Source organism: Flavobacterium sp. GSP6 (genome assembly GCF_003984855.1).
In the GTDB taxonomy this organism is placed as follows: domain Bacteria; phylum Bacteroidota; class Bacteroidia; order Flavobacteriales; family Flavobacteriaceae; genus Flavobacterium.
Window position 1 is genome coordinate 1 of sequence record NZ_RYDO01000006.1, and the last position, 57671, is coordinate 57671.

A 57671-nucleotide genomic window follows, 5' to 3' on the forward strand; every position below is an offset into this window, starting at 1 on the left:
AATTTTGCGGACTTGTTTCATAGGCTAAAATTAAGATTATTTCTTAACTTAATGTGATGGCTAAGTTAGCATGTCCAGTTACCTTTTTGTCTTTTCCGTATTAATAAGAAAAAACAAATAGTATGGAACTTACAAACAATCAAATGGAACCAGCAGTTGAAACTGCAAACGACAATCTTCAAGCTCAAATAGATGCTGTTGCCACACAAAAAGTAGAACATGTAAAAAGCTTTAGAGAATATGCTTTTGAAAAAGCAGGGTTGAATCGCGGGGATTATCTTTCCTTGAAGACCCATCTGAAATGGATTAAAGATGGTCACCTTGTAGACGAAACCTATAATGAAAACGAACAGCTTCTCTTGAAACAACAGGTTAAAAATAAAATCACTGCTAAAGAAGATGAAAAAGAAAAATTAGCCGGAGAAAAAAGAAAAGCTGTTGAAGTTATTAAGCCTTCTGTGGAGAAAAAAATTAAGGAGTTGAATGAAGAAATTCAACAAACTAGAATTGACTTGGCAGACAATAAAGTCCAAACCGGTTATCAAGCTGAAAGGTATTGTATGTATGCCGGTTTAACGTTTTTATTGTCTTTTTATCTATTATTTTTCTATGCCTCAGCAATATATGCTTCTTTCTTCAGAAATGCAGGAACCATAATCAAAACAGCTGGCGACGACATTGCCTTGTATCTAGATAGTATTTTTGATGTGAACGGCATTTTTACTGCTTCACCAGCATTGATTATCGTTTATTTAGGTGCTTTTCTTTTTTTTGCAATTGGTCTAATTCCCCATCATATTGAAGGTAAAAATAAAAACCTACTTGTGGGACTTACCATTTTTGGTGCTTTCATAGCTGATTCGCTGATGGCTTACAAAATAGATTTAGGGATTCATGAATTGAAGGTGATGGCCGGTGTTGCAGATGGCGATTGGCATTTTTATTCCAGTATCAACTTTTATATGGTGTTGCTTTTTGGATTTTGTGCCTATTTGGTTTGGGGTTATATGTTTGAAATGATGCTCAAAGAAAAGAATAAGAAAACAGGAGATGTAAGAGCTGCTTTAATAATTAAAGGATTGAAAGAAGAAATTGCAGCCTTGCGAGTGGAATTGCAAGTGTTGGAAACCAAAATTATTGAACTGGAAACGCAAATAAAAAACCTCTTTTCGCAATTGGAGCAATTGAAACAAGATTTAGAAAACCGTATGCTTAATCCTGATGCATTGTCCCAAAACCTAACCAGTTTTTATATGGGGTGGCGTCAATTCTTGAATGGAACCAGCGATTTGAGTGTAGAAAAAGTAAGATGTGAGGAGACTTTCAATGACTTTATGCAATCACAATTTAATCCAGAGATCGCTATTCTTAATTAATTATTTCTAACGTTTTAAAAAATACAATCATGAAAAACTTCCTATATACCCTAAGTCTATCACTAATGACTTCATTTTTATTAACATCCTGTAAAGAAGAAAAAACCAAAGAAAAACCAAAACCATCAAACTACACTGTCATTATAGATTTGAGTGATCGCATTCTCTTACCGGAACAACTGGATAAAGACTTTTATCTGATCGATAAATATTTTAAAATTTTCGAAGAAAACTCAAGACGCAATTTAGTTCTCACTTCAAAAAATCGCTTTTCCGTAAAAATCATTCCTCAAAAAAATAGTCCCTTGAATGTAGAGCATTATGAAGATATGCTGCAACTATATCTTGATGAAACCGATGTGAAAAACAAAAATAAATCGTTATTGACTTTGTCACAATCTTTACCTAAAATCCTTAAAGCGCTTAAAAAAGAAGCCTTATTCGGAAAAGTTTCCAATGCTTATTTTGGGGTAGATATTTGGGCTTATTTACACGATAATGGACTTGAATTAAGCAAAAATGGATATGATAATACTGTTTTGGTACTTACGGACGGTTATTTTGATTTTGAGAGTCAAACACATGTTATCCAGAATAAAAAACAATACACCAGCACTCGTTTTCTAAATGAATTGACGGCAACAGATTGGAAACAAATTTCAGAATTAAAAGAATATGGTTTGTTACCGATAAAATTAGAGAAAAATACGAACTGGATTATAGCCGGATTGTCCGGAAAAAAAGCCAGCGATATTTTGCAAACAGAGAAAATTACTTATTTCTGGAAAAAATGGTTGACACAATCTGGAGTTATAACTTCCCAATTTATATTGAATGGTTCAAAAACGGATATGGGTTCTAACTTATTAGAACAATTACGCTAATACGTTTGCCCAAACAATAAATTTCTGAAACTTGTTTTAGATTATTTTGTTTTTTTTTGAAAAGGCCATCAGCAATGATGGTCTTTTTTACTATTACCAAAGAAATTAGAACTACTATTTAATAAAATTAATTCGTTTTAAATGATTGACAATCATTGTTTTAAAATTTATTTTAAAAAATATTAAAAATACGAGGTTACCTTTTTACTGTTTCTGTATTAATAAGTATAAAACAAATAATCATTCACCATTTAAAATTTACTTATTATGACAAATCTACAGAAAGCAGTCAAAAATTACCCAGTTGGCACTCAATTTTATTCAGCAACAGGAAATCTAAGAATTCCATTGCAAGTACCAACCAATCTTAAATACGGCAAAAATAAAAAAGACATCGTTGCCGGATCCTATGGATTAATCTATGATGCAGAACAAAAAAGTTGGGCTAAAAAAGTAATCAACTAATTCAAAACCAATTTTACAAAACCAAATTCTTAACATTTAAAATTTACCCATTATGAAAAATTTCTTATTCCTTATCGCATTTCTATTCTTTTCAGTAGTCTCTTTTGCCCAAGTTTCTGTCAGAGGTTATTACAGAAGTAATGGCACTTATGTTCAGCCTCATCAAAGAACCGCACCGAATTACACCCGTAATGACAATTATAGTACTGTAGGAAATACAAATCCTTATACGGGGAAAGCAGGAACTCAACCCAGAGATGGGTACACCACAACAAGAACCACTTCTAGCAATTACAGTGCGCCAACTTATAGCAACACCAGCACTTATTCAGTACCTGTTTATAGAAGTACTTATACTCCCACATATACAGCTCCTACAACCACCTATTCCACTCCAAGTTATAGTTCAAGCAACACTATTTATACTGGTCCTAGAGGAGGGCAATATTATATCAACAGCAACGGAAACAAAACTTACGTCAGCAATTAATCAATTCGAAAAACACTCCATTTTTGTCAATCTCTTGTAAATGAAGTCAGGAGGTTGATGCTTTACTAAAAAAACTAAAACCAATTATTATGAAAAAAGTATTTATCCTTATCTTGTTTTTATTTACAACAACATTCACTTTTGCTCAAGATATTTATGTCAAAGGGTATTACAAAAGCAATGGGACTTATGTTCAAGGGCATTATCGAACAGCACCACCAGAAAAACACATTTGTACACTTATCAGTAACACTCAAAACACAAATCCCTATTTAAAAAAGGGAGAAACTCAACGTGGTACTGGATATACTCCCTATGGAACAAGTTCTTCTGCATACGTTACAACATCTAGTAATTCAATGCCAATTTATAGTCCAAAAGACACTATTAAATCAAGTTCTTTTTGCGGATAATATTATATCAAAAACTACTCAAGTAAAAATAATATCAATAATTAATTTTCCTTTTATTACTAATCAATATGAAAAAACTACTCTTTTTATTCAGCCTATTCTTGATGTTATCTTGTTCCAATTCAGACGACAATACCACTTCCTCAAACTCCGATTTTCATCCTCCAGTTTGGATCCAAGGAACCTGGAATCAAGAAGGCTCAAATGGCACTTCGGGAGTTTCATTTAAATTCGCTGCAAATGATTTTTGTATGATTGCTCAAAGTTTTAAACAATGTCAACAAGAATTCGTAAATCAATATAGGCAACATGGTAATGCAGTTACGGTTATAGAAACTATCACAGCTACAAATTACACTGCCGAAATAAAATATTTTGCGGGTCAATCTATAATTTATTCTTTTAGGAAATTATCTAATACTAGTATTGAATGGACTTCAGTTCCGGGTTCTGTTATTATTAAGCAGTAAGTTTTTATACAACATCAATCTCTTGAAATAATTGAAGAGATTGATATTTGGTTCTTGCTCTTTTATTGTGGTTATTCTTTCTGTAATTGAGCCCTAATCTAAAATTTAATTCTTATTTTGTAACGTTTTTAACACGACCTACAAAATTTACATAGATGTCAAAGATTACTACAACGAAGTTTGGACATTTGACGGATAAAGAACTCGTAATTCTTATTCAACAAAACCAAGATTATCTGGGAGAAGTTTACAAAAGATGCAAGCAATATAGCATTTCTTTTATGCGAAAAAAGTCCAATAGTTCTATGAATGATTATGAGTTGGATGATGTTTTTCACGATGCTATTTTGGTTTTATATGAAAAAATCATAAAAGGCAATTTTGAATTAACAGCTTCTTTACAAATCTATTTGAATTCTGTTTGTTATTATCAATTATTGAATAAGATAAATGCAAACAAGAAGGATGCTTCCTATGATGATAATTTTAGTAAAGACGATGATAGTCCAATGAGTTATAATACCAGCATTACAGACACTTTGGATGACATAGAAAACCCAAAAGAATCACAGTTTACAGCTATCGAAAAGGCTTTAGAAATAATGAAGTCGGCTGGAGGTCATTGTTATGAACTGCTTACTTTGTTTTGGTATCATAAAAAATCGATGACAGAATTGACAGCTATATTTGGCTATACGAACGATGTAAATACTAGAGTACAAAAATCAAAGTGCCAAAAGCGATTAGAGAAAGTAGCCTTTAACGAAATGAATAATCAACAATGAAAATAGCGATTGACATAGTACAAAATATAGTCCTTCCAAAACTGGAAAAAGATCCTAACTTTTCTGAAGAGAAAGTTGATGCTGCTTTTTGGGAAAAGTTCGCCACTGATTTATTGCATTTCGAGGAAGATGCCAAACCGCTGTATGCCATCATTTATAGTTTAGAATTAGGCAATCCCGAAAAAATAATTGACAAACTACCCAATATATACTCTCAATTCTTAAAAGAACTGGCCGAAAGTTATGTCTTAAACCAAACTTCCGATGCAATCGATTATTTGTTAAAAACGAATAATAAAGCTTTTTTTAAAGATGTTCGTTTTTTGCAAACAATGCAACAAGCCATCAAAAGTGTCGAGCGGAAGCGCATAAAAGCAGATTTATCCAAAAGCTACGAACGTTTGACTTTTGAACTTTCGGATGCCGATCTTGCCAACGCCACCAAAAAAAAAGGTCGTGAAGATTTGAAAGAAAAAATGAAAGTATGGGACAGGGAATTAGAGGAACAAGAATCCGTTCCTGTAATTCCTATGGTAACTTCTGGAGAAGAAACAAAAAGAGCAGTTGCAAGCAAAGCTATTTCATTGTCTTGGATAAAATACGCTGCCGCTGCTTGTATAACTATCACTGCCGGTGCTTTGTTTTTTAAATATTCTCAAACGGATGCCAATAGATTTTCTCAACCTACAGAAAACACTGTGGTTACTACCGATGACAAAAAGGAAACCACAAAACCACAAAATAAAGCAATTGTTCTGGCAGCAATTGAAACCGTTTCGGAAAAAACAACCGTTCTAGAATTGGAATCAATAGGTTTTTCGGGTGCTAAAAAGCAACAAATCACTATTAATTATAAAGACGCCTCCAAACGTATTGCATCATTGGAAAAATTCATTGACACCAGTAAAACTATTGATTCTAAAATTTTAAGTCAATATAAAGCCGAGTTAGCTTCTTTAAAAACACAAAAGGATAAATATGTGTTTGACGGGAAAGAATTGACCCTGTTTATGAAAAATGACAAATCCGGGTATTCCGTGTTGTTAACTGAAGATCAAATCTATTTCCTTAAGAAAGGAAGTGTTTTTTATCATTTAAAAATATCGAAAGTCATCTTGCCTTTGGAAAAGGTATCGGATGCAACGACAATAGAAACCCTAGAAAAAATAAGTTTTGAAAATGAATAACCCATTATATTATCTATCATGGCAAAAGAAAAACTTGGCTTTTCTTTTGGTGTTTATGCTTGTCTGTTCTTTCTCTACACTGGCACAGCATAATGCCGAAGTCCAAATTAAAGCCGTTTTCAATCAATTGGTTACAGCTTATGGCAGTGCAAAATCGGCTCCGGAATTACAATTTATGAAAGCCAATACAAAGCCAGAAACACCGGCTTTTTATACAAACAAAACAATCAAATTGGATTTACAGTTTTATAAACTTTGCCAAACTTTTGGAAAAGACAGCCTCAATGCCTTGTCGATTGTCCTCAGTCACGAGTTGGCTCATTATTATTACGAACACGATTTTTGTTCTGATTTTGCTTATGCCATTCGAAATAAAAGTGTGCCTTTTTCGAGTGGTTTAAAACTGATAAACAAAAATCAAAAAATAATTTATGAAACCCAAGCCGATGACAAAGGTTTATTTTATGCTGCCATTGCTGGTTACCATCCGTTTGAAATACAACCCAAATTACTGGATGCCATTTATCAATTTTATCAACTAAAAGAGATAAATATTGGTTATCCAACAAAAGCAGAGCGAAAAGCAATTGCCCAAAATGCCTTGGCAAAATCCCAAAAATTATATGTCGTTTTCAAAGAAGCCTTGAAAGCTAAAGAAAATAAGGAATATGACAAAGCTTTGAAATTGTTCGAGGAGGTCAATAGAGATTTTCCATCCAGAGAAAACTATAATAATATTGGCATAATAAAAACACTACAAGCATTAAATTTTAAAGTTTTAGCCAAAGAAGAGTTTGACTATCCCAAACGTTTTTTGTATCCGTTGGAAATAGACAATACCAGCCGATTAAACAAGGACGGCACTCGAGGTAGTAATGATGAAGATCAAGAACAAATGATTGCCTTATTAAAAAGTGCTCAAAAAGACTTTGAAAAAGCCATTAGTTTAGACACGAATTATACAGTAGCTTACATTAACTTGGCTTGCGTATTTGATTTGTTAGACAATCCCGAAGCTGCTATTGGGAAGATTAAAGAATTGTCTTTTGACAAACAAAAAAGTATTGATGCACAACGGATTTTGGCTATTGGGTATCATCATGCTGACAATGAAAAGAAAGCGGAAACCATTTGGAATGAATTGAAAATGTAAAATTATGAACGATTTAGAAAACCCACTTTACAGTAAAGTTGCAGCACTTTTAGAACAAGCCCGAAAGCAAGTGGCAAGTATCGTAAATCTTACAATGGTTCACACCTATTTTGAAATAGGCAAGATGATTGTAGAAGAAGAACAGCAAGGCGAACTTCGAGCAGCATATGGCAAAAAAGTTTTGAAAGAATTGTCATTTCGATTAAAAGAACGTTTTGGAAAAGGATTTTCAGAGCAAAATTTAAGAAATATGCGACAGTTCTTTTTAGTCTATCAAGATCGGGCAGATTCAATTCGCCAGAAGCCTTCTAGCGAATTACAAAGTTTTAATCCACAATTAGTTAAAAAACAACAGAAGCCTTCTGGCAAATCCTCCGCTTTTCAATTAGGCTGGTCGCATTATTTGGTATTGATGCGTATAGAAAACCCACAAGAACGTCATTTTTATGAAATAGAATCAGCACAAACCAATTGGTCAGAACCACAATTAAAAAGACAATACCACTCCAGTCTATACGAGCGATTGGCTTTGAGCCGAGACAAAGATGCTGTTTTGAAACTGGCACAGCAAGGACACACGGTCGAAAAACCGCAAGACATCCTCAAAAACCCATTGACATTAGATTTCTTGGGTTTAGGCGAAAAAATATCCTATTCAGAAACCGATTTAGAACAAGGAATTATATTCAAACTGCAGGAATTTCTGTTGGAATTGGGTAAAGGATTCCTGTTTGAAGCTCGCCAAAAACGATTTACGTTTGACAATGAACATTTTTTTGTGGACTTAGTTTTCTATAACCGATTATTGCAATGCTATGTTTTGATTGACCTAAAAATCGAGAAATTAACCCACCAAGACCTTGGGCAAATGCAAATGTATGTTAATTATTATGATCGTTATGAGAGACAAGAGTTTGAGAAACCCACCATTGGTATTTTGCTTTGCAAAAAGAAAAACAACAACTTAGTAGAACTAACTTTACCCAAAAACGCCAATATTTACGCCACTGAATACAGTTTATACCTGCCCAAAAAAGAATTGTTGCAACAAAAGTTGAACGAATGGGTAGAGGAATTAGAGGAAGAAAATAATTAAAAAAATCAGCAAAAAATATATGGCAACATTAACCTTTTCAGTTAAAAATGATTTATTTCCTAGTAAGGAAATAAATCATATCATAAGATATTGTAGCGAATTGAACCATATTATTGACAATATTAATTTGGGTGGATATTATCCAGCATATTGTAAAGAAAATTTTGACGATAATGACCTGCTAATACCTATGGTTAGCTTTTGCAATATACCCATAAGAGATGTTGAAAATTATATGTATTATGGAAACTATGGAATAGGGTTTACGATGGAATGGGCACTGAAAAATAAACTATCGCCAGTCATGTATGTTCACGAAAACTCAGATTTTCTTGAGTTATCAAAAAGTATAGATAAAGAAATGTTGGAAGTTTTTATGCAATTGTATTTTAAGGAATTTGCGGATAATATTTTAAATCCAAAAGATGACCAACATGATTTCTCTAAATCCTTTTTTGAGATAAGTGTTGTGAAATTAAATCAATTCAATATTAGAATAAAACAATTTACCAAACCATGGAAAAATGAGGTTGAATTTAAAGTGCAATTTAGTGATATTGAATGCCAAAAGATTATTACCAAAACAACAAATAGTTATAACGAAAGAGAATGGAGATATGTGCCAAATATTGAAAATAATGACTTCGATAAGTTTATTAATTGTGAAGAAGACGGTCAAATAAATCCCAAATATACCGAAGTGTCAAACCTTGAAAAGCCACATATAAAAGATACTAAATACAAACTTGCTTTTGATTTAAATGATGTAAAATATATCATTGTAAATAAAACATTTGAAATTAGTACAGTAATAGAAACATTAAAAAGTAAATATAACGAGGCAGACGTTATTCAAAATTTGACTAATGGAAACCTTAACATAATTTCTCGTGAAACTATTCGCAACGATTTTTAAAATTTTAGGGTAATCCTAATACAATTTAGAGTCATAACTTTTACAATTGATTTTATATCAAAATATTAAATTTCTTTGGGTTTACAAAAAATTATGAATCACATTAAACCAAAATATATCTTTTTATTACTACTCATAATTTTGTGTAATAACTTATTTTCACAAATTCAATCAGATAGCTTAAATATCTATATTAACAATGGTAATATAGAAAAGGCAATCAAATATGGAGAAAAGTTAAAACAGTTTAGTGATAAAAGCGATATCTCATATGCATTTTTATTGAATACTTTAGCACCTATTTACGTTAAGCAAGGAAAATATCAAGAAGCTGAAGGTTTATATTTGCAAATATCAAAAATAGTAAAAACAGTTTTAGGGGAAAGCAACCCTGACTATGCAACATCTCTTAATAATTTGGCTGAGATATTTCGTTTAAAAGTCGAATATAGCAAAGCCGAAACTCTATATTTACAATCTTTAGAAATTTATAAAAAAGTATTAGGAGAAAATCATCCTCAATATGCCTTGTCCCTTTATAATTTAGCTTTATTATATAGAGCTCAGGGAGATTACCAAAAAGCGAAGTCTTTAAATTTAGAATCATTAATTATTAGAAAAAAAGTATTAGGAGAAAACCATCCCGATTATGCAACATCTCTTCATAATTTGGCTTCAATATATGTTGATATAGGTGAATATAAAAAAGCAGAAACTCTGCTTTTGCAAACACTATTCATCACAAAAAAAGTATTAGGAGAAAACCATCCCGACTATGCCACATCTCTTAATAATTTGGCTGAAACATATCGTCTTAATGGACAATACAGCAAAGCAGAAACTTTGTATTTACAGTCATCCAAAATAATAAAAACTGTTTTCGGGGAAAATTACCCTAATTATGGAGCTTCTTTAAATAATTTAGCGCTATTATATATAGAAATGAGAAATTACCAAAAGGCAGAGCCTTTATATTTTGAATCACTAGCTGTTAGGAAAAAGGTTTTGGGAGAAAACCATCCAGACTATGGGGCTTCTTTAAATAACTTAGCTGAATTATATAGAATTAAAGGAGAGTTCAGCAAAGCTAAAACTTTGTATTTACGTTCATTAGAAATTTCAAAAAAAGCATTAGGTGAAAACCATCCTCAATATGCCTCGACCCTTAATAATTTAGCTTTATTATATAGAGCGCAGGAAGATTACCAAAAAGCGGAGTCTTTATATTTAGAATCATTATCCATTAGAAAAAAAGTATTTGGCATCCATCCCGACTACGCTTCCTCTCTTGATAATTTAGCTGTGTTGTATGAAGAACAGGGCGATTTAAAAAAAGCGGAGCCTTTATATTTAGAATCATTTGCCATTAGAAAAAAAATATTAGGAGAAAAACATCCTGATTATGCCTTATCTGTTGAAAATTTAGCGCAATTTTATCAGATGACAACTCCGGAAAACAAAGAAAAAGCAGCCTTTTATTTTAAATATTCTTTTTTACCATTTAAAAATCAAATAATTCAGGCTACCAGTTATAAGACTATAAATGAATTAATGGATTTTAGAATTAAATTTTTTAAAGACAGAATACTTCCGCTTTCTTTCTTACAGCGTAATCCGAGGCAATACGAAAACATCAGCATTGGTTGCTATGAAAACGAATTGTTAGTCAAAAACCTGTCTTTGCGCAATCAGCAGCGTATAAAAACCAGTATTGAAAAAAGTGGTGATGCAACTCTTCAGGAAAAATACCAGCAGTTTATTGAAAATAAAAGATACCTTACCAAGCTTGAAGAATTGACCATTGATAAACGCCCAACCAGTTATGAGCAATTAATTACAACCACTGAAACACTCGAAAAAGAATTAGTGCGTCAATCTACTGTTTTTGCTGATGCCAAAAAATCACTTTCTATCAACTGGAAACAAATGCAAGAAAATTTAAAACCCAATGAAATTGCCATTGATTTAGTGGCTTACAACTATTACAACAAAAAATGGACAGATAGTATTGTTTATGCTGCCTTTGTGGTTAAAAAAGGATTTAAAGCACCGAAATACATTCCGTTATTTGAGCAAAAACAATTGGAGTTCTTGCTGACAAAGAGTAAGAATGAAAAGGATAATTACAGGATAGACAAACAATATTCGGATAAAGCCATTAGTGATTTGTTTTTGAAGCCTATGGCTAAAGAACTGGAAAATGTCACTACCATTTATTTATCGCCATCGGGTTTGGGTAACCAAATTGATTTTTCGGCTTTGCCCGTTTCAGAAACACAAACATTGGGAGAAAAATACAAAGTTCACATTTTGGGTTCAACCGCAGAAATAGTAAATTATAAAGTGGCTCATTTAGACCCGAAAACTAATTTGGAACTCGTTTTGTATGGTAACATCGATTATGATAAAAGCGAGGCTACAAACAAAGTTACATCTGATACTTTAGCAACAAATAATTTGGAATTTACTGCATTAACTACAAGAAGTTCTGCTGTTAAAGAATATGGATATTTAGCTGGAAGCAAGGTAGAAGTCAATAAAATCAATGCTTTAGCCCTAAAAAATAATTTTTCATCTACGATAATCGATGACAAAAAAGCCACCGAAGAAAGCATTAAATTATTAGACGGAAGAATAACGCCTTTTGTTTTGCATCTAGCCACTCACGGTTTTTTCTTTCCTGACCCCAAACAGGAACTCCCGAAAGAGGATTTATTGTCAGACAGTAAGTCTAAAATTTTCAAAACGGCTGACGATCCAATGATGCGCTCTGGATTGCTATTTGCAGGGGCAAATACCTATTGGGGTAAACCCACTGAAAATCTAACTACTGATGATGGTATTTTGACTGCTAGTGAAATATCCAACCTGGATTTAAGTGCCTGTCAATTGGTAGTAATGAGCGCCTGTGAAACGGGTTTGGGAGAAATCAATGGTAGCGAAGGTGTTTTTGGTTTACAGCGTGCTTTTAAAATGGCTGGTGTCAAAAATATCATTATGAGTTTGTGGAAAGTTCCGGATGTACAAACTGCCGAACTATTTGATGTTTTTTACATGGAATGTTTTGCCGGTAAAACGATTCATGAGGCGTTTCAAACAGCACAGGCCAAAATGAAAGCGAAGTATTCTCCTTATTATTGGGCTGGGTTTGTTCTTTTAGAATAATTATGTTTTAAAAAACAGGGTTACTCTATTATTGACTTTGAACAAACAAGTCACTATTGATGCCAAAAAAATTGGACATTGCCTATTATCAAGCTAATATGGAGAGAAAAGCGGGGGATATTTGGAGAGAATTGAAAATGTAAAAGAAAAATTATGAATACTATTTATTTAATATGTGGTGTAATTATATTGACATTATTCTATTGTCACCACAAAAGGCGTAGATTAAATAGGGAGCAAATAAATCCTGAAATAGTTAAAGAAGTGAATCCTGAAAATCAAAACCAAATTATTACTGACACAGCTATAGAAATTAAACCCGAAATGGCTACGAAAAATAAATGGCTGTATCCAGCAGACGAGTTTGGGAAAATGGAAAAAGGTGTGGTGTCTGAATCAATAACCTATGTAAATGAACTAAATGAAAATAATAGGAATGATTTAGTTATTCTTACAGAAAAAAAAACCTGTGAAACGGAAGAAGTATAGACGCTAACAAGTATAAAAGCTGTTTTATGATATTGACAAATTTAAAAATTAATATATTTCGGCTTATGCTTATTCTCACAATAAAACGAAAGTGGATACCATTTGGAATAATTTAAAAATTAACAAAACTATTATGAATGAAATACAAAGTTTAAGCCCAAAACGATATGATAATGCAATTAAAAGAGAATATAAAAGAACCGTAAAAGAACTCAAAAAAGATAAAACGGATATAGAAAATGATGCTTTTGAAACAGCTTTGTTCTCAAAAATGATTTATCTAAATTTTCAGCATATGGCTTTGAAAAACGAAATAATAACATTTGACAAGATCGATTTTGAACTAGATATTGATTTTTATGTACATATTACTTTTGGGCATTATTACCAAATACTAAAAAAATCAAAGCGATATAAAGAGAAAGATCATTTCACCGAAAACGATTATTTGGGATGGTGCGAAATACTAATTGATTTGAATTGTATGTTTAATCAAGCTAATTTGAGTTTAGAAAACACCCATAAAATTGACTTTGTAACAAACAACCAGTATTATCGATTGACTTTAGACAAGAAAAAGAAAAAAGCCACTAGTTTGTTTCCATTAAATGAGGATGAAATTGCTGCTATTGATAGTAGTGAAATCCTTTTATTGGGATAGATTATACAAATTGTTCACAAAATAATGGAGTTTTTTAAGTTTAAAGAAAATTACTTTTAAGAGTTTGAATCCTTAGAATGCAATTGGTGCTGCAAGACAACTATCCGGAATGTCAAATGCTTTTACTAATGAGACAGCATCCGGCCTTATTTCCCAGCAAAGCTGATTGACCATCTTGCGTATGGCTTTTGTTTTTATCCCCTCCATGTAGCCATCTTCAAGATACCAGCCTTTATTTTTCTCCATTTGTGAAAGCGCATACAACCGGCATAATTTTGTCACTATTTCCTTGTTTTTCTGATCTTCAATAGCTTGTACTGCTTTTTGAAACTGCTCCAGAACAATTCGCTCCAGATATGCCTGAGCCACATCAATCATGTGGTGCTGCACCACATTAAAGGCATCATAAGGTTCAAGTCCGCCATCAATCAGTTTTTTTAATCGTTTTGCTGCCGATGCCAATATCGTTTTTTCCCTATATTGAAAGGCATCCAGATGAAAGGCATCCTCTAATAAATGATCCTCATCTGTTTTTCGGGTTATAATAGGATTTTTTTTAGCAATAGCAGTTTTAGCAGTCTCAAAAACGTAATTTATTATACCCATAGCATCCATTTCTCCAAATGTCTTGCGGAATTCCGACAACCTGTTTTTAGCAACTAATTGCATTAATACCGTATTATCCCCTTCAAAGGTTGTGTAGATTTCGGTATCATTTTTCAAGGCATCGATCCTGTTTTCTGATAGGTATCCTTTGCCACCGCAGGCTTCACGGCATTCCTGCAAAACAGCAGTAGTACTCCAGGTTGAATACGCTTTCATTCCGGCAGCCAAGGCTTCAATTTCTGGCATTTCAGTTTCTGTTCGTTCTAGGTATCTATTTGTCACGTATTGCAACGCAAAATGAATGGCATACGTTTTTGCCAGCAAAGGCAGTAGCCTGCGTTGGTGTATTCTGTAATTTAAGATTGGAACTTCTGAACCGCCTTCGGGTCCAAATTGCCTGCGTGAGTCGCTATATTGTATTGCTATTGTTAATCCGGATTTGGCTGCCGCCAAAGCAGATCTCGGAATCCCAATTCGGCCGCCAACTAAAGTGCCTAACATCGTAAAAAAACGGCGATTGTCACTTGGAATTGGACTTTCAAATTTTCCTTCATCATTTACCGAAGCAAATCGATCCAACATGTTTTCTTTTGGAATAACGACATTTTCAAAACGAATGGTACCGTTATCAACGCCATTAAGTCCCATTTTATGTCCGCAATCACTAATAGTAATGCCTTTCAGGATTGTACTATTAGTATCCCGTATTGGAACAATAAAGGCATTTACGCCGTAATCCATTTCATCAATAATCAATTTAGCAAATACCGTAGCCATTTGACCGTGTACTGCCGCATTGCCAATGTATTCTTTCTGCGCCTTTTCATGTGGTGTATGAATGATAAACGTTTGGTTGTCGTGGTTATAAGTAGCAGTTGTTTCTAATCCTTTTACATTTGAACCGTGATTGGTTTCGGTCATGGCAAAACAGCCGGGCAACTTTAGCGAACCAATATCTTTTAAGTATTTGCTGTAATGTTTTTCGGTACCTAGTGATTGTATGCTCATTCCCCAAAGCCCGAATTGCACTCCAAATTTAATAACCAGGCTTAAATCATGGTAGCTTAATGTTTCCATTATAGCAAAATAATCGGCACTATTTTCACCGCCGCCGTATTTTTTAGGATACGCCATATTTCCCAGATTTTCTTTTGCAAGAATTGTGCACCAATCGTACACTTTTTCACGATAAACCGCTATATCAGTCGAAGTTTCATAGGCAAAATCCGGTCGACTGATGACCGTTTTTACTTTTTTAATAATAGCAGCCTGTTTGCCATCCAGAATCTGAGTTAGTTTTTCTATGTCGAATGTGTTGCTCGTATGATAATTTGAAGTAACGGTTTTTGCCGTTTTTTTTAAATTTGAAACGGCTTCTTCACCTAAAATTCCCAAATCGTTTTCCAGTTTCATAAAATCAGTCGCAAGATCTTTGATAACAGAATTTTTTTCTGCAAGTACCATTGAAACATCAAATATAGATTTCAGCAAAGGATTCTGATCAATAGCAGTATCTATTTCAAATTTCCACTCCGCAAGTTCTATTCTTGAAGGAGGTGCTGAAACCGTTACTTTTGAAAGTAGATATTCCTGCTCTTTTCTGGAAATCCATTGTTGTGAGCGTATGAACTCTTGCAAAGTAACAAACTCTTTTTGAGTTAAAAGATCGTCTGACCAAGCAAGGTAAAATAAAGGAATAAAGGCTTTGAGTTTTGAATTTTCCATAGCACACTTTAATTAAAATAATATTTTCAGTTGGGTTAAGATAGAAAAAATTAATGAATAAAATGACGTAACAACGGGATACTTCTGTATTTAGAGCGGAAAATAACTCTCAAAAAGTATCAAAAAAATTAGAAAATACTGCAATTGGTTTTTCTTTAAGATTCAATAACTTTTATCAAATGAGAAGTATTAGTACTAAAAAAAGATTTTAATTAATTCAAGGTCAAAGCTCCTAAAATTTCTTCTGATAAAAAAGGACCTCCGGGATATCTGGCCGTATAATCTAAATTCATCCAGATTTGGCCGCGTTCATCAACATGATAAAAGAGTCTTTTTTCTTTGCTTTCATTTACAAAAAGGATATTTTTAATTAGAAAATTTACTTTTTCTAAATCAGTAACTGTACCAATCAGTATTTCGGGATAAATGTGCCCTTTGGTATGAATCAATCGCGGTGTACCGCCAATAGCTTTGATACTGGCTGCCATTAATATCGAATGGTCATCGCAATCACCCGAAAAATAAAGTAAGGACTCCGTGGCTGTTGCTATATAATCCCCGCCTTTTGGATCGCTGACGTAGTTCCACCGATTGTTAATTTCTTTGAAAACTGCAAAACACTGGATAATAGTCCTGTAATCCGAATACCCTTTTATATCTTTAAAATGTTTTGACGTTGCCATAATTGCAAAATTTCTAATTTTAGGATTTTGATATTCTATCGCATTAATAATCTTAGATTTACTAGGGAAAGGAAGTAGCTTAGCAATGATAATATCTTGCGGATATGGATTGTCTGACATGGTATACATGATAGAATTGTAATCTTCAAAAACGCTGTTAAACCCATAATTTCCTATAGTAGAACCATAAATTAAAATTAAAAAATAAAGGATAATACAAAAAAGAATAATCGTTCTCATGAACCGCAAGAGCACTTGAATAACGACTATCATTACTATAAACAGAACGACTCTATCAATATTAAGAGGCCAATTTGGGTTGATTAAATTCTGATGCAAGATGATAAAAACCGGAATGGCAATCAATATGTTCAGGACAAAAATAATAACGTCGTCCCAAGGTTTTGCAACCTGAAATTTTTGTTTAATTCCTTGAAAATTGATTTTTTTTATTTTTATCATGGTAGCATAAAAACAATAATCTAGACTGCTTTTACAATGTCTTCAAAAGTACCTTTTTTCTCGATAATTTTAAGTTGAAAAAGCTGATTTTGAATTTTGTTTAACATTTCAACAGTTAATGGTTTTTGTGACCACTGTGTTAACGACAGCCATTCTTGAATATCTTCTATTTTTTGATGGTAATTTGAAGCCAACGTTTTGTCAATACTTGGAATATCTTTGAAATCTTCTGTAGTTTGATTAATGATTGCCAGAATTTTTGAAATAAGGACTGGATTATTTTTCAAAAATTCTTCTCGAACCGCAATTACAAAACAAGGCCAAGGTGTTGGACAATCCGCAATTCTACGAAAAACACCTTTGTCAACTAATGGTTTGGTCATGAAACGTTCCCACATAAAATAATCTGCAGTTTCGTTTGTCAAGGCTTCAACGGCTCCATCGATAGTATTTACAATTTCAAACTGAAGAGTATCTGTTTTCCATCCTGAATGCAGTCGGGACTGATTATCGGCATTGACATACGCCATTAATTGGGAACCGGAACCCAACCTGGATATGGCAACTTTGGTGTTTTCTAAGTCTGCTAATGTCTTATAATTGGAGTTTGCAGCTACGTGAATTCCCCAAATTAAGGGACTTTCCACATACAGCTGCACTATTTTACTTGGGTTTCCGGCAAGGATATCTTTTACAATTCCTTCGGTTAGGATTATGGCGATATCCGTTTCGCCGTCACGGAGCATTTGACACATTTTTCCGGTTCCTTCGGGAACATCAGTCCATTGTAAATCGATATTTTCTTTTTCGAAATCTCCGCTTTCTATGGCTAAATGCCAAGGAAGATTAAAATGTTCCGGAACTCCGGCTATTTTTATTGTGTTCATTATAGGTTAGGATTTTTTAATTCGTACCAATTCCAAGAAACGCCATTTTCCAGATATTGTTCCGTCATTTTTAGTCCAATTTTTTTTAATATTCTGTTTGAGGCAATATTATCCGTGTGTGCTGCTGCTTCCATAATTTTTATTTTCATTACATTAAAACCATAATCCAGCCAGGCAAAACTGGCTTCGCTGGCGTATCCTTTGCCCCAGAATTTTTCATTTAACCGATAACCAATATCATAGAAATGAACTTTGTTATTTACCATTTCAGTGTTGTATTTTAATCCGGCCCAACCCATTAATTCATTGGTTTCTTTCAAAAGAACCACAAATCGTCCAATATTATTTCGAAAGTATTGTGCTCTAACAAGTTCTATATAGGAATGTACTTCGCTAATATCCGTCAATGGTTTGTTCCAAAGATATTGATGTACCTTAGGATTGCTGTCCATTTCAAATAATGCGTCGGCATCTGAAAATAGCATTTCTCTTAAAATTAATCGGTCGGTTTCTAAAATAAGATTCATGTTTTATTAGAAATTTCATGGTTAACGATTTAGCCTGATAGCTGTGGTATTATGTTATTGCGAGGAACGAAGCAATCACACATTAATATCTTTAAAATTATTCAATTTTGCATACCGAATCATATTGGTGAAAGCCTCCTGATCCAGTTTGGGTATTTCCAGAATGGAGTTCAACAAAGTGGTATCGTATTCGTTGGCAGCTGTAGTAAAATAAGGGTTTAAATGTTTGCCAATGCTTTCATAATACAGTTTTTCGATGGTGTTTTTATATGCAAAATCCAGTGAATTTTGTATCAAAGTAAAATTAGTGTACCCCACTTCCTTCATGATTAACTGTAATCCATCTGCCATATTGAAACTTTTATGATGTACAATATTAAGCTGTTCAATATCGTCTCTTTGAAACGTATTTACAATCACTTTTGCCACATAATCCACCGGAATAATGTTCAAAACGGTGTCTTCGTTAACGATAAAACGCACATTTTCTTGATCTCCTTTTCGCTGTGAAGTAAAGTGAAAAAATTTTGCCAAAAGATAAAAAACCATATATTTTGAAATAAAATACGGATTTTCAGTTCCTAACATTTTGCCTCCAATCACACTTGGACGCAGAATTTGAAAAGGCAAACCAATTTTTTTACATTCTTGTGCTATAAAATTTTCCGAATGGAATTTAGCATTTTCATAGGCATTGCGATGCTCGGGTTTGAATCCTAAACTATGAAAATCATTGTCAATTAATCCTTTTCGGTTTCCAGATGAAAAAGCAGTTCCGATGTAAATGAACTTTTTTATGAAAGGATGAAATAGATTGAAAAGGGATTTTGTGATTTTAGTATTCTCTTCAAAAATCTTTTCGCGTTGTTCTTCATCGGTAGATAAATTCACGAATCCAGCCGAATGAATGAAATACGCATCTTTTATTTGGTTTGAAAAAGTGTCCTGAATGACAGCCAAATCAGTATCAATGATTTCAATGTATTCGTGCAGTTTTACTATCCCTTTGTCTTTTATGATTTGTGGTGTATAGCTGCTGGATAAAAGTTCGTTTATTCTATCTAAAGCGGAGTTTTTTCCTTTATTTCGGGCAATAATAAATAGTTTTCCATCAATTTTAGTGTTGATGAAAAGCTCCAGAATTTCATACATAATATGAGATCCCAAAACTCCTGTTGCACCTGTAAGTATTATTTTCATTATCGTTTTGTTGTAAAAACAAATGTAGTTTTAAAAAAATTAAACAGCACTTTTTTAAAACTACAATTGGAGAAGATTTTGAAAATTAATTTCTCTATCCTAAAGCAATTTTTTCTAATGTATACGCAATCAATTCATCAACGGCTTTGTATGGATCTTTGCTAAATGTTCCCGAAGCACGATTGGCAATAATGGCGTTTAATGACAATGCATTGTGCCCTAAAAGTGCCGATAGTCCATAAATAGCTGCAGTTTCCATCTCCAAGTTCGTGATTTGGTTGTCACCGAATTTAAAATTATCCATTTTAGAATTTAATGCTTCATCTTGAATATTCAAACGCAACACGCGACCTTGAGGACCATAAAAACCACCTGCAGTTGCGGTAATTCCTTTGTGCATTTTGTTGCTTTCGATTATTTTTTCCAATTTTTCGGAACATGCGATTACGTATGGTTTTCCTTTTCGTAAATCCCAATTGGTGTGTTTTACAAAAGCATCTTCCATTTCAAGATTCGAAACTTCGTCAATCAAATAGGAGCGGAGCATATTGTCCAAACCTAATCCAAATTTTGACATCACAAAACTGTCCACAGGAATATCCGCTTGTAAAGAACCCGAAGTTCCAATTCGGATGATATTCAATGAAGTTAGCTTTTCTTTTGGCTGACGGGTTTCCAGATCAATATTGACTAAAGCGTCCAATTCGTTGATAACGATATCAATATTGTCAGGACCAATTCCTGTGGACATTACAGTAATTCGTTTGCCTTTGAAAATCCCGGTTTGGGTTTTGAATTCTCTTTTTTGTGTCGAAAATTCAATACTGTCAAAAAACTGTGTGATTTTCTCCACGCGATTTTGATCTCCTACAAAGAGGATATCGTGTGCAATGTGTTCTGGTTTTAAATTCAAATGGTATACACTACCGTCTGGATTTAATATTAATTCGGATGATTGTATCATTATTAAAGTATTTTTTCCTCTCCTTAGCCCTCTCCAAAGGAGAGGGAGCCGATTCCTGATTTAGATTGTATTCTTTTATTTCGTTTTGGTTCCTTCCCTTTGGGGAGGTTAGGTGGGGATTACCCTCCCACACGTTTTACTTTAAAGCCTTTTTCTTTTAAAATAATCATTATTTTATCGCGATAATCCCCCTGAATAATAATAGAATCATCTTTAAAAGTACCGCCAACACTCAATTTGGTTTTAATTTCCTTAGCAAGAACTTTAAAATCGGCGTCGGTTCCTTCATAACCCTCAATTATAGTGGTTGCTTTTCCTTTTCGTTTTTCGAATTTGCAAATCATAGGCTCCTTTTGAACGTATAATTCGTGTGTCATTTCTTCAATCGGCTCTTCAGGCGATGGTTCGTGATCCGGAAAAAGGTTTTTTAATTGGTCTTGTAAGTCCATATTATATTTAAATTATTTTTTACCACATAGAATCATAGCCATATTTCATAGAATGATGCGTTTTACTTTTTTACAGTAAAACATTGCTATGTAAATTCAAAAATGGTTTGTATTATTCTGTTCTATCTATGTTTCTATGTGGTTAAAATTATGCTGTTTTCTTTAAGTCTCCACCATTAAAAAAAAACAAAAGACATTAAGCATACACTTAATGTCTTTTGGTATCTGAAGTAAATTTAAGTTTATTTTTTAATAAGTCCCAAATCTACTAAACGTTCGTATAAATAGGCTCCCGAAGTAATGTCTTCGAATTTTTTTGGATGTTCTGCATCAATACAGTTTTCCAAACAATTCAATTTCATATCACTCACCGGATGCATAAAAAACGGAATAGAATACCGTGAAGTTCCCCATAACTCTCTTGGTGGGTTTACCACCTGATGAATGGTCGATTTCAATTTGTTATTCGTATGACGCGATAACATATCACCCACATTGATCACTAATTCATCCGGTTCTGCAATGGCATCAATCCATTCTCCGTTATGATTTTGCACTTGTAACCCTTTCCCTTGCGCACCCATCAACAAAGTAATCAAGTTGATATCACCGTGAGCAGCAGCACGAATAGCATTTTCTGGTTCAGACGTGATTGGTGGGTAGTGAATAGGTCGTAAGATTGAATTTCCATCTTTGGCATATTGGTCAAAATAAAATTCATCCAAACCAAGGTGAATTGCCAAAGCTCTTAAAACATAAACACCGGTTTTCTCCAGCATTTGATAGGCCTCCTTACCGGCTACATTAAAACGAGGCAGTTCTTTTACTTCGACATTTTCAGGATATTCAGAAGCATATTTTGAACCTTCGGATACGTATTGTCCAAAGTGCCAAAACTCCTTCAAATCGCCTTCTTTTCTGCCTTTCGCATGCTCTGTTCCAAAAGAAATATACCCTCTTTGTCCGCCAATACCAGGAATTTCATACCCGTGTTTTGTTTCTAAAGGTAAAGCGAAAAAATTTCTGATTTCACCATACAATTCATCAACCAACTGGTCGTTTAAAAAATGCCCTTTGAGTGCTACGAAGCCAATATCTTCAAATGCACTTCCGATTTCATTTACAAATTTTTGTTTACGTTTCGGGTCGTCCGAAAGGAAATCACGCAAGTCAACACTAGGAATGTTTTGCATACTTTTAAATATTTTTTAATAATCTTGAAGGTTAAAAACCTTGCAGATACAAATGTAAAGAATAATTTTATATCTGAATTTTAAAACGTACAAACAATGTAAAAAAATATAACAAAACAATATCAAACTGTTATATTTTTTTATCTTTGAACCATATAATAAAACGGGAAAAATGACCTTTGACAAAAAAAATCTTACTGACGATCAATTATTAGATTTATATAAAAGAATACTGAAACCAAGACTGATAGAGGAAAAAATGCTGATTCTTATCCGTCAGGGAAAAGTATCAAAATGGTTCTCTGGAATAGGTCAAGAGGCAATTTCTGTTGGTGTTACGGCAGTTTTAGATTCGGATGAATACATTTTGCCAATGCATAGAAACCTAGGAGTTTTTACCGGAAGAAACATTCCGTTGTACCGTCTTTTTTCACAATGGCAGGGCAAAGCCAACGGTTTTACTAAAGGACGTGATCGCAGTTTTCACTTTGGAACCCAACAATATAAAATTATAGGAATGATTTCGCATTTAGGTCCGCAATTAGGTGTGGCTGACGGAATCGCTTTAGCCAATAAACTAAAGAAAAACGGAAAAGTTACTGCCGTTTTTACAGGCGAAGGAGCAACAAGTGAAGGCGATTTTCATGAAGCGTTGAATATTGCTTCGGTTTGGGAATTACCGGTTTTATTTGTGATAGAGAATAACGGGTATGGGCTTTCAACACCTACAAATGAACAATACCGTTGCGAAAACCTGGCCGATAAAGGAAAAGGCTACGGAATGGAAAGCCATATTGTTGATGGAAATAATATTCTGGAAGTTTATAATTTATTATCTGAATTAAAGGCTTCGATGAAAGAAAATCCACGTCCTGTTTTATTGGAATTTAAAACCTTCCGGATGCGTGGACATGAAGAGGCGAGTGGGACTAAATACGTTCCGCAGGAATTAATGGACCTGTGGGCGATTAAAGATCCAGTAGAAAATTATAGAAAATACTTGTCAGAAAATGGGATTCTTACCGCGGATTTTGACGCTGCTTTACATGCTGAAATAAAGAAGGATATTGATGAAAGTTTGGCTATTGCCAATGCCGAACCAGAAATTGAAGCTACTTTAAGTGAAGAACTAAATGATGTTTATAAAACGCATGTATTTGAACAAGTTAACCCTTCAGAAAAAAAAGAAAATATTCGTTTTGTAGATGCCATTTCTGCCAGTTTGAGACAATCGATGGAACGCCATGAGAACTCAGTAATCATGGGCCAAGACATTGCTGACTATGGTGGTGCTTTCAAAATCACAGATGGTTTTGTAGCGCAGTTTGGCAAAGAGCGTGTCATCAATACGCCAATTTGTGAAAGTGCAGTGGTTTCGGCAGGAATGGGATTGTCTATAAATGGATACAAAGCGATTGTGGAAATGCAGTTTGCAGATTTTGTTTCGACAGGATTCAATCCAATTGTGAATTTATTAGCCAAATCACATTACCGATGGTTAGAAAAAGCAGATGTTGTAGTCCGAATGCCTTGCGGTGGCGGAACACAAGCTGGGCCTTTTCATTCGCAGACCAATGAGGCTTGGTTTACTAAAACACCGGGATTAAAAGTGGTTTACCCAGCATTTCCGTATGATGCGAAAGGATTGTTGAATACTTCCATAAACGACCCAAATCCGGTACTGTTTTTTGAACACAAGCAATTGTACAGAAGCGTTTATCAAGAGGTTCCTTCTGATTATTATACGATTCCACTAGGAAAAGCGGCTTTGTTGAAAGAAGGAGATCAGGTTACGATCATCTCGTTTGGTGCCGCAGTGCATTGGGCTTTGGATACTTTAGCAAAAAATCCTGAAATTTCAGCGGATTTATTGGATTTAAGAACTTTACAACCTTTGGATACCGAAGCTATTTTTGCTTCGGTAAAGAAAACGGGAAGAGTAATTATTTATCAGGAAGACAGTATGTTTGGTGGAATTGCCAGTGATCTTTCGGCAATGATAATGGAAAATTGTTTCAAATACTTAGATGCTCCTGTAAAACGAGTGGCAAGTTTAGACACACCAATTCCGTTTACTAAAGCATTGGAAGATCAATATTTGCCGAAAGGCCGATTCGAAAATGACCTAAAAGAACTATTGACGTATTAATTTTTAAATTATAAGTAGGTTGTTTTTAGCGTTTTAATTCTAAAAATAACCTAATATCCAATAGATAATTATGAAAATTAAAATTGTACCAAAACAGCCGCCGCCTAGTTTTTTGGCACCGTAACCTGCGAGAATTGTTTTAAAAAATCCGTTCATCCGTTTAAATTATTAAGGGCATAGTTCCACTTTATTTTATCGATTATTCAATTTTGCTTTTTCCTTAATGATATCGCTTATTTTTCGGTTTTCGATTTTGCTTTCTAGCCAAGAAATAATATCCAAATAAAGGAAAGCTCTTTTTTCATAGGTGTTTTTCTCCAGTTCTATAAATCTTGTTCTCATTTTTACAAATTCTTTTTTGATATCTGTTGGATAAATGGAGTTTAAATTTTTCAAAAACTTAATAATTTCTTTTTGCACTTCATGCAAATCATTCATTTTGATTAGGAATTTATAAGTATTTTTCAATTGATTTTCCAGATAATAATCTTTTCCTAATTCATAATGAGCTATCAAACAGAGTAATCTGGCAAAACACATTAAATCTTCTCGCATGGAAAGATTTTTATTGTTTATGATTTTCTCCAAATAAAAAATACAATCTGTATATTTTTCATTCCCAAAATATATAGAAGCAAATTTATAGTAAAACAGCATTTCGTGGTGTTCATCAAGATGATCCGTATGTATTTTTAACTTACCCAGAACTTCAGGAATTAAGTATTCTCCTTCTGCAAAAGTACCTTCCAGTATATGATAATTCAATTTATTATTATATAAATACAGAAATGATAAAGATGCAATATTATCATTTACAGGAAAATGGGAATCTTTTATGGTATTTTCCAGCAGTAATAAATATTTTTTGAATTTTGATTTGTACTTCAGCATGTATAGAGACTCCAATAAATAATGATTGCCTTTCAGGAAAAACACCGGATTTAAATGAATCATACTTGGGTTGTCATAAAAAAGAGTCACCCACTTTAAAGCATATTTGTAACAGGATAAAAAATCCTGAACTAAAAAGCTTCGCCAAAGATTGGCATTGTAAAACCAATATTTCTCTCTGAAACCGAACTTTTTCTCGTCAAATTTTGAAATATGCTTGTTGAAATAATCATCTATATAGGTGTATTCTTCGTCGCTTTTTACATATCCGGTTTTAAGCATAATACCGTACAATTGCAAGGATAAATTAGATAATTTACTGGAAATGGTATTGCGATAATTCAGTTCTTTAGCCTGAATAACCAATTCATCTGCGCGTCCTTGAATACTTCGGGTTATGTATTGGGATTCAATGAGTTTCTCAAATTCTACAATTTCATAGGCCATGAGTTTTTCGTCATTTTCCAACGCTAAAATCTTTGTTTTATCCAAGATTTTTAAACTTTGTTTGTACAGCCCTTTATTGTACAAAATAGCAGCAAAATCAATTTGTTCTCTAAGCTGATATCGAATATTCTGACTGGGAATATTCAATCGGATGCTTACTAAAATTTGTTTATATAAATACGATTTCAGATTGGATAATTGTACTTTTTTGATAATCCCACTTTTCAAAATAAGCTTCTCCTCATAGACTTCTGATTTGTCTAAAACATTAAATAATTCGATGAATTTTGTATTGGAACTGGTTTCTAATCGGCTGGCAAAAATCTTAAATTGTCTTTTTTCAGATTTTGAAAGCGATTTAATTAATACGAACAAGAAATCTTTTTGATGGTTAGCCATTGTAGAATAGTGTAGCTTAATGTTTTGTAATTCAATTGTTTACTAAGTTTTTTATTGCTTTATAAACAGTATATTTCATTAAATTGAGTTTTATATTAACGTAATGAAAGATATTTTTGTTATCAAGTTGTGAAATTACATTAAATAAATGAAAATGAATAGAGAGAAAGTTCAAATTTTTGATACCACCTTGAGAGACGGCGAACAAGTTCCGGGATGTAAATTAGATACCAATCAAAAACTAGTCATAGCCAATCGACTGGACGAAATGGGTGTTGACATCATCGAAGCGGGTTTTCCGGTATCTAGTCCAGGTGATTTTTTATCTGTTTCAGAAATAAGTAAAATCGTTAAGAATGCAGTTGTTTGTGGATTAACCAGAGCGATAAAAAATGATATAGATGTTGCGGCACAAGCCTTAAAACATGCAAAAAGACCAAGAATACATACCGGAATAGGAACTTCGGAGTCACACATTGTACACAAGCTGAATACTACCAGAGAAGATATTATTGCCCGAGCAAAATTTGCCGTTTCCCATGCTAAATCGTATGTTGAAGATGTGGAGTTTTATGCGGAGGATGCTGGCAGAACGGACAACGAGTTCTTGGCTCGAGTCTGTGAAGCAGTCATTAAATCAGGTGCTACCGTGCTTAATATCCCAGATACAACTGGCTATTGCTTGCCGGAAGAATATGGCGCAAAGATTAAATATCTAAAAGAAAACGTCAAAGGAATTGATAACGTAATCCTGTCATGCCACTGTCATAATGATTTAGGAATGGCTACAGCAAATTCAATTGCAGGAGCGGTAAATGGAGCCAGACAAATTGAATGTACCATAAACGGAATAGGCGAAAGAGCCGGAAATACAGCACTGGAAGAAGTAGTGATGATTTTCAAACAACATCCGTATTTGAATTTAGATACCAATATCAATACCCGTCAGCTGAATGAAATGAGTCGATTAGTATCTGAAAGTATGGGAATGATGGTGCAACCCAATAAAGCAATTGTTGGAGCTAACGCTTTTGCACACAGCTCCGGAATTCATCAGGATGGGGTAATCAAAAACAGAGCGACTTATGAAATCATGGATCCGTTGGAAGTTGGTGTCAATGAATCATCAATTGTTCTTACCGCCAGAAGCGGCAGAGCAGCATTGGCCTACAGAGCCAAAAAAGTGGGGTACGAACTTTCAAAAACACAATTGGATGTTGTGTATATTGAATTTTTGAGGTTTGCCGATATCAAAAAAGAAGTCCTTGATGATGATATTCATCAAATAATTGAAGCTTGTAAAATGAGTAAGGAATTAATCCTCAACTAAAATATTTTGATTTCTATTACAATTTAAATCGCACTATTATGAATTTAAAAATAGCAGTACTTTCAGGAGACGGAATAGGTCCGGAGGTAATCCTACAGGCTAAAAAAGCATTGTATGCAATTGGTGTGGTTTTCGATCATGAGTTTGTATTTGAAGATGCACTAATAGGTGCCGTTGCGATTGAAAAAACAGGAAATCCATTGCCGGAGCAAACATTGAATCTTTGTCTGAATACCGATGCTGTATTGTTTGGCGCTGTTGGCAATACAAAATACGACAACAATCATGATCCAAAATTACGCCCTGTAAACGGCTTATTGAAATTGAGACAAGCATTAGGATTATATGCCAATATAAGACCTGTTAAACCGTATAAGGATTTATTAGATTTATCCCCTTTGAAAAGAAAAATCATTGAGGGTGCTGATTTTGTGATTTTCAGGGAGCTTTCCGGGGGATCTTATTTCAGTGAAAAAAAGACGAATGCACAAGGCACATTAGCTTCTGATTTATGTGAGTATTCCGATGAGGAAATCATTAGAGTTAGTCATTTAGCGTTTAGAACAGCTCAGAAAAGACAAAAAAAAGTGACTCTGGTAGACAAAGCCAGTATTCTTGAAACGTCACGATTATGGCGAAAAGTAGTCCAGGAAATCAGCGAAAATTACCCTGATGTAACTTTAGATTTCCTTTATGTTGATAATGCCGCGATGCAAATCATTATTAATCCAAAACAATTTGATGTCATTTTGACCGAGAATTTATTTGGTGATATTTTATCGGATGAAGCTAGTGTAATCACAGGAGCCATTGGATTATTGCCATCAGCATCTCTGGGGAATTCCAGTGCCCTTTTTAAACCGGTACACGGCACTTTTTCTCAGGCAAAAGGCAAAAATACGGCCAATCCAATTGCCTCAATATTATCTGCTGCTATGCTTTTAGAACATTTTGGACTTCAGTTAGAAGCTAAAAAAGTATATGAAGCGGTAGAAAAAGCAATTGAATTAAATGTCGTCACAGCAGATTTGAATCCCTATTCTAAATTTGGCACCAATGAAGTAGGTGATTTTATATCCAATTATATTTTAAGCAAAGATGAATTATTGTATTTCAATAATGACAATGTTTACATAGGACAATCGACTATTGTTTAGGCAACACTCGTTGACTTTCAATAATTTTAAACAGATAAAAACCGACACAAATAAACCGACAATGGAATTAAATAAATACAGCAAGACCATAACACAAGATGAAACACAACCTGCAGCACAAGCAATGTTGTACGGTATTGGTCTGACTGAAGAAGATTTAAAAAAAGCACAAGTTGGAATTGTTAGTATGGGATATGAGGGAAATCCCTGTAACATGCACCTGAACGGCTTGGCTAAAAAAATAAAAACAGGAGTCTGGAAAGAGGACTTAGTAGGGTTGATTTTTAATACTATTGGTATAAGTGACGGTATTTCAAACGGTACTGATGGAATGCGTTTTTCTTTAGTTTCCAGAGATGTAATTGCAGATTCTATTGAAACCGTAATGGGAGCACAATGGTATGATGCACTAATCGCTATTCCAGGCTGTGATAAAAACATGCCAGGTTCCGTCATGGCCATGGGAAGAGTCAATCGCCCTTCTATCATGGTTTATGGAGGCTCAATTCATTCTGGAAAATGGAAAGGGGAATCGTTAAATATAGTGTCTGCCTTTGAAGCATTGGGAAAAAAATTTAACAATACAATCGCTCCAGAAGATTTCAAAGGAGTGATTCAAAACGCATGTCCCGGCGCAGGAGCCTGCGGAGGTATGTATACGGCCAATACGATGTCTTCGGCTATTGAAGCTTTAGGAATGAGCTTGCCCTACAGTTCTTCTAATCCGGCATTAAGTGACGAAAAACAACAAGAATGCATTGATGCTGGAAAAGCAATCAGAATTTTGTTAGAAAAAGATATAAAACCTCGAGATATCATGACACGTAAAGCATTTGAAAATGCGATTACCATGGTAGCTGTTTTAGGCGGTTCTACGAATGCAGTAATGCACTTAATCGCTATGGCACATGCTGTAGATATTGAAATTACACTTAAAGATTTTCAAGATATAAGTGACAAAACACCATTACTTGCCGATTTGAAACCGAGTGGAAAATACCTGATGGAAGATCTCCATGAAGCTGGAGGAGTTCCCGCAGTAATGAAATATTTATTAAAAGAAGGATTGTTACATGGAGACTGTTTGACAGTAACTGGAAAAACTTTAGCTGAAAATTTAGCTGCTGTTCCGGATTTGAACGACGGTCAGCAAGTAATACACGAAATCCAAAAAGCACTAAAAGCAACAGGAAACATTCAAATTTTGTATGGAAATCTTGCTGAGGAAGGCTGTGTGGCTAAAATTAGCGGAAATGAAGGGGAGTATTTTGAAGGAGATGCCATTGTTTATGAAAATGAACATGATGTAATAACTGGGGTTCGCGGGGGTGAAGTCAAACCAGGGAATGTAGTGGTCATCCGGTACTGTGGTCCAAAAGGTGGCCCCGGAATGCCTGAAATGCTTAAACCTACTTCAGCTATCATGGGTGCTGGTCTTGGAAAAAGCGTAGCCCTGATTACTGATGGCAGGTTTTCTGGTGGTTCACATGGATTTGTTGTGGGACATGTTACACCCGAAGCTTTTGAAGGAGGCGGTATAGCGCTCGTCAAAAATGGAGATATTATCACTATTGATGCAGTCAAAAATACAATCAATTTAAAAATATCGGATGCAGAGTTTGCACATAGGAAAGCAAATTGGATTCAACCTGAATTAAAAGTAAATAAGGGAGTTTTATTAAAATACATCAGAGCGGTCTCGAGCGCTTCAACAGGATGTGTAACTGATAAATAACTTCAAAATCAACGCCAACAGCAATAGCAAAATTGACATAAGCCTAAAAAAATAATAATGAAAAATAATACAATATCCGGCGCCGAAGCCGTTATTAGATGCTTATTAGAAGAAGGAGTAAATTTGGTTTACGGCTACCCAGGTGGTGCGATTATGCCCGTTTACGATGAATTATATAAATTTAAAGATCAATTACACCATGTTTTAGTACGTCATGAACAAGGCGCTACCCATGCAGCACAAGGTTTTGCAAGAGCGACTGGTAAAGTAGGAGTAGCGATAGCCACTTCAGGTCCGGGAGCCACAAATTTAGTTACCGGAATTGCAGATGCACAGATTGATTCGACTCCCATGGTGTGCATCACGGGACAAGTAGGGAAACATTTATTGGGATCTGATGCCTTTCAGGAAACAGATATTATTGGGATATCGACTCCGGTTACCAAGTGGAATTATCAAATTACCGAAGCTTCTGAAATTCCGGAGATCATGGCAAAAGCTTTTTATATTGCTAAATCAGGTCGTCCAGGGCCCGTATTAATTGATATTACAAAAAATGCTCAGTTTGACCAAATGGAATTCAGCTATAAAAAATGTACCAGCATCAGAAGTTACAATCCAAAGCCGACTTTAAATCTGGAAAAAGTTAAGGAAGCAGCTGCAATTATTAATACGTCCAAAAAACCTTTTATCGTATTTGGTCAGGGAATTATCCTTGGTGAAGCCGAAGAACAACTCAAAGCATTTGTTGAAAAATCAGGAATTCCCGCCGCTTGGACTATTTTAGGACTTTCGGCATTGCCTACTGATCATCCGCTGAATGTAGGGATGTTAGGGATGCACGGTAATTATGGTCCTAACGTTTTGACGAATGAATGTGATGTTTTGATTGCCCTTGGAATGCGTTTTGATGATCGTGTCACCGGAAATCTGGAAACCTATGCAAAGCAAGCAAAAGTAATCCACTTTGAAATTGATTCAGCCGAAATCGATAAAAACGTAAAAACAACAGTGGCCGTTTTAGCAGATGTCAAAGAGTCTTTAACCGCTTTACTTCCTTTTATCGAAAATAATACACATGAATCCTGGCACAATAAATTCAAAGAAAAATATGAAATTGAATTAGAAGCTGTAATCAATGATGAGTTAAAGCCTAAGAAAGAAGGAATTTCTATGGGAGAAACGATTGAAATGATTAACAAGCATTCTAAAGGAGATGCCATTATGGTTTCGGATGTAGGACAACACCAAATGTTTGCCTGTCGGTATGCCAAATTCAATTCGACCAAAAGTAATGTCACTTCAGGTGGTTTAGGAACCATGGGATTTGCATTGCCTGCTGCGATTGGTGCCAAAATGGGAATGCCAAATCGAGAAGTAGTAGCCATAATTGGAGATGGAGGGTTTCAAATGACCATTCAGGAATTAGGAACTATTTTCCAGACTAAAGTTCCTGTGAAAATTGTGGTCTTGAACAATGAATTTTTAGGTATGGTTCGTCAATGGCAACAATTGTTCTTTGACAAAAGATACGCTTCGACCGAAATGATCAATCCTAATTTTATAGCCATTGCTGAAGGCTATTACATCAAAGCAAAAAAAGTAACCAAAAGGGAAGATCTTGATGCGGCTGTTGCCGAAATGATGACTTCAAAAGAATCCTATTTCCTGGAAGTTATGGTAGAAAAAGAAAATAACGTATTCCCAATGATTCCAACAGGAGCATCGGTATCTGATATAAGATTGAGTTAATCCCCATCCCAACCCTCCCCGAAGGGGAGGGAGATTGAAAGAGAAATTGTTAATAGATTATATTTTTGAATTAGTAATAAAAATTATAAACACACCCTAAGCTAGTTTCGGCACCCCCTCTTTTGGAGGGGGCTGGGGGAGGATAAAAAACATGGAAAATAAAACATTCACCATTTCTGTTTATTCAGAAAACAACGTTGGCTTATTGAACAGAATATCTGGAATATTCTTGAAACGCCATATCAATATTTTGAGTTTAAATGTATCCGAATCGGAGATAGAAAGTGTTTCCAGATTTATTATCGTGGTGAATACTACCGAAAAATGGGTACATAACATTGTAGGACAAATCGAGAAACAAATTGAAGTCATCAAAGCTTTTTATCATATTGACGAAGAAACTATTTTCTTAGAAAATGCATTATTCAAAATTGAGTCGAGCTTGCTATTTGACGAAAAACAAATTCAGAATATCATCAAAGAAAGCCATTCCGAGATAGTTACAGTAGCCAGAGACTTTTTTGTGATTTCAAAATCAGGACAACGTGCTGAAATTGAATCATTGTACGATAAATTAAAACCTTTTGGAATCATGCAATTTGTTCGTTCCGGGAGAATATCAGTTTCCAAAGCAAAAATGGAGATTTCAACATTATTAGAAAAACTTTCTTAAAAGTGTTCAGTCGCTATGTAGTTTGTCATTCCGACCAAGGAGGAATCTCAATCTTATCAGCATTAATTATTACAATTATTAAATTTTACAATCATTAAACAATAAAAAATGGCAAATTATTTCAATTCATTACCACTCAGATTACAATTAGAACAATTAGGTGTTTGCGAATTCATGGATCAGTCTGAATTTGTAGACGGAATTAAAGCTTTAGCAGGAAAAAAAGTAGTCATTGTAGGGTGTGGAGCACAAGGGTTGAACCAAGGGTTGAACATGAGAGATTCTGGTTTGGATATTTCTTATGCTTTACGCGCCGATGCAATTTCGGAACAAAGAGCTTCGTTTAAAAATGCGTCTGATAATGGATTCAAAGTGGGAACGTATGAAGAATTAATTCCAACAGCTGATTTGGTATGCAACCTTACACCAGACAAGCAACATACAGCTGTAGTTACGGCAATCATGCCTTTGATGAAAAACGGATCAACGCTTGCTTATTCTCATGGTTTCAATATTGTAGAGGAAGGAATGCAAATTCGGAAAGATATCACTGTAATTATGTGTGCGCCAAAATGCCCTGGATCAGAAGTACGTGAAGAATACAAGAGAGGTTTTGGTGTACCCACTTTAATCGCGGTTCACCCCGAAAATGATCCAAACGGAGCTGGTTTTGAACAAGCAAAAGCGTATGCGGTTGCTACCGGAGGCCACAAAGCAGGAGTTTTAAACTCTTCATTTGTAGCCGAGGTAAAATCAGATCTAATGGGAGAACAAACCATTCTTTGTGGAATGTTGCAAACCGGATCTATTTTATGTTTCGATAAAATGGTTGAAAAAGGAATCGAGCCTGCTTATGCTTCAAAATTAATTCAATATGGTTGGGAAACAGTTACAGAAGCTTTAAAGCATGGTGGAATTACAAATATGATGGATCGTTTGTCTAATCCCGCAAAAATTGAAGCGTATGAATTAGCAGATAAATTAAAAGACATCATGCGTCCGTTGTTTCAAAAACACATGGACGATATTATCTCTGGCGAATTTTCCAAAAATATGATGATCGACTGGGCTAATGATGATATCAATTTATTGACTTGGAGAGCTGCAACTGCAGAAACTAACTTCGAAAAAACAGCACCAACAGCTGCACATATTTCAGAACAAGAGTATTTTGACAATGGTGTTTTGATGATTGCCATGGTGAAAGCGGGTGTCGAATTGGCTTTTGAAACCATGACTCAAACAGGAATTATTGAAGAATCAGCGTATTATGAGTCTTTACACGAATTGCCTCTGATTGCCAATACAGTAGCCCGAAAAAAACTGTATGAAATGAACCGAATCATTTCGGATACTGCAGAATATGGTTGTTATTTATTTGATCACGCCTGCAAACCATTGTTGATTAATTTTATGAAAACGGTAGATACTAATGTGATAGGGAAACCTTTTTCAACTTCAAATGGAGTTGACAATGCGGTTCTTATTGCAGTAAACAAAAGCATTCGTCAACATCCAATAGAAGAAGTTGGGGAGTGGTTGAGAGAATCCATGACTGCGATGAAAAAAATTGGATAAAAAAATTAGGAATTACCACACAAGAGGGTGTGTTGGGATTAGCGCTATACCATTGGTTTTATAATATTTTGAATTAGTTAAAATTTATTAAAGAAATAGTATGAATATAGTCGCTTTTACATTCACTTAATGTCGAGCGAGATTGAACATTAAGTGAAGTAATCCCTAATAATTTATAAAAATGGTGCAGTGTAATAATGATTGATCTTAAATAAATCAACGCGAAAATTTTTAGCGATTGGTGTTTTATTACAACTGAATAGGTTGGTTATAGTTCAAATAAAATACTATTTGTCGTTGCTAAATTAATTGTTAGGGATTTTTTGTTGATACAAAAAGCGGAGGTATTTATATATTTCCGCTTTTTGTGTTTTACATATTCCCTCAAAAAAGTAAAAATTAATCATATTGGTAATTAAAAGCTATTTATATTGAATAATCCATTTTTTTTTGTGGGTATTTATAGTCTAAATAGTATTAGGAATAGACTTAGATTTAATACTTTTATAAAAAATTAAAACATGAGCTACTATAAAATTGAAAATTTAGAACAATATTTTAAACATTACAATAAATCAGTTCGTGAACCTCGAAAATTTTGGGGAAAAATAGCAGAGGAAAATTTTACATGGTACCAACAATGGGATAAAGTTGTTGATTTTAATATGGCTGAAGCCGACATAAAATGGTTTACTGAAGCCAAAGTGAATATTGTAAAAAATTGTATCGACAGACATCTTGCAAAAAGAGGCGAAAAAACGGCTATTATTTTTGAACCGAATGATCCTTCAGAAGCAGCATTGCATATTACCTATAATGAATTGCATCAACGGGTCTGCAAAATGGCAAATGTGTTGCGTGAGCAAGGCATAAGTAAAGGAGATCGCGTTTGTATTTATTTGCCTATGATCCCAGAATTAGCCGTTTCAATATTAGCATGTGCCAGAATTGGTGCCATACATTCTGTTGTTTTTGCGGGCTTTTCAGCTTCTGCGGTATCAGCTAGAATTAATGATAGTGAATGTAAAATGGTTATTACTTCTGATGGTGGATTTCGTGGTAACAAAACAATCGACTTAAAAGTAATTGTTGATGAAGCGTTGGAAAAATGTCCTTGTGTTGAAAAAGTTTTAGTAGCCAAAAGAATTCATTCAAAGATCAATATGAAAGCAGGTCGTGACCAATGGTTGGAACCACTTTTGGATCAGGCTTCAGATAATAATGTAGCCGAAATCATGGATGCTGAGGATCCGTTGTTTATTTTGTACACCTCCGGTTCAACAGGAAAACCCAAAGGAATGGTTCACACCACTGCAGGGTATATGGTGTATACTGCCTACACTTTCAAGAATGTATTCAATTATGAAGAAAATGATGTTTTTTGGTGTACCGCTGACATTGGCTGGATTACCGGACATTCCTATATTCTTTACGGCCCGTTATTGAACGGAGCTACGACCGTAATTTTCGAAGGCGTTCCGTCTTATCCTGATTTCAGTCGCTTTTGGCAAACCATCGAAAAACACAAAGTTACCCAGTTTTACACGGCGCCAACTGCTATTCGTGCGCTTGCAAAAGAGAATGTAGAATTTGTATTAAAATACCCATTGAAGTCCTTAAAAGTTATTGGGTCAGTTGGTGAACCTATAAACGAAGAAGCTTGGCATTGGTACAACAATCATGTTGGGGACAGAAGATGTCCTATTGTAGATACTTGGTGGCAAACTGAAACAGGAGGAATTATGATATCGCCTATTGCATTTGTTACCCCAACAAAACCTACTTATGCCACGTTGCCATTACCCGGAATTCAACCCGTACTAATGGATGAAAAACGAAATGAAATAGAAGGGAATCAGGTCGTTGGTAGTTTGTGCATCAAATTTCCATGGCCAGGAATTGCCAGAACAATCTGGGGTGATCATCAGCGCTACAAAGACACGTATTTCTCTGCCTTTCCAGGTAAATTTTTCACAGGAGACGGTGCTTTACGTGATGAGGTTGGGTATTATAGAATCACAGGAAGAGTAGATGATGTGGTAATTGTTTCCGGTCATAATCTGGGAACAGCACCTATTGAAGATGCTATAAATGAACATCCTGCTGTTGCGGAATCAGCCATTGTAGGTTTTCCTCACGACATCAAAGGGAATGCATTATATGGTTTTGTAATCCTTAAAGAAACCGGAGAAACCAGAAATAAAGAAAACTTAGCCAAAGAGATTAATCAGCATATTTCAGATCATATTGGGCCTATTGCCAAGTTAGATAAAATTCAGTTTGTTAACGGTTTACCAAAAACACGCTCCGGAAAAATCATGAGACGAATCCTTAGAAAAATTGCAGAAGGAGATTATTCTAATTTTGGAGATATTTCTACCCTATTAAATCCAGAGATTGTAGAAGAAATAAAAGAAGGAAAGTTGTAATACCATTTATGTCAAAATAACAATTAGAACATCCGATTTATTAAATAGCGTCTTTTAATTCAAAACCCTTTCAAAGTTTAAACTTTGAAAGGGTTTTTTAGTTTAAAATGCAATATGACAAGAGGTTGTATTTCATTCAAAGAAAATAGCTGTAAATACTAGTACAAGATGTTAATGTAAACACAATGCGGAGCTGGTTTTTGACTGCTTAGAATAGGTAGCCTATCTTTACCTTTAAAGCTAAATTTACTATGATTCAAATTGAAAAAAAATACAACATCGCACTCTGGTTAGACAAATGGTTTATTGAAGATTTTGGTTTAGATCCAATAGTGGCTTTGTATTTGAAACTTTTGACGCTTATTTTTGTATTGTTTATAATAAGTTTTTTGTCTTGGTATTTAACGAAAATAATTATAGTTCGTTTTGTGCACAAAATTTTTTTAAAAACAAAAGTAGTTTGGGATGATGTCCTGATAGAAAGAAGAGTTTTTGAAAAAATAGCCTATTTAGTCCCTGCTTTCATCATTATCATGGTTGCTCCATACATCTTTGGAGATTTTCCAAAAGCAATTGAGTATATAATTATTCTATCAAATATCTTCATAATTTTAGTAATAATACATTCTGTTATTACTGTATTATCAGTCTTTGATGAAATAGTGTCCAATACCTTAATTTTAAAAGACAAACCGATTACCAGTTACATTCAGGTACTTAAAATTGTAGTCTATTTTATTGGAGGAATACTGGTTTTATCCATCATGTTAGGCAAAAGTCCTTTCTATTTTCTAGGGGCAATGGGCGCCATGACGGCTATTTTACTTTTAATTTTCAAAGATACCATTCTGGGGTTTGTTGCCAGTATTCAAATGTCCGTGTATGATATGGTTCGGGTAGGAGACTGGATTTCGATGCCAAAATATGATGCGGACGGCGATGTGATGTCAATCAATTTAAATACTGTAAAAGTTCAAAATTGGGATAAAACGATCACTACAATACCCACTTATGCTTTTATCACAGACTCTTTCAAGAACTGGCGAGGTATGAGTGATTCTGGCGGGAGACGAATAAAAAGAGCTATTTATTTAAAAGTCAGTAGTTTTCAGTTTTGTGATGAAAAAATGCTCTCGCAATTCAAAAAATACAAACTAATTCAAAATTACATCACTCAAAAAGAAAATGAGGTACAAAAAACTAATTCGGAAATATTGGACAATGAGATCGTTTCAGTAAATATCAGGAGGCTGACTAATATAGGCGTTTTTAGAATCTATGCTGAAAAATACATTACGGCTCATCCCAGTATTAATAAAGACATGACCATAATGGTGCGTCAGCTAGAATCTACATCGAAAGGATTACCACTAGAAATTTATTGCTTTAGCGCAGAAAAAGAATGGCTAAAATACGAGACTATTATATCTGATATTTTTGATCATCTATTTACCATCACTTCTGAATTTGAACTCGAGGTTTTTGAGGAACCTACAGGAAATGATTTTCGGAATTTCAACCGGTAATTTAAGGGGTATCTTCAAAGACAATTGATGAAGCAATTGCATGTATTAACTAAAATTAAACAATAAGGCCAGTTTTTTTTATCATTTGTTATACCCATACTAGCAAACAAATCCATAAATTTACTTTTGTATGAAAGATAAACAAGTAGTAATTATTGGTGGTGGGTTAGCTGGACTGACTTCGGCTATACATTTATCTAAATTAGGGCTTCAGGTGACGGTTATTGAAAAGAATAGTTATCCAAAACATAAAGTGTGTGGCGAATACATCTCTAATGAAGTGATGCCATATCTCAATTGGTTGGATTTAGATATAGCCCATTTAAAGCCGACACACATTATAAAACTTGAGTTTTCTACTGCAAGAGGAAAAACAATACAAAGTATTTTACCTCTTGGTGGTTTTGGAATCAGCCGTTTTGTTTTAGACGAATATTTGTATAAAAAGGCTATCGATAACGGGTGTACAATACTAAAAGATCAAGTTGAAAATGTTCATTTTGAGCATGATAAATTTATGATAACCACGACAAATTTAATGGTTTTAGAGTCCCAAATGGTGATTGGTGCTTTTGGCAAACGTTCTATTATTGACCAAAAAATGAATCGAGAATTTATTCATAAAAAATCACCTTGGCTGGCCGTAAAAGCACATTATTATGGGAAATTTCCCAATGATGTAGTGGGTTTGCATAATTTTAAAGGAGGCTATTGCGGAGTTTCTAAAGTTGAAAACGAAGTGATTAACATGTGTTATCTAGCCGATTATAAAACGTTTAAGCAGTTTAAAAACATTACTGAATATCAAAATACTATTGTTTCTCAAAACCCACACTTAAAAACCCTTTTTGAAACCAGTACATTATTGTTTGAAAAACCATTGACCATAAGCCAAATCTCTTTCAAAAAGAAACACGCCGTTGAAAACCATGTTTTAATGATTGGCGATACAGCCGGATTAATTCATCCTTTGTGCGGAAACGGAATGGCTATGGCAATTCATAGCGCCAAAATCGCATCAGAATTAGTAGTTCAATTTTATAACACCGAGATTAAATCCAGAGCCGAATTAGAAAAGCGATACCTGCAAGAATGGAATTTAAATTTTAAGGGAAGACTTAAAATGGGACGGTTTTTATCCAATATTTTACAAAAACAAAAACTTTCAGCAGTATTGATGCGCATATTAATTATATTTCCATTTTTATTGCTAAAAATTATAAAGAAAACACACGGAAAACCAATCACTCTTCACTCGTAAATGACACTAAATACCAAATATAGAACTGATAAACCGGAAATCATGGATGATTTTACCATGGAAGGTGAGATTTTACGTGATGCCTTAGATAAAATTGCCCGGATCAATCAGCTTTTAGGAGGAAACCAGTTAACTCTAAGAGGAGTACAAGAACTTGTTCAGGATTCCAAATCTAAAGAAATTGTTATTATAGACGTGGGTTGTGGTAATGGGGATATGTTGCGAACCCTGGCTGATTTTGGTCTTAAAAACAACCTAAATTTCCAGTTAATAGGCATTGATGCTAACAATTTTACAATTTCACATGCACGACAATTATCAGATAAATATGCTAATATCAGTTATCGCTGCGAAGATATTTTTAATGAATCATTTAATGATCTAAAGTATGATATTGTTTTGTGCACTTTGACGTTACATCATTTCAAAGACGATGAGATTATTCGATTATTGAAAGTTCTTTATAACAATACATCCATCGGAATTGTAATCAATGATTTACATCGTAGTGCCATTGCCTATCGATTATTTCAGGCATTATGTGTTGTATTTCAGTTGAATGCTATGTCACGAGAAGATGGATTAATATCAATTTTAAGAGGTTTTAAGAAAGAAGAATTGATAGCGTTCTCGAAAAAATTAAATTTTAAAAACTATAAAATTCATTGGAAATGGGCTTTTAGATACCAATGGATAATTTCAAAAATATGAGTGTAAAAATTAAAACCGTAACCAAACAGCTGCCTAAATATTCCAGAACAACAGCTGAAATAATTCCTTTTTTGGATGCTTGGCTAGTGGGACAAGACGAACGATTCATCAGAAAAGTAAAGAAAATTTTTGAAGGTGCAGCTGTTGACAAACGCTATTCCATAATGGATCCGATAGAGGTGTTTACCAAAACTTCATTTGAAGAAAGAAATGCTATTTATGTTCGTGAAGTCATTGATTTAGGTGAAAAAGTATTAGCAAAAGCTTTAAAAAAAGCAAATTGGAATCCGCAAGATTTAGATTATATCATCACGGTAAGCTGCACCGGAATTATGATTCCGTCTCTCGATGCGTATTTAATCAATACATTGAAGTTGCGTCAGGATATAGTAAGGCTTCCCGTGACCGAAATGGGTTGTGCCGCCGGGATTTCAGGAATTATTTATGCTAAAAATTTCTTGCAGGCCAATCCCGGAAAACGAGCTGCGGTAATTGCCGTAGAAAGTCCCACGGCTACGTTTCAACTCGATGATTTTTCGATGGCAAATATCGTAAGTGCTGCGATTTTTGGTGATGGTGCCGCTTGCGTTTTACTTTCCTCACATGAAGATGACGAAGGTCCTGAGATTGTAGCAGAGGAGATGTATCATTTTTATGATAACATCCACATGATGGGTTTTAAACTCACCAATTCTGGATTGCAGATGGTACTTGATATTGAAGTACCGGAAACGATTGTTTCTCATTTTCCAGATATTATTCATCCTTTTTTAGAAAAAAATAATTTAAAAATGGAGGATATTGACCATCTTATTTTTCATCCCGGTGGAAAGAAAATTGTGCAAACCGTTGAGGCTTTATTTTCTGGTTTGGGAAAAAATATTGATGATACCAAAGAGGTTTTGCGCTCCTATGGAAATATGTCCAGCGCCACAGTTTTGTATGTTTTAGAACAAATCATGGATAAGCAGCCTAAAAAAGGAGAAAAAGGATTAATGCTGAGTTTTGGACCGGGATTTTCGGCACAACGAATTTTATTGGAGTTTTAGCTCCCAAATGGGGAATAGAAAAACTATGAAAAAAGAAGAAATTATAGCAAAATTACCGTATTCCAAATCCTTTTTATTTGTGGATGAAATTCTCCAAATCGATGAAAACGGAGTGGAAGGAACCTTTACTTTTGATGAAAATCTTGATTTTTACAAAGGTCATTTTAAGGAATTTCCAGTTACTCCAGGTGTAATTTTGATAGAAGTCATGGCGCAAATTGGATTGGTTTGTCTTGGCATTTTTTTGTTAGATAATTCATTTAGTTCTAGTACTTCAATTGCCTTAACATCAAGTGAAATAGAATTTTTAAAACCTGTTTTTCCAAATGAAAAAGTGATTGTAATTTCAGAAAAAATATATTTTAGATTTGGAAAATTAAAATGTAAGGTCATCATGAAAAACGAAAAAGGAGAAAATGTTTGCACAGGAACAATAGCGGGAATTATCCTCACCCCAACCCTCTCCAAAGAAGTGGGACTCAAAACCGAATTAAAATAAATTAAGCAACAGTATAATTTGATTCTTTTCAATATTTTGTCACTGTAGTACTCTATTTGGTAGTATTAAAATTATTATTTTTTTGCCATTGTTATTGAAATTGAATATTATTTAACATTAAAAAATGAACAAAAGAGTAGTTATAACGGGTCTTGGTGTAGTTGCTCCAAATGGAGTAGGTCTTGATGCGTTCACTCATGCCATCAAAAACGGAATTTCCGGGATCAGGCACGACGCTGAGTTGGAGCGATTGCAATTTTCTTGTCAAATTGTAGGAAAACCCGAGGTTTCTGCGGAATTAGCAGGGCATTATTTTACGGAATTAGAACTTAGAAACTTCAATTCAACAGGGATTTTATATGGCGTAATTGCCGGAATTGATGCCTGGAAGGATGCCGGATTATCATTGGAAATTAACGAAGAACCGGATTGGGACAGCGGAACTATTTTTGGAACAGGAACTTCCGGAATTGATAAATTTCGCGAAAGCATTTATAAAATAGATAATTTACAAACGAGAAGACTGGGAAGTACAGCCGTAGCGCAAACAATGAATAGTGGTGTGAGTGCGTATCTGGGTGGGAAATTAGGACTTGGAAATCAAGTCTCTACTAATTCTTCGGCCTGCACCACTGGCACCGAAAGTATTTTAATGGCGTATGAACGCATCAAATCAGGGCAGGCAAAACGTATTTTAGCCGGAAGTACCAGTGATTCCGGTCCGTATATTTGGGGCGGATTTGATGCTATGAAGGTATGTACTTTTAAACATAATGAAACACCAAAACAGGGTTCTAGACCAATGAGCACAGCTGCTTCCGGATTTGTTCCCGGAAGCGGAGCAGGTGCTTTGGTCTTAGAAGATTTAGAAAGTGCGATTGCACGTGGCGCACGAATTTATGCGGAAGTTTTAGGTGGAAATATCAATTCAGGAGGGCAGCGCGGTTTAGGAACCATGACTGCACCAAATCCGGTTGCGGTGCAAAGATGCATTCAAAATGCTTTGACAAATGCCGGAATTTCAGCCAGTGAAATTGACGCAATCAACGGTCATCTGACAGCCACTTCCAAAGATAGTCTTGAAATTCAGAATTGGAGTGAGGCTTTAAATCGAAAAGGAATTGATTTTCCATACATCAATTCTTTAAAGTCGATGGTTGGACATTGTTTAAGTGGCGCCGGTAGTATTGAAAGCGTGGCTTCGGTACTGCAATTGCATCACGGATTTATTTTCCCGAATATCAATTGTGCCGATTTGAATCCAGAAATAACAGCACTAATTGATGAATCAAGAGTTCCACGACAACGACTTGATATAGAAATAAATACATTAGCAAAAGCCAGTTTTGGTTTTGGTGATGTGAATGGGTGTGTAATTTTTAAAAAATTTAAAAATTTAAAAAATGAACCGTAAATTCCCCAATTTGTGGTAATTTTTTTGGCGTTAGAAAACGAAATGTACTTAAGTGCTGTAAAATCAATATTAATTATGAACAAACAAGAAACTATTCAGGAGCTAAAAGCCATTGTAAAACCATATATTCTGAATCAAGAAGCTTTTGACTCACTCACTGAAGATACGGATTTCATCAATGATTTAAAGATAAACTCCGCTAATTTAGTAGATGTTATTTTGGATATAGAGGAAAAATATAATATTTTGATTGATAACGAATCAATGGAACGCATGATAAATGTAAAAGCAGCTATGGCCATTATTGAAACCAAATTAGCTGAAAAAAGTAGTGAATCACCAGAAAAATGATAGGAAATGACCTTGTCGATTTGGCTTTAGCCAAAAAAGAAAGCAATTGGAAACGCAACCGCTTTTTAGATAAAATATTTACTAAAAACGAACAGCTGTTAATTTCTAATGCCGTAAATCCAGAAGTAATGGTTTGGAATTTATGGTCCAGAAAAGAGGCGGCTTATAAAATCTACAATAGGGAAACAGGAATTCGAGGTTTTTTTCCTTTGCAACTGGAATGTTTTTACGAAAACACAACATTAGGAACTGTTTCTATCAAAGGAAAAATATATTTTACCCAAACTAAAATAGATCAGGATTGCATTCATACCATTGCTGTTGCCGGGAAAGAGTATTTCAAAAAAATTGAAAACTTGAATTCCGCCGATGCTATCTTTAAAAAAAATGGAATTCCTTACCGTATTGATGCGCATTCAAAAATGGAGAAACCCGTTTCCATCAGCCATCACGGTCGTTTTTGGAAAGGAATAACCCTATAATTTTTTTGCAAAAAGCACTTTTTTTTTCATACAATAGGGCGAGATTTATAAACAATGGTTACATTTGAACCTGTTGCAATTTTAAAAACAACAAAAAGTATCTTTTATAACGTATAGCAATTTATATTTAATGCAAATCATTCATAAAATAGACGATTTTCTATTTACGATTTTCCCGAAATTAGTCGGGGGGGGGGGTAATACCTTATTAATCAGTGAATTAGAATCGTATTATACTTTTGGTCCTTTTAGCCCAAAAGTTTCCATTACTGAGGATTGGGTTACCATAACCATTGACACTTCGGCAATCCTGCTTCAAGAAAATGATTTCCGGAAAACGGTAGCCCTTTGTGAAAAAGGAAACTATCAAGAAGCAAAACCCATTCTACAAAATCTTATCGAGAACAATCCTACCAATTCGGAATTCCATCGAATTATGGGACAAATCCTGTCTGATCAAGGTCATCAGGATGCAGCGATAAATAGTCTGATTGATGCATTGCGCTGGGATTCTAAGAATCATTGGGCGTTGCTGATGATGGGAAATATTTTTGCTAAGTTCAAGAATGATATTCCTACGGCAATGTTGTACTATGATCAGGCTTTGGTGGTGAATCCAAAAGATGCTATTACAATGAATAACATTGGAGCAAACCTTATGCAACAAGGGAAGTTGGATGAATCCAAAAAATATTTTTTGGAAGCTATAAAAATAAATGATCACTATCCAAATACTCATTTTGCTCTTGGAATGTTAGCCGAAATTCAAAATGATTTAGAATCCGCTTTTGACAGTACTTTGAAAGCTATAAAATGCAATTCAAATAAAGATATACTGTACAAGAATTCAGTAAATCAGGCTTTTGATGTTGCCAATAAAATTATTTCTAACACTGATGGGAATTCGCTTTTTGCAGAATACAAGCATCAATTAGAATTTGATTGCGGAAAAGAAATTGATGTTCTAGTAGATTCTGAAATTCCAACGGCAGCCAAGATTGAGTTTGCTGAAAACTACAATCGGATTAAGCACATCGTTCGGTATAAACCCAATTATCCTGCCGTAGCACACTTGGTTCTGCACGAATTAGCGCATCTTGATTTTGTAATTCAAGCGAGAAAACGGGGATTAAATCAGCTTTTTACGGCTACTCCACAAAACAGAGCTGTTTTTTTGAAAACGGTACAACCTACTATTGCCAAGTTGCATGGAATGAATATTCCAGAGCAATCGATTACTCAATTCTGTACTGGTTTATTTGACGGGTTAAATTTGCAAGCCTACAATACTCCAATAGATTTATTCATTGAGGATTTTATATACAACGAATTTCCCCAATTGAGATCGTATCAATTTCTGTCGCTTTACGCTTTGATTCAAGAAGGCTTGAAAGCCGTAACTGATGTGACTGTTATTGAACTTTCGCCTGCAACACTACTTTCTAAATCTAAGATTTACAACTTGGTAAATGCCTTACAGTTTAAAGCATTATTTGGTTTAGATTTTATAAACGATTTTAATACCACTCCAGCCGAATTACGCAAAGCCGAAGATTTTTATGCTGAATTTCTCGAATACAAAGACAATCGTAAACCTGCCGAAGAATATGAATTGGTACAACATTGGGCCGAAGATTTACAGATTGACTCTTATTTTGAATTGGAAAATGAGGACGAATACCGTAAACGATCTGATGTAGATACTTTTATTGAAAAATTAGAAAAAGATCCTTTTGGTCTACACGACGATACTGCTTTCAAAGAGAAGGAAATGGAACAGTTTCTCAAAAACCAAGAACATATTGGGACTAATATGGCAGTCACGATGTTTATGGTTGATGCTTTGCAGTATTTTAAGGATGTACCGCTAGAGGAAGTCAAGAAAATAGCCTTTGAAATCGCAATGCAAGGGACACAAGGTTTTGACCCAAATCAAAAAAACTACATCGTAGGCAGCATTCCAAACAAACGATTTTCGGGTTATCACATTTTAGCATATTATTATGTGAGTTGGATGTTAGCTGTTCCTGAAATGGTTTCTCAGTTGCAATTGCCTTTTGAAGAGGAATATAAAGTAGCATTGACACTTTTTAAATCGAAATAAAATGAATGATATTCCGAGCATTATTCAAGAATTAATAAAATTTAGAAATGAAAGAGATTGGGAACAATTTCATAATTCGAAAGATTTGGCTTTAGCTCTATCTATTGAAGCAGCGGAATTAAATGAATTGTTTCTGTGGAAAAAAGCAGAAGATGTAAATATTGATAAGCTAAAACAAGAATTGGCAGATGTTTTTGCATACGCTTTTTTGTTAGCCGAAAAATACAATTTAGATGTAAAAGAAATTGTACTTCAAAAGATTACGCAAAATGCAGCTAACTATCCAATAGATAAAGCAAAAGGGAACGCAACCAAATATGATGAATTATGATGCAATCATTTGAATTGTCTATTGAGGTTTCTGAACAATATGATTTTAATAAAGATTCATTGCCTAAAATAGCTCAAAATCCTTGGGTAAAAAATCAATGGCCTTTGGTTTACTTTATACAAAATGAAACTAAACGAATTGCCTATGTAGGAGAATCAACAAATGCTTCTAGTAGAATCAAAAATCACCTGGCAAATCCAAAAAAAGCAGATGCATTTACAAAAATTTCAATAATTGGGAGTGATAAATTCAATAAATCAGCAACTCTTGATATTGAATCAAACTTGATTCAATACATCACTTCTGAAGGAACTTACGAACTTCAAAATGGAAATTACGGTTTAGTCAATCATAATTATTACCAACAAGATTTGTACAAAGATCTTTTTAAAGAAATTTGGAAAAAACTAATTGATAAAAAGATAGTTAGCAAGTCACTGGAAGATGTTGAGAATTCAGAACTTTTTAAATATTCCCCTTATAAATCTTTAAATGAAGATCAATATAGTTCTGTTCTTCAAATTCTTGATGGATTGTGTATCAAAAAATCCAATAGAATTTTTATAAAAGGGAGTGCTGGAACTGGAAAAACAATTTTGGCTACTTATTTAATTAAATTACTTAATTCAGATATTTCGGATGCTAATTTTGAAGATTTTAGTGATGAAGAGCTCAAGGAGATCAATTTCATTATTGCTTTTCAAAATAAATATCCAAAAGCAAAAATTGGATTGGTTATCGCCATGACTTCTTTAAGAGAATCATTACAAAATGTTTTCAAAAAAATTCCTGGTTTAAAAGCGTCTATGGTTTTAAATCCATCGGATACCTTTAAACTCAATGACAAATATGATTTATTAATAGTAGACGAAGCGCATCGGTTACGGCAATATAAAAATATAAGTTGGATGGGAGCCTTCCGGAAAAATAATCAAAAATTAGGATTAGATGACACCGGAACAGAGCTAGACTGGATAATTGCGAATAGTAAGAATCAAATTTTCTTTTATGATTCAGCGCAATCAGTAAAACCTTCCGATATAAATGAGGATCAATTTACCAGACTTTTGAATCAAGATGATACTTTGAAAATCGAGTTAACGTCTCAGATGAGAGTTAAAGGCGGAAATGATTATATTCGTTTTGTAGATCAATTACTTCATGTAAATCGCTTGGAGAAAACTATTTATTCACCAAATGAGTATGAGTTAATTGTTTTTGATTCTTTAAAAGATCTTTATAGCGAACTTGCAAAGAAGGAAGAAATAAATGGGTTGTGTCGTTTAGTTGCTGGATATTCTTGGCCTTGGTTATCCGAAAAAGATAAAACTGTAATGGATATTGAAATTGATGGTTTACAATTTCAATGGAATCAAACCCCTAAGGACTGGGTTAATTCACCAAATGCTTTTAAAGAAGTTGGCTGTATTCATACGACACAAGGATATGATTTAAATTATACAGGAGTTATTTTTGGGAAAGAAATAATTTTCAATGAATTCACACAAGAAATTGAAATTAATCCGAAGTTGTATTTTGATAAAAATGGAAAAAAAGGGATCTCAAATAAAGATGATCTTAAGGCTTACGTAATAAATATATACAAAACTATAATGTATCGAGGAATCAGAGGTACTTATGTTTATGCTTGTGATACTTCTTTAAGAAACTATTTAAAAAAGCATATTGATGTTTATAAAAAAGATTTTCCGTTCAGAATCGTACCTTTTGAGGAGGTAAAACCGTTTGTGAATTCAGTTCCATTAGTAAATATTTCAGCTGCAGCAGGTTCATTTAGCGATTTACAAGTTCATTCTGATTTTGAATGGGTCGAGTTACCCTTTAATACTTCAGTAAAAGAAGGCTATTTTGTATGTAAAGTAGTGGGCGAATCGATGAATAAAATAATTCCTAATGGCTCCTACTGTTTGTTTAAAAAAGATAGTGGTGGCAGTAGAGAAGGAAAAATTGTTTTAGTTGAAAGCACTGGCATACAAGACGCAGATTTTGGTTCAGGATATACAGTAAAAGAATATCATAGTCAAAAGAATATTGGTACTGAAAATTGGAGGCATGAATCCATATCGTTGAAACCATTATCTTTTGAATCAGAATATGAAAATATAGTATTAGATTCAGACAATTTAGTTGATTTTAGAGTTAAGGGAATTTTTATTTCGGTATTGTCTTAAATTTTTAAATAGTAAAGTTTAATTCCTCCAAAATGCGCTAAAAGGACAAAATTGAAATGCTATAAATGGAGCTACATATGTGATTCCCCCTTCGTCGGAATGACAATACTTTATAGAAATAGAGGCAAACCTATTAATAATAAGGTGTTTAAAATCAATTGTATGCAATATAGCAACCAAAATTTAAAATCACTTAATCCCCAGTCTTGATTTTAATTTCAAAAACAACAAAGCGGTTTTATAAGCATCCTCAGCAGCTGAATTCCGTTCACTTACCGGAATATTATAAGCCGCACAAAGTTCCTCCAGAGAAAATTGTTTGTCATTGATATCAAGTAGTTTTCTGTGCATGACATCAATATCCAGTGCCTCATTTTTTAATCTGCCGCAGTCTAGTCTTTCCAAGGCCGCATTGATCATTTCCACATCAAAATCAATGTGATGCCCAACTAAAATGGAGTTCCCAATAAATTCAATGAATAATTTTATGGCATCTACTTCTCCTAATTTTTTCATTTTACTTTCTACCAAAAACGTATTAGAAAGTCCATTATCATGAAAAAATTTATACTGTAATAAAACAGCTTCAAAGTTATCACCTATGACAATACTATTATCAATTACTGAAAAAGAGCCTATTGATAAAATAACATCTTTATCTGGATTCAAACCAGAAGTTTCTGTCGATACCACCACAAAGCGGGATGACTTTTTCTCAAATTTAGAAAGATAGGTTTTCCAAAAATCAGGATATTCTTTATTAATCTTTTTTATCCAGTCTAACATAATTATGAAAATTGAGTAAGTTGAAATTTACTTTTTATTAATTCTTCCAGTTCTCTCATAGGGAGTAAAGCATTTTTCAGTTTTTCTCGGTCAATTTTTGATAATTCCTCCAAATTTATAAATTGGCCTGAATCATCATTTTTTAACCCTTCTAAGGTTCGGAATTTTGATAAAGTCAAAAAAGCTTCGGCACAATTGAGATAAATTTCAGCATGTTTGGGATCCGTAATTGATAATTGTTTGAATCGTTGAAACGTATTGTTAATTCCTCGGATGTCGAAACTCAAAGTAAACAAACGGGCGCCATCAATCAATGGCATTAAAGCCTTAGTTTTAATATCAAATTTATCTTTATTTCTACCTTCTTCTTCGACATTGAATTTTTTGAAAAAACTAAGTGGAGCGTTTTTTCTTAAGGCATCATTTCCTAAGAAATCAAAAAATAACGTATTGTTTTTGGCATTTTTAAAGACTACATTACTTATCGCATCTTCAATTTTTTGTTCTCCAAAAATAATTTCATAATCAAAGAAAATACTGCTCAAATCAGTGCTGTTCTCACCAGGAGTATTCATCCAGCTGTCATATTGTTTGATCCAGTCCGTCAATGATTTACACCAAAGCATAGTACTTCCCATGTGACCATTTGGACAGAATTCATAGCCGATTTTTTCTAGAGTGGCTGTGGTTTTTTTTCCAAGTTTAAGAAAATAGTCTTTTACGTCACGATATTTATCAGCAGCCACATCTTCAAAAATCAAAATACTATCTTGATCCGTTAATAAAAGCTGTTCTTTTCGTCCTTGACTGCCAATACTTAACCATGCAAAACGGGCAGGAGGGGAACCTAAATCCAAAATGGATAATTCCACCGAGCGTTTAATGACTGCCAAATTAATTTCGCTGGCAATATTAAAAACGTGTGATAGCGGAATATTTTTAGAAATTGAAGTCTGAATCAGATCTGTTAATCGTTCCCGTATTTGTTTTAGTTCTTTTGGTGATTGACACCGTTTGATTTCTTTTATTAAAACTCCGGGATTATTTGCTTGAGCCACAATCAAATCGTGCTCAGAAATGATTCCTTTCACACTGGATTTATCTGTTCCATCCTGAGTTACACACAAATGAGTCACATTGTGTTTTAGCATCAGCAACTGTGCTTCTGCCAGAGAAACGTTTTCAACCACCGTGATAACAGGGGAGGACATAATTTTATCTACTGTAACGGTTACTGGATATCTGCCGGTAGCAATTTTTGATCGCATATCCGCATCAGTAATAATGCCCAAAGGGATAGTATTATCACATACGAGGATATTGTTTTTTAACGATTCGGTCATTATTTGAGCCACGTCTTTTACAATTGCTGTACTGGTCGTTTTTAAGGGAGCTGTATTATAGGCTAGCGATTGAAAATATTGCATTTCAGATTGCTGATCCGAATAGAATACATTATCAGAAATTAATTTTCCAATTAAATTTTCTTTATCTTTTGGATTTCGGGTGTTTACGGCAAAACTTTCTAATAAAAAGTTTAAAACTTCAGAATTATTAGCTACAAAAGGCCTGAAAGTAGCAATGGGAATAGCATAAACAATGCTTTCTTCTCTTGCTTTGGCCGTCATCATATAATTATTTTTGGCAAAAAAGGGACGCAGGCCAAAAATATCGCCTTCGGTACATTTATTTAATAGCGTTTCCTCAGCATCTGCTATGACCGATAAATTGATAACACCGGAAGCCACCACATAAAAACTGTCATGCAAAAGATCATTTATTTGAAATAATGTTTTGTGTTTTTCTAAATTTACAACGCGAATATTTGCTGCTATTTCAGATAATTCTTCAAAAGTTAAGTAGTTAAACGGTGGGTATGCTTTTAAAAAGTCAGCAATGTGCTCAGCAATTGAATTCATAATTTATGGAATAAATAAGTATCGATTGTAAAAATAACAAATTTAAAAATTATAACACCGCCATTATTGCGGCAAAACAATTAAATTATAAAATCCTTAATCTTTTCATAAAATAAGTATGGATTTAAAGGAATTAAAAGCTACTTGTTTTACTTTTATACGATAACTAAAACATTTTAAATCATGAAATTATTTAGAAAAATGCATTTTTCGTTTATTGCCTTATTAATTGTAAATTGTATAGCTGCTCAAGGAAAACCTACCAGCAGCAAAGAAGTAGCCACAGGGGAAATTAATGGTGCTACAATTACCCTCAATTATGGGAGTCCATCAGTCAACGGAAGAGAAATTTGGGGAAAATTAGTTCCGTTTAATAAAGTTTGGCGTGCCGGAGCAAATGACGCAACAACATTTGAAACAGATAAAGAGTTGACAATTGAAGGTACTAAATTGCCAGCCGGTAAATACTCTTTTTTTGTTATACCAAATGAAAAAGAATGCGTGCTTATTTTTAATAAAGAAGCCAAACAGTGGGGAGCATATAAGTATAAAGAAAAAGAAGACCAACTACGTATTACCGTTAAGCAAGAAGTTGCTGCTTCAGCTGCTGAAAAATTAGTTTATACGATCCGTGCTAATACTGTTGTTTTGAGTTGGGGCAATTGGAATATACCTTTTTCTGTAAAATAAAATATGACTAAGTAATAACCATGGTATAATGTCGTATTTTAAAATCAGGATAAAATTATGTAACAATATGATTTAAAGCTGTTTTACTTAAAGTTAATTCTTTTGACTTTACGACTTTTAAACTTTCGACTTACTTAGAATTACTTTTAAATAGGAGGCTGTCTCAAAAAGACAGCCTCTTTTTTTTATAAAAAATTTTCTAAAATGTTTAAATTAAGTTTTTCTTAATGTAATTGAAACTGGTTACAGCAGATTCTATTGGATTTGGTTTGTAGTTAGATTCGTGTTCCAAAAAGAAACGTTTCAGTCCGGCACGTTCCGCCTGAGCAAAAATTCCCTTGAAATCTATTGTTCCTGTGCCAATTTCTGCATTCCAATCCGGATTTACTTTATCCATATCTTTTACGTGCCACATTTTGAAACGTCCCGGATATTTTTTGAATAATTCCAATGGATCATGTCCAGCACGAATTACCCAGTATAAATCCATTTCAAAATCAACCAAGTTTTTATCCGTTTCGTTTAATAAAATTTCATATCCATTCGTTGAACCGAATTTAGTAAATTCGAAATCGTGATTGTGATACGCTAATTTTAAACCTCCAGCTTTACAAAGCTCACCCACTTTATTAATTTGTAAGGCTAATTTTTTATAGGCATCACCAGTAGTTCCGCGCAATTCTGAAACGATGTAAGGTACTGTTACATATTCACTTCCTAAATAGTTGGCTGTTTCAACATAGGATTGTACAAGATCAGTTGAACCGTCTTTGATCATCGAATTAAAATCAAAATGATTACTCGTGGCTTTTAGACCATTATCATCTAATATTGATTTAAAATCGCGGACCGAAGTTCCAAAAAAGCCATTGTCTACTGAATAACCAAAAGTTTCTACTTCAGTAAATCCAGCTTTTCCAACTTGTGCTAAAACACCTTTAACATCTTTGGGTAACGTATCACGCAGTGTCCATAATTGAATCCCAATGGCTCTTTTTTTAGAGTCAAAAGCAAATGAAGGAGCAATTGCTAATGCACCTAATGCTAAACCAGCATTAATTAAAAATTCTCTTCTTTTTATCATGGGTTATTTTTTAGAGTAGTTAAATATCACAAATTGCTATGGCCTGTTTCAATGAAGCCAGTTTGTCCGGGTTTTTAGGTACAAATTCTTGACCCACAAATCCCTTAAAACCAGTTTTTGCAATTGCTTTCATAATTGCAGTGTAATTTAGTTCCTGAGTATCATCAATTTCATTTCGTCCCGGAACGCCGGCGGTATGATAATGTGTAATGTAGTGATGGTTGTCTCTTATGTTTCTAATCACATCTCCTTCATCAATTTGCATGTGATAAATATCGTAAAGCAATTTGAAATTCTCAGAGTTCAAACGTTTCGCTAATTCCACTCCCCAAGATGTTCGGTCACATTGGTAATCTTTATGATCAATTTTGCTGTTTAGTAATTCCATTACTAAAATCACATTATGCTTTTCAGCCAATGGAATTAGTTTTTGCAAACCAACAATACAATTGTTCCAACCTTCTTCATCTGTTTTGCCTCTTCGGCTTCCGCTAAAACAAATCAGATTTTTATAACCGGCTTTTGCCACCAGTGGAATCATTTCCATATAATTTTTCAAGAGTGTCTCATGAAATTTAATATCATTAAAACCATCCAATAAATTAATTTCTGCACCGTTGCACATTGTGGAAACAAGATCATATTTCTTCAATGTTGACCAATCTTTAGGACCTACTAAATCAATCCCGGTAATCCCTATCTTTTTGGATTCAATGCAAAGCGTATCTAAATCTATGTCATTAAAACACCACCGAGAAACGGAGTGATTTATATTTCCTTTCAATTTACCCAATGGTGTTGCTGTTTCCTTTTTTGGCATAGCCAAAGCAGAAAATCCAGCAGGAATTCCCATCGCAACTGTTCCGGCTACTATTCCTTTTATGGCAGATCTTCTATTTAAATTAGCACTCATTTTTAATTTTTATACAGCAGAAGTGGATTCTTCTCCTTTGTTTTTTTCATTAAATAAAAGTGCAAAAAGTAAGAATACAGCAAACGCAATTCCAGCAGGAATAATCCACACCATTTGCCAGTTTACAGCCCCATCTGCCATTTTATAATTGTCCGTTATCCATCCTGCAACTGCAAAACCAATTAACATACCAACTCCGTAAGTGGCTAAAGTTATTAAACCCTGAGCAGCACTTTTGTATTTTTCTCCCGCTTTTGAATTGGTGTAAATTTGACCCGAAACGAAAAAGAAATCATAACAGATACCGTGCAGCGCAATACCTATAATAAGCATAAAGCTTAAATCATTTCCATTGCCATAAGCGAATAAAACATAACGAATTGCCCATGCTAACATCCCGATTAAGATCGTTTTTTTGAAACCAAAACGGGTAAAAAATACAGGAATCAATAATAAGAATAATGCTTCGGATATTTGACCTATTGCCATTTTTCCAGTAGGATTTTCAACGCCTGATTCTGTCAAAAATGGATGTGCATTTTGGTAATAAAAGGCAAGAGGTATACAAATCAGGATTGACGATATAAAAAAGATGGCGAAGTTTTTATCTTTCAGCAATTTTAAAGCATCAAGACCTATGATATCTCCAATTTTTATTTTTTCTTCACTTACTTTTGGTGGTGTTTTTGGTAAAGAAAAACTGAATATACCTAAAATTAAAGCGGCTATTCCTGCTAAAAGGAAGGTGTTTTTAAGAAATCCTTGAGAAATTGCTTCCGCAGTATCCCAATGAAATATGAAGCTAATAGATAATCCTGCTAAAATCCAACCTATAGTTCCCCAAACTCTGATATTTGCAAATTCTTTCTCCGGATCTTTCATTTGATTAAAAGAAACTGAATTGACTAATGCTAATGTGGGCATGTATAAAATCATGTAACTCAGAACGTAGGTGTAGAACATGCCAACTTCTTCTGACTGATACATTTGGTACATTAAAAATGCCCCAACAAGATGAAGTATTCCTAAAATTTTCTCCGCATTAAAATAACGATCCGCTATTAAACCTATAATAAAAGGAGCAATAATTGCGCCCCATGATTGTGTTGAAAAAATTGCAGCAGTTTCTGATCCTGATGCTTTTAGATTATTACCCAGAAATGTGCCCAGGGTTACAAACCATGCGCCCCAGATAAAAAATTCCAGGAACATCATTATGGATAATTTAATTCGGATGGTACTATTCATTAGTCAGTGGTTTTTTATTTTTTGGTTTTGGTTGTTTTTTTATTTTTTAGAGATCAATTACATACCCGCTTCACATCCGGTTGTAATTTTCATAGTATTCCATTCTTTGATCATAATGTTTCTGAACCATACATTATCTCCATGATCTTGTAGTGCAATTTTACCTTTTTTGAATGCAGCAAAACCTGGCCAAGTAGCAAATTTACTTCCGGCTACCAATGTTTTAAAATTAGCATCCCAAAGCGTAGTTTCAACTACTTTTACGCCATTCAATAACATTGTCAGTTTTCCAAATTTACATACAATGTCAACAGAATTCCATTCTCCTACTGGTTTTACTGGTTCTGAGGTGCTTTTTATTAAATCATATAAATCCCCTGAACGGTGTTTTTCAATTTTTCCGTCAGAATGACCGTCATTGTCCAATACTTGCATTTCCAGACCCGTTTCATAAGTATTTTTGAATTTTGTCAAATCCTCGTTTACATAAAAAATAATACCGCTATTGGCATTTGCCGCGACTTTCCATTCTAGTTTTAGATGAAAATTCTCGTATTCTGCATTAGTTACCAAATCGCCTCCTTGACCGTTTTGGGCAGCTGTAGGATCAAAATGCAACACACCCTCTTCTGCTTTCCAACCGGAACCAGCTGTTGCTTTTCCGTAACTGTGCCATCCCGTTGTGGATTGTCCGTCAAATATGGATTTAAATCCTTTTGGTATGGGTGCTTGCTGTGCATTTGCGGTTTGAATCAGTATCATAACAAGTAATGAAGTACAAATATTTTTAATCATTTTTGAATTTTTGAATTAATAATTAATCTTGCTTATAAAGTTAAAGCTTTCCAACCTTGACGATAATCCCGTTTCACAAATTGGTTCACTTCATCAAAATTTGTAATTCTCATGGCATCATTATCCCATAATAATTTTGCGGAACGTCCTGGGTACACTTCTTCTCCAAGCTCTTCTCGCATCACATCGTATCCTCTGATCGCAAGATTTGCCATCAATAAAGCTTCAGTTAAAGGACCGGCAATTTCAAAAGGAGAACTCAATTCTTTTTTTCCATACCCTGCAATTGCTGCTTCAATCCATTGCTTGTAATGTCCTTCGGAACCATCGATCACTCTTGCGTATTTTTGAGCAACTTGTAGATTTTCATTTTTGCTTAGAGGAAGCAAACGCGGATTTAAACCGTAGGTATCGCACATCATTTTTCCTTTTGTACCAGTAAACAATGTTCCATTTCCACCATCTCCAAAAATTTCATTCGAGCCTAATTCGGAAGGTCTTTCAGGTTGAATTCCTCCATCCATCCAGTGCACCGCGATGTCACCATTTGTTTTATCAGTTTTTGGAAAAGTTAATGTAACGTGACTCGAAGGTGGACAACTCTCAGGAAAATATCCTCTTTGAAATTCATCTACATATACAGAACCTACACTACATTGCACATCTTTGGCATATTTTAAGTTTAATACACTAAAAGGAGCTTCTAATAGGTGACAACCCATATCCCCTAAGGCACCAGTACCATAATCCCACCATCCGCGCCAGTTGAAGGGAACTAATTTATTTACATACTCTTTGTATGGAGCAGTTCCCAACCATAAGTCCCAATCCAATTCACTTGGAATATCGGCTTTATTAGCAGACCACGGAATACCTTGAGGCCAAACCGGGCGGTCTGTCCATGCATGTATTGTGTGAACATCACCAATTAGACCTGCATCATACCATTCTTTCATTATTCTGGTACCATCATTTGAGGCACCTTGATTTCCCATCTGGGTAACCACCTTATATTTTTTGGCAGCATCAGTCAAAATACGAGCTTCGTAAATATCATGTGCCATAGGTTTTTGAACATATACATGTTTCCCTAATTGCATAGCAGCAAGCGCTTGAATAGCATGGTTATGGTCCGGAGTTGAAACTGAAACGGCATCAATATTTTTATGTTCTTTGTCTAACATTTCGCGCCAATCCGTGTAAAATTTAGCTTTAGGAAATGCATTTACACTTGCAGCGGCTCTTCTGGTATCAACATCACATAAAAAAGAAATATCAGCTTTTCCACTGCTGGCAAACATAGCGATATCAGATTTACCTTTTCCACCAACACCAATACTGGCTATTGATAAACGATCACTTGGCGCAACAAATCCTCTTCCTAGAACGTGACGGGGAACAATCATAAAAGCTGCTGCAGCTATAGCGGTTGTTTTTATAAAATCACGACGGTTATTTGTAATTTTATCTTCTTCTTTTTGTTTCATTATTTTAATCCAGTTTAGTTTATAGCAAAAAATTGTGTAACAT

General features: G+C 34.3%; 50 protein-coding genes. 34 read left to right on the forward strand and 16 right to left on the reverse strand.

Annotated features, from left to right (window positions below; genetic code table 11):
- Positions 1-122: 122 nt before the first annotated feature.
- From EKM03_RS07730 to EKM03_RS07795, 14 genes are all read left to right on the forward strand, one after another.
- A complete protein-coding gene (locus EKM03_RS07730; RefSeq protein ID WP_233584075.1) occupies positions 123-1376 on the forward strand; it encodes a hypothetical protein in 1254 nt (417 codons plus the stop codon).
- Positions 1377-1405: 29 nt separating this feature from the next.
- On the forward strand, positions 1406-2260 hold the full coding sequence (locus EKM03_RS07735) for a hypothetical protein (RefSeq protein WP_126740125.1): 855 nt from the start codon (positions 1406-1408) through the stop codon (positions 2258-2260).
- A 267-nt stretch (positions 2261-2527) separates the two neighbouring features.
- A complete protein-coding gene (locus tag EKM03_RS07740) occupies positions 2528-2725 on the forward strand; it encodes a hypothetical protein (RefSeq protein WP_126740126.1) in 198 nt (65 codons plus the stop codon).
- Between the two features lie 52 nt (positions 2726-2777).
- The gene (locus tag EKM03_RS15095; protein ID WP_199741558.1) at positions 2778-3215 is read left to right on the forward strand and encodes a hypothetical protein; all 438 of its coding nucleotides are present in this window, start codon (positions 2778-2780) and stop codon (positions 3213-3215) included.
- Positions 3216-3304: 89 nt separating this feature from the next.
- Entirely contained in the window at positions 3305-3628 is a 324-nt protein-coding gene (locus EKM03_RS07750) for a hypothetical protein (RefSeq protein ID WP_126740127.1), read from the forward strand.
- A 68-nt stretch (positions 3629-3696) separates the two neighbouring features.
- On the forward strand, positions 3697-4098 hold the full coding sequence (locus tag EKM03_RS07755; RefSeq protein WP_126740128.1) for a hypothetical protein: 402 nt from the start codon (positions 3697-3699) through the stop codon (positions 4096-4098).
- 155 nt (positions 4099-4253) lie between these two features.
- Positions 4254-4883 carry an RNA polymerase sigma factor gene (locus EKM03_RS07760; protein WP_126740129.1) on the forward strand — a complete coding sequence of 210 codons (630 nt, stop codon included), beginning with the start codon at positions 4254-4256 and terminating at the stop codon, positions 4881-4883.
- Positions 4880-6070 carry a hypothetical protein gene (locus EKM03_RS07765; RefSeq protein WP_126740130.1) on the forward strand — a complete coding sequence of 397 codons (1191 nt, stop codon included), beginning with the start codon at positions 4880-4882 and terminating at the stop codon, positions 6068-6070. Before EKM03_RS07760 ends, EKM03_RS07765 begins: the two co-directional genes overlap by 4 nt.
- On the forward strand, positions 6063-7223 hold the full coding sequence (locus EKM03_RS07770) for a hypothetical protein (protein ID WP_126740131.1): 1161 nt from the start codon (positions 6063-6065) through the stop codon (positions 7221-7223). The genes EKM03_RS07765 and EKM03_RS07770 overlap by 8 nt, the downstream gene beginning before the upstream one ends.
- 4 nt (positions 7224-7227) lie before the next feature.
- Positions 7228-8319 (forward strand): YhcG family protein, encoded by a 1092-nt coding sequence (locus tag EKM03_RS07775; protein WP_126740132.1) that lies wholly within the window; start codon positions 7228-7230, stop codon positions 8317-8319.
- A gap of 19 nt (positions 8320-8338) precedes the next feature.
- Complete coding sequence (locus tag EKM03_RS07780) at positions 8339-9235, forward strand: abortive infection system antitoxin AbiGi family protein (protein ID WP_126740133.1); 897 nt, start codon at positions 8339-8341, stop codon at positions 9233-9235.
- A gap of 93 nt (positions 9236-9328) precedes the next feature.
- A complete protein-coding gene (locus EKM03_RS07785) occupies positions 9329-12400 on the forward strand; it encodes a CHAT domain-containing protein (protein WP_126740134.1) in 3072 nt (1023 codons plus the stop codon).
- A 153-nt stretch (positions 12401-12553) separates the two neighbouring features.
- Complete coding sequence (locus EKM03_RS07790) at positions 12554-12889, forward strand: hypothetical protein (protein ID WP_126740135.1); 336 nt, start codon at positions 12554-12556, stop codon at positions 12887-12889.
- Positions 12890-13022: 133 nt separating this feature from the next.
- A complete protein-coding gene (locus EKM03_RS07795) occupies positions 13023-13550 on the forward strand; it encodes a hypothetical protein (RefSeq protein WP_126740136.1) in 528 nt (175 codons plus the stop codon).
- A 72-nt stretch (positions 13551-13622) separates the two neighbouring features.
- Here the strand turns inward: EKM03_RS07795 and EKM03_RS07800 are convergent, their stop codons facing one another.
- The 8 genes from EKM03_RS07800 to EKM03_RS07835 all read right to left on the reverse strand — a co-directional run bounded on the left by EKM03_RS07800 (position 13623) and on the right by EKM03_RS07835 (position 22246).
- Positions 13623-15881 carry an acyl-CoA dehydrogenase gene (locus tag EKM03_RS07800; protein WP_126740137.1) on the reverse strand — a complete coding sequence of 753 codons (2259 nt, stop codon included), beginning with the start codon at positions 15879-15881 and terminating at the stop codon, positions 13623-13625.
- Positions 15882-16093: 212 nt separating this feature from the next.
- Entirely contained in the window at positions 16094-17026 is a 933-nt protein-coding gene (locus tag EKM03_RS07805) for a transglutaminase (protein ID WP_126740138.1), read from the reverse strand.
- A 20-nt stretch (positions 17027-17046) separates the two neighbouring features.
- A complete protein-coding gene (locus EKM03_RS07810; protein WP_126740139.1) occupies positions 17047-17913 on the reverse strand; it encodes a substrate-binding domain-containing protein in 867 nt (288 codons plus the stop codon).
- Positions 17913-18440, reverse strand: a complete 528-nt coding sequence (locus tag EKM03_RS07815; protein WP_126740140.1) for a GNAT family N-acetyltransferase — start codon at positions 18438-18440, stop codon at positions 17913-17915. The genes EKM03_RS07810 and EKM03_RS07815 overlap by 1 nt, the downstream gene beginning before the upstream one ends.
- A gap of 75 nt (positions 18441-18515) precedes the next feature.
- Positions 18516-19640 (reverse strand): SDR family oxidoreductase, encoded by a 1125-nt coding sequence (locus EKM03_RS07820; RefSeq protein ID WP_126740141.1) that lies wholly within the window; start codon positions 19638-19640, stop codon positions 18516-18518.
- Positions 19641-19734: 94 nt separating this feature from the next.
- Positions 19735-20604, reverse strand: coding sequence for a nucleoside phosphorylase (locus EKM03_RS07825; RefSeq protein WP_126740142.1), 870 nt, complete (start codon positions 20602-20604; stop codon positions 19735-19737).
- 119 nt (positions 20605-20723) lie between these two features.
- Positions 20724-21053 (reverse strand): translation initiation factor, encoded by a 330-nt coding sequence (locus EKM03_RS07830; RefSeq protein ID WP_126459745.1) that lies wholly within the window; start codon positions 21051-21053, stop codon positions 20724-20726.
- 242 nt (positions 21054-21295) lie between these two features.
- Positions 21296-22246, reverse strand: coding sequence for an isopenicillin N synthase family oxygenase (locus tag EKM03_RS07835; RefSeq protein WP_126459743.1), 951 nt, complete (start codon positions 22244-22246; stop codon positions 21296-21298).
- Between the two features lie 172 nt (positions 22247-22418).
- On the opposite strand from EKM03_RS07835, the gene EKM03_RS07840 reads away from it, so the two are divergent.
- The gene (locus EKM03_RS07840; protein ID WP_126576224.1) at positions 22419-24395 is read left to right on the forward strand and encodes a thiamine pyrophosphate-dependent enzyme; all 1977 of its coding nucleotides are present in this window, start codon (positions 22419-22421) and stop codon (positions 24393-24395) included.
- Between the two features lie 192 nt (positions 24396-24587).
- On the opposite strand, the gene EKM03_RS07845 is transcribed toward EKM03_RS07840, so the two are convergent.
- Entirely contained in the window at positions 24588-26132 is a 1545-nt protein-coding gene (locus tag EKM03_RS07845) for a hypothetical protein (RefSeq protein ID WP_126576223.1), read from the reverse strand.
- A 154-nt stretch (positions 26133-26286) separates the two neighbouring features.
- Between EKM03_RS07845 and EKM03_RS07850 the strand changes: the two genes are divergently transcribed.
- The 18 genes from EKM03_RS07850 to EKM03_RS07935 all read left to right on the forward strand — a co-directional run bounded on the left by EKM03_RS07850 (position 26287) and on the right by EKM03_RS07935 (position 48706).
- Positions 26287-27462 carry a 2-isopropylmalate synthase gene (locus tag EKM03_RS07850; RefSeq protein WP_126740143.1) on the forward strand — a complete coding sequence of 392 codons (1176 nt, stop codon included), beginning with the start codon at positions 26287-26289 and terminating at the stop codon, positions 27460-27462.
- 38 nt (positions 27463-27500) lie between these two features.
- A complete protein-coding gene (leuB, locus tag EKM03_RS07855) occupies positions 27501-28619 on the forward strand; it encodes a 3-isopropylmalate dehydrogenase (protein WP_126740144.1) in 1119 nt (372 codons plus the stop codon).
- A gap of 61 nt (positions 28620-28680) precedes the next feature.
- Complete coding sequence (ilvD, locus tag EKM03_RS07860; RefSeq protein ID WP_126740145.1) at positions 28681-30354, forward strand: dihydroxy-acid dehydratase; 1674 nt, start codon at positions 28681-28683, stop codon at positions 30352-30354.
- 57 nt (positions 30355-30411) lie between these two features.
- On the forward strand, positions 30412-32106 hold the full coding sequence (gene ilvB, locus EKM03_RS07865) for a biosynthetic-type acetolactate synthase large subunit (RefSeq protein ID WP_126740146.1): 1695 nt from the start codon (positions 30412-30414) through the stop codon (positions 32104-32106).
- 151 nt (positions 32107-32257) lie between these two features.
- Positions 32258-32779, forward strand: a complete 522-nt coding sequence (gene ilvN, locus EKM03_RS07870; RefSeq protein ID WP_126451599.1) for an acetolactate synthase small subunit — start codon at positions 32258-32260, stop codon at positions 32777-32779.
- Between the two features lie 108 nt (positions 32780-32887).
- Positions 32888-34357: a ketol-acid reductoisomerase gene (ilvC, locus tag EKM03_RS07875; RefSeq protein WP_126553235.1), complete on the forward strand. Its 1470-nt coding sequence runs from the start codon at positions 32888-32890 to the stop codon at positions 34355-34357.
- Between the two features lie 521 nt (positions 34358-34878).
- Complete coding sequence (gene acs, locus EKM03_RS07880) at positions 34879-36786, forward strand: acetate--CoA ligase (RefSeq protein WP_126563772.1); 1908 nt, start codon at positions 34879-34881, stop codon at positions 36784-36786.
- A gap of 251 nt (positions 36787-37037) precedes the next feature.
- Positions 37038-38312, forward strand: a complete 1275-nt coding sequence (locus EKM03_RS07885) for a mechanosensitive ion channel family protein (protein ID WP_126740147.1) — start codon at positions 37038-37040, stop codon at positions 38310-38312.
- A 130-nt stretch (positions 38313-38442) separates the two neighbouring features.
- Complete coding sequence (locus tag EKM03_RS07890) at positions 38443-39573, forward strand: NAD(P)/FAD-dependent oxidoreductase (protein ID WP_126740148.1); 1131 nt, start codon at positions 38443-38445, stop codon at positions 39571-39573.
- Positions 39574-40284, forward strand: a complete 711-nt coding sequence (locus EKM03_RS07895) for a methyltransferase domain-containing protein (protein ID WP_126553241.1) — start codon at positions 39574-39576, stop codon at positions 40282-40284. It abuts the gene before it with no gap.
- Positions 40281-41333, forward strand: a complete 1053-nt coding sequence (locus tag EKM03_RS07900; protein WP_126553243.1) for a type III polyketide synthase — start codon at positions 40281-40283, stop codon at positions 41331-41333. Before EKM03_RS07895 ends, EKM03_RS07900 begins: the two co-directional genes overlap by 4 nt.
- Positions 41334-41358: 25 nt before the next feature.
- A complete protein-coding gene (locus EKM03_RS07905) occupies positions 41359-41832 on the forward strand; it encodes a 3-hydroxyacyl-ACP dehydratase FabZ family protein (RefSeq protein WP_126459708.1) in 474 nt (157 codons plus the stop codon).
- 124 nt (positions 41833-41956) lie between these two features.
- Positions 41957-43246, forward strand: a complete 1290-nt coding sequence (locus EKM03_RS07910; protein WP_126740149.1) for a beta-ketoacyl synthase — start codon at positions 41957-41959, stop codon at positions 43244-43246.
- 75 nt (positions 43247-43321) lie between these two features.
- Positions 43322-43597: an acyl carrier protein gene (locus EKM03_RS07915; RefSeq protein ID WP_126451608.1), complete on the forward strand. Its 276-nt coding sequence runs from the start codon at positions 43322-43324 to the stop codon at positions 43595-43597.
- Positions 43594-44079, forward strand: a complete 486-nt coding sequence (locus tag EKM03_RS07920; protein WP_126561584.1) for a 4'-phosphopantetheinyl transferase superfamily protein — start codon at positions 43594-43596, stop codon at positions 44077-44079. Before EKM03_RS07915 ends, EKM03_RS07920 begins: the two co-directional genes overlap by 4 nt.
- A gap of 130 nt (positions 44080-44209) precedes the next feature.
- Positions 44210-46183: a tetratricopeptide repeat protein gene (locus EKM03_RS07925; protein ID WP_126740150.1), complete on the forward strand. Its 1974-nt coding sequence runs from the start codon at positions 44210-44212 to the stop codon at positions 46181-46183.
- 1 nt (position 46184) lies between these two features.
- On the forward strand, positions 46185-46514 hold the full coding sequence (locus tag EKM03_RS07930; protein ID WP_126459696.1) for a nucleotide pyrophosphohydrolase: 330 nt from the start codon (positions 46185-46187) through the stop codon (positions 46512-46514).
- Positions 46511-48706, forward strand: coding sequence for a DNA/RNA helicase domain-containing protein (locus EKM03_RS07935; RefSeq protein WP_126563765.1), 2196 nt, complete (start codon positions 46511-46513; stop codon positions 48704-48706). The genes EKM03_RS07930 and EKM03_RS07935 overlap by 4 nt, the downstream gene beginning before the upstream one ends.
- A 189-nt stretch (positions 48707-48895) precedes the next feature.
- On the opposite strand, the gene EKM03_RS07940 is transcribed toward EKM03_RS07935, so the two are convergent.
- Entirely contained in the window at positions 48896-49492 is a 597-nt protein-coding gene (locus EKM03_RS07940; RefSeq protein WP_126561581.1) for a 3'-5' exonuclease, read from the reverse strand.
- 2 nt (positions 49493-49494) lie between these two features.
- The gene (locus EKM03_RS07945; RefSeq protein ID WP_126553251.1) at positions 49495-51411 is read right to left on the reverse strand and encodes a DUF294 nucleotidyltransferase-like domain-containing protein; all 1917 of its coding nucleotides are present in this window, start codon (positions 51409-51411) and stop codon (positions 49495-49497) included.
- Between the two features lie 183 nt (positions 51412-51594).
- Between EKM03_RS07945 and EKM03_RS07950 the strand changes: the two genes are divergently transcribed.
- Positions 51595-52101 (forward strand): DUF2911 domain-containing protein, encoded by a 507-nt coding sequence (locus tag EKM03_RS07950; RefSeq protein ID WP_126568511.1) that lies wholly within the window; start codon positions 51595-51597, stop codon positions 52099-52101.
- Between the two features lie 208 nt (positions 52102-52309).
- Here EKM03_RS07950 and EKM03_RS07955 read toward each other — a convergent pair whose 3' ends face one another.
- Genes EKM03_RS07955 through EKM03_RS07975 form a run of 5 tightly spaced genes read right to left on the reverse strand, consistent with a single transcriptional unit; the run spans position 52310 to position 57628 of the window.
- Positions 52310-53185, reverse strand: a complete 876-nt coding sequence (locus tag EKM03_RS07955) for a sugar phosphate isomerase/epimerase (protein ID WP_126459684.1) — start codon at positions 53183-53185, stop codon at positions 52310-52312.
- 19 nt (positions 53186-53204) lie between these two features.
- Entirely contained in the window at positions 53205-54098 is an 894-nt protein-coding gene (locus tag EKM03_RS07960; protein ID WP_126563764.1) for a hydroxypyruvate isomerase family protein, read from the reverse strand.
- A 9-nt stretch (positions 54099-54107) separates the two neighbouring features.
- Entirely contained in the window at positions 54108-55346 is a 1239-nt protein-coding gene (locus EKM03_RS07965; RefSeq protein WP_126553257.1) for a nucleoside permease, read from the reverse strand.
- Between the two features lie 57 nt (positions 55347-55403).
- Entirely contained in the window at positions 55404-56141 is a 738-nt protein-coding gene (locus EKM03_RS07970; protein ID WP_126740151.1) for a DUF1080 domain-containing protein, read from the reverse strand.
- 32 nt (positions 56142-56173) lie between these two features.
- Positions 56174-57628 (reverse strand): Gfo/Idh/MocA family protein, encoded by a 1455-nt coding sequence (locus tag EKM03_RS07975; protein ID WP_126740152.1) that lies wholly within the window; start codon positions 57626-57628, stop codon positions 56174-56176.
- Between the last annotated feature and the right edge of the window lie 43 nt (positions 57629-57671).

Coding starts and splice junctions, on each gene's coding strand:
- ilvN (WP_126451599.1), top strand. CDS start 32,258: ATGGAAAATAAAACATTCACCATTTCTGTTTATTCAGAAAACAACGTT.
- EKM03_RS07730 (WP_233584075.1), top strand. CDS start 123: ATGGAACTTACAAACAATCAAATGGAACCAGCAGTTGAAACTGCAAAC.
- ilvB (WP_126740146.1), top strand. CDS start 30,412: ATGAAAAATAATACAATATCCGGCGCCGAAGCCGTTATTAGATGCTTA.
- EKM03_RS07965 (WP_126553257.1), bottom strand. CDS start 55,346: ATGAATAGTACCATCCGAATTAAATTATCCATAATGATGTTCCTGGAA.
- EKM03_RS07825 (WP_126740142.1), bottom strand. CDS start 20,604: ATGATACAATCATCCGAATTAATATTAAATCCAGACGGTAGTGTATAC.
- EKM03_RS07810 (WP_126740139.1), bottom strand. CDS start 17,913: ATGAACACAATAAAAATAGCCGGAGTTCCGGAACATTTTAATCTTCCT.
- EKM03_RS07800 (WP_126740137.1), bottom strand. CDS start 15,881: ATGGAAAATTCAAAACTCAAAGCCTTTATTCCTTTATTTTACCTTGCT.
- EKM03_RS07920 (WP_126561584.1), top strand. CDS start 43,594: ATGATAGGAAATGACCTTGTCGATTTGGCTTTAGCCAAAAAAGAAAGC.
- EKM03_RS07790 (WP_126740135.1), top strand. CDS start 12,554: ATGAATACTATTTATTTAATATGTGGTGTAATTATATTGACATTATTC.
- EKM03_RS07970 (WP_126740151.1), bottom strand. CDS start 56,141: ATGATTAAAAATATTTGTACTTCATTACTTGTTATGATACTGATTCAA.
- EKM03_RS07795 (WP_126740136.1), top strand. CDS start 13,023: ATGAATGAAATACAAAGTTTAAGCCCAAAACGATATGATAATGCAATT.
- EKM03_RS07960 (WP_126563764.1), bottom strand. CDS start 54,098: ATGAGTGCTAATTTAAATAGAAGATCTGCCATAAAAGGAATAGTAGCC.
- EKM03_RS07895 (WP_126553241.1), top strand. CDS start 39,574: ATGACACTAAATACCAAATATAGAACTGATAAACCGGAAATCATGGAT.
- EKM03_RS07925 (WP_126740150.1), top strand. CDS start 44,210: ATGCAAATCATTCATAAAATAGACGATTTTCTATTTACGATTTTCCCG.
- EKM03_RS07755 (WP_126740128.1), top strand. CDS start 3,697: ATGAAAAAACTACTCTTTTTATTCAGCCTATTCTTGATGTTATCTTGT.
- EKM03_RS07780 (WP_126740133.1), top strand. CDS start 8,339: ATGGCAACATTAACCTTTTCAGTTAAAAATGATTTATTTCCTAGTAAG.
- EKM03_RS07805 (WP_126740138.1), bottom strand. CDS start 17,026: ATGATAAAAATAAAAAAAATCAATTTTCAAGGAATTAAACAAAAATTT.
- EKM03_RS07915 (WP_126451608.1), top strand. CDS start 43,322: ATGAACAAACAAGAAACTATTCAGGAGCTAAAAGCCATTGTAAAACCA.
- EKM03_RS07885 (WP_126740147.1), top strand. CDS start 37,038: ATGATTCAAATTGAAAAAAAATACAACATCGCACTCTGGTTAGACAAA.
- EKM03_RS15095 (WP_199741558.1), top strand. CDS start 2,778: ATGAAAAATTTCTTATTCCTTATCGCATTTCTATTCTTTTCAGTAGTC.
- EKM03_RS07840 (WP_126576224.1), top strand. CDS start 22,419: ATGACCTTTGACAAAAAAAATCTTACTGACGATCAATTATTAGATTTA.
- EKM03_RS07900 (WP_126553243.1), top strand. CDS start 40,281: ATGAGTGTAAAAATTAAAACCGTAACCAAACAGCTGCCTAAATATTCC.
- EKM03_RS07765 (WP_126740130.1), top strand. CDS start 4,880: ATGAAAATAGCGATTGACATAGTACAAAATATAGTCCTTCCAAAACTG.
- EKM03_RS07775 (WP_126740132.1), top strand. CDS start 7,228: ATGAACGATTTAGAAAACCCACTTTACAGTAAAGTTGCAGCACTTTTA.
- EKM03_RS07785 (WP_126740134.1), top strand. CDS start 9,329: ATGAATCACATTAAACCAAAATATATCTTTTTATTACTACTCATAATT.
- EKM03_RS07975 (WP_126740152.1), bottom strand. CDS start 57,628: ATGAAACAAAAAGAAGAAGATAAAATTACAAATAACCGTCGTGATTTT.
- EKM03_RS07750 (WP_126740127.1), top strand. CDS start 3,305: ATGAAAAAAGTATTTATCCTTATCTTGTTTTTATTTACAACAACATTC.
- EKM03_RS07945 (WP_126553251.1), bottom strand. CDS start 51,411: ATGAATTCAATTGCTGAGCACATTGCTGACTTTTTAAAAGCATACCCA.
- EKM03_RS07760 (WP_126740129.1), top strand. CDS start 4,254: ATGTCAAAGATTACTACAACGAAGTTTGGACATTTGACGGATAAAGAA.
- EKM03_RS07770 (WP_126740131.1), top strand. CDS start 6,063: ATGAATAACCCATTATATTATCTATCATGGCAAAAGAAAAACTTGGCT.
- leuB (WP_126740144.1), top strand. CDS start 27,501: ATGAATTTAAAAATAGCAGTACTTTCAGGAGACGGAATAGGTCCGGAG.
- EKM03_RS07955 (WP_126459684.1), bottom strand. CDS start 53,185: ATGATAAAAAGAAGAGAATTTTTAATTAATGCTGGTTTAGCATTAGGT.
- ilvC (WP_126553235.1), top strand. CDS start 32,888: ATGGCAAATTATTTCAATTCATTACCACTCAGATTACAATTAGAACAA.
- EKM03_RS07950 (WP_126568511.1), top strand. CDS start 51,595: ATGAAATTATTTAGAAAAATGCATTTTTCGTTTATTGCCTTATTAATT.
- EKM03_RS07830 (WP_126459745.1), bottom strand. CDS start 21,053: ATGGACTTACAAGACCAATTAAAAAACCTTTTTCCGGATCACGAACCA.
- EKM03_RS07850 (WP_126740143.1), top strand. CDS start 26,287: ATGAATAGAGAGAAAGTTCAAATTTTTGATACCACCTTGAGAGACGGC.
- EKM03_RS07890 (WP_126740148.1), top strand. CDS start 38,443: ATGAAAGATAAACAAGTAGTAATTATTGGTGGTGGGTTAGCTGGACTG.
- EKM03_RS07820 (WP_126740141.1), bottom strand. CDS start 19,640: ATGAAAATAATACTTACAGGTGCAACAGGAGTTTTGGGATCTCATATT.
- EKM03_RS07835 (WP_126459743.1), bottom strand. CDS start 22,246: ATGCAAAACATTCCTAGTGTTGACTTGCGTGATTTCCTTTCGGACGAC.
- EKM03_RS07740 (WP_126740126.1), top strand. CDS start 2,528: ATGACAAATCTACAGAAAGCAGTCAAAAATTACCCAGTTGGCACTCAA.
- EKM03_RS07940 (WP_126561581.1), bottom strand. CDS start 49,492: ATGTTAGACTGGATAAAAAAGATTAATAAAGAATATCCTGATTTTTGG.
- EKM03_RS07910 (WP_126740149.1), top strand. CDS start 41,957: ATGAACAAAAGAGTAGTTATAACGGGTCTTGGTGTAGTTGCTCCAAAT.
- acs (WP_126563772.1), top strand. CDS start 34,879: ATGAGCTACTATAAAATTGAAAATTTAGAACAATATTTTAAACATTAC.
- EKM03_RS07905 (WP_126459708.1), top strand. CDS start 41,359: ATGAAAAAAGAAGAAATTATAGCAAAATTACCGTATTCCAAATCCTTT.
- EKM03_RS07815 (WP_126740140.1), bottom strand. CDS start 18,440: ATGAATCTTATTTTAGAAACCGACCGATTAATTTTAAGAGAAATGCTA.
- EKM03_RS07930 (WP_126459696.1), top strand. CDS start 46,185: ATGAATGATATTCCGAGCATTATTCAAGAATTAATAAAATTTAGAAAT.
- EKM03_RS07845 (WP_126576223.1), bottom strand. CDS start 26,132: ATGGCTAACCATCAAAAAGATTTCTTGTTCGTATTAATTAAATCGCTT.
- EKM03_RS07735 (WP_126740125.1), top strand. CDS start 1,406: ATGAAAAACTTCCTATATACCCTAAGTCTATCACTAATGACTTCATTT.
- ilvD (WP_126740145.1), top strand. CDS start 28,681: ATGGAATTAAATAAATACAGCAAGACCATAACACAAGATGAAACACAA.
- EKM03_RS07935 (WP_126563765.1), top strand. CDS start 46,511: ATGATGCAATCATTTGAATTGTCTATTGAGGTTTCTGAACAATATGAT.